Genomic DNA, 55,702 nt, shown 5'->3' with positions numbered 1-55,702 from the left:
CGCGAGTTCATCCCCGGCGAGCCGCTGGCTTCCACGGCGTACCGCCGGCGCGGCTCGGTGACCTGGGCGGCAGCGGCCGTGCCGGCGGCCACGGCGGCCGTCGGCGACCGGCGCGGCATCATGCTCGGCGAGACCTGCACGGCCACCCGGCGCCCGGTGGCCTGGGACCCGTGGATGGCGCAGGAGGTGCGCCGGGCCTCCGGCCTGACGGCGATCGTCGGCGGGCTGGGTTCCGGGAAGTCGTTCCTCACCGGGCTGATCGTCTACAAGACCATCCGGGCCGGGGCGCAGTGGACGGTGCTGGACCCGTCCGGCCCGCTGGCCGAGCTGACCCGGCTGCCCGAGCTGGCGCCGTTCTCCCGGCACATCAACCTGCTGCGCGCCGACCCGGGCATCCTGAACCCGTACCGGGTGGTCGCCGAGCCGCGGCCGGAGCACTTCCTCGAGGACGAGGACCCCGAGCGGGCCTGGCGCCGGGAGCGCTCGCTGGCCGCCGCCACCCGGCGGCGACTGGTGCTGGACGTGCTCACCGGGCTGCTGCCGTTCGACGTGGCCCGGCTGCCGCACACCCGGATCGTGCTGCTGCGCGCGGTGCGCGAGGTCGGCGGTGCACCGGACCGCAACCCGGCACAGGTCATCGAGGTGCTGCGGCGGCACGCGCGGGAGGGCGAGGACCACGCCGGCGTGGTCGCCGACTTCCTGTCCGAGCGCCGGGAGCTGCCGCAGGCCGCGCTGCTGTTCCCGGACGAGTCGCGGGACGACCCGTGGCGCGCGGACCGGGAGTACCGGCTGACCGTGCTGACCATGCAGGGCATGACGCTGCCCCGGCCGGGATCGCCGCGCGAAGAGTGGACGGACAACGAGTCGCTGGCCGTCGAGCTGCTGAACCTGGCGTCCTGGCTGACCCAGCGCACCATCTACGACGCCAACCGGAACCTGCGCAAGGGCGTCGCGCTGGACGAGTCCCACTTCCTCTCCCAGGTGCCGACCGGCAAGGTGCTGATCGACCGGCTGGCCCGGGACTCCCGGAAGTTCAATGTGCGGGCGTTGTTCGCCTCGCAGCTGGCCGGCGACCTGTTGCGGGTTTCCGGGTTCGCCTCGCTGGTGAACGCGGTGTTCGTCGGGCGCACCGACGACGAGGTGGCGCAGGCGGAGGCGCTGCGGCTGCTGCGGGTGCCGACCGGCGTGGGCTACGAGGCGATGCTCGGCACCCTTTCACCCCGGCCCAGGCACGACGACCGGCCGGACGACACGCCCCGGCAGTTCGTCTTCGCGGACGGCCACGGCGGGGTGGAGAAGATCCGCATCGACATGGAGGCGCCGCATTTGGGGCACCTGGCCGAGGCGCTGGACACCAACCCGGACGCCGCGCGCGTGGTCTCCCCGGTCGCCCCCTCGCCGGCCATCGGCCGGTCCGGGGTGCCCGCGCTGGAGCCGGGCGGCGGCCCCCGCGAGCTGCCCGAACCGCATGACGCGGACGACATGGACGACATGGAGCTGGAGGACTTCACCGAGCACGCCGATCTGGCCGCCCGCGGCGGGACCGACCCCGGCGCCAACACGCACACCGGATACGACCCCCGCACCGAGGTGGAGCGCACCGCGTCCCGTGGCGGCATCGCGCAACCGGCCGACTTCGGGCAGCCGGACGACGAGGAGATCGACCTGCTCGACGACCTCGACGAACTGGACCCGGCGCCCGAGCGGGTCCGATGACTTCCACCCAACGCCGAAGACGCTATGGCTCTGCGCACATATACGCAGCGGCCGCCGCCCGCGTGACGGCGGCCGCTCGGCGTCCCGTCTCCGGCCGCGCGTCCGGTTATTGCGTATTTCCACGCAGAGCCAAAGCGTCCCGAAGCACTCCCCGGAACCGCCGGCTCCTCCGGAGAATTGTGCCGGCCGGGCTGCTCGTGGCGCTGCTCATGATGTCCTCGTTGCTCGGCGGGCAGGCCTGGGCGGCGCCGTTCGACTGCAAGGAGGCACCGGAACCGGACCGGCCGGGCTCCGGACTCGTCGGCTCGCTGGACCCGGCGGTGAACGCGGGCGCGCCGGGCAGCGTCTACAACGAGGTCGGCTACTCCGGGCTGGTCTGGCACACCTACGACCTGGGCTGCGGCGGCTCGGTTTCCGACCCTTCGGTGGCCACCGACACCTGGCTGGGCAACCAGACGTTCAACATCGCCAAGTTCATCGTGGGCGGCGTCAACTGGGCGCACTACCTGCTGGCCCGGGGCGGCGAGGTGCTGACCCCGCTGGACAAGGTGATCGAGCAGGGCACCAAGGCGATGTACGACGGCGTGTTCAGCACGCTGATCGGGCCGGCACTGCTGCTGCTCGCGCTGGCCCTGCTCATGCTGGCACTGCGCGGCGACCTGGCCCGGCAGGCCCAGCGGGCCGGGTTCGCGCTGCTCGCCCTGATGCTCGGCGCCGCGGCCTACCTGGCCCCGGTGAACTGGGCGAAGGCCGCCGACGGGCTGCTGCTGGACGGCATCACCCAGATGCAGGAGGGGTTCCTCTCCCCACTCGGCCGGGGCGACGTGAACACGCTGCCCACCGTGCTGACCGACCGGGTCATCTACGACAACTGGCTGCGCGGCGAGTTCGGCGCGCCGAACGACCCGAAGGCCGTCGAGCTGGGCCGGGAGCTGCTGCGCACGCAGACCTTCACCAACGACGACGTCTACCAAGGCAAGATCACCCAGGCCGACGTGGACGCCAAGAAGAAGGCGTTCGCCGACGTCGCGGGCAAGATGGGCGAGCGCTACCCGTACTTCCAGGGCAAGTCCGGCAGCCGGATCGGGGTCAGCGTGCTCGCGGTGATCCAGGCCGTATGCATCGGGCTTTTCCAGCTGCTGTCCAAGGTGCTGGTGCTGGTCGCCATGTTGCTGCTGCGGCTGCTGGTGATGACGCTGCCGGTGATCGCGGTGCTGGGCGTGCTCAAGCCCGAGGTGCTGCCCATGGTGGCCAAGGTCGCGGGTTCCGCGCTGGTCAACACGCTGCTGGTGGGCGCGCTGGCCGGGCTGCACGCGCTGCTCGTGGTGTCGCTGTTCAAGCCGGACTCCGGGGTGGACCTGTGGCTGTCGCTGCTGGTCACCGGGGTCACCACGGTGGTGCTGTGGGCGGTGGCGCGGCCGCTGCGCCGGCTGGTGTCGATGGTGTCGCTGACCCGCGAGCAGTTCGGCGGGGTGGTGCCCGGCGCCGGTGACGGCCCGGTTTCCCGGATGTGGAACCGGTTGCGCGGCGCGCAGCCGGACGAGCGGCAACAGCGCTGGTGGGACGAGCGGCGGGCGGAGGCCTCGGGCCCGGCGGAGCCCAGCGCCCACCGCCCGGAGTCGGTCTACGCCAGCGCCTCGGTGGTTTCGGAGCAGCGCTACGCCGGCGGTTGGCGTCCGGGCCAACGCGAAGTGGGCACACCGGAGTCCGCCCAGCTCGGCCCGGCGCCGGACCGGCGGGCGCTCACGGCCGGCGGCTTCGGCGGCATCGGCGGGCTCGGTGGTTTCCCCAGCGGCCTGAACGGCCCGGACGCGGTGGAGATGGACGAGCGGGTGATCTACCGCCGGCCCGGCGCGCGCACCGACCCGTACGCCGACCGCGACCAGCCGGTGCAGGCCGAGCTCGTCGACGGCGTCCCGGTGTACCGGATCTACCGCCCCCGCCCCAGCCAGCCCAGTTACCCCTACCGCGGAGGTGACTAAGCCGTGCCGATCAGATCGCCCAAGGGAAGGGGCGCGGCCTACCGCGTCTTCTGGCAGTGGCCACTGCGCTCGCCGGCCCGGCTGTTCGGCTGCGTGGTGGCGCTGCTCGCGTTGGCCATCGGGGCGAACGCGGCGTTCGGGCTGCTGCCGAGCAAGGCGGAGCGGGGCGGGGTGTTCGGCTCGGCGCGGCACGCCGCCCCGGGCAGCTCCGGTACCGCTCCCGGGGCGACCGGCCTCGCGCCCACCGAGGGCCAGCCGAACCGGCTCCCCCCGGTCGCCGAGCTGACCCCGCGCGCGCTGCCGCCCGCGCAGGCGCCGCCCGCCGCACTGACCGTCGCGGCCAAGTGGACGAAGGCCTGGGCCCACCACCCGCCGGGCACCAGCACGGCGAGCTGGGTCACCGGGCTGCGCCCGTACACCACCGAGGAGTACCTGGGCGTGCTGTCCACGGTGGATCCGGCGAACATCCCGGCGACGGCGGTCACCGGGCCGGCCAGGGCCACCGTGGTCGCGCCCAGCTCGGTGCGGGTGCAGGTGCCGACCGACGCGGTCAACCTGGTCGTGCTGGTGGTCAACACCGGCGGTGAGTGGCGGGTGGCCGGGTACGACCGGGCCGAGACCGCGAACACCCGGTAAGCGGTACCCCGTGACCTCGCCGCTGCGTGGCTTCCGATTCCTGCGGCTGTTCCTGCCGCTGGTGGCGATCGCGGCGGCGCTGGCGGTGTTCCTGGGCGTCGGCCTGATCATCAGCTTCGGCGGGATGGGCGGGCTGCGCGGCGGCAGTGGCTGCGACCCGGTCAGCTACGGCCCGTCCGGCTCGGTCAGCGGCACCCGGGGGCCCGCGACCAGCGCCGCCGGGCTGTCCGACGAGCAGAAGCAGAACGCCCAGGTCATCATCGGGGTGGCCAAGGGCATGGGGCTGCCCCCGCGCGCGTGGATGATCGGGCTGGCCACCGCGATGCAGGAGTCCGCGCTGCGCAACATCAACTACGGCGACCGGGACTCGTTGGGCCTCTTCCAGCAGCGCCCGTCGCAGGGCTGGGGCAGCCCTTCCGAGGTCACCGACCCGGTCTACGCCAGTACCCAGTTCTTTCAACGGCTGGCCAAGCTACCCGGCTGGGAGGAGCTCCCGCTGACCGTGGCGGCGCAGGCCATCCAGCGCTCCGCGTTCCCGGAGGCCTACGCGCGCTGGGAAGGCCTGGCCGCCCAGCTGGTGTCGCTGCTGGCCAACGTGGCCGACCCGCTCGGCTGTGGGTTCGGCGCGGTGAACCTGCCGGACGGGGTGGTCAAGGCAGCGCTCACCTTCGCCCTCGGCGAGGTCGGCAAGCCCTACGTGTGGGGCGCCACCGGCCCGAACTCCTACGACTGCTCGGGCCTGGTGCTGCGCGCCTACCAGGCCGCCGGGATCCCGTTGCCCAGGGTTTCCCGGGAACAGTTCCAGGCCGGCGGGCACCTGCCGGTGGAGCAGGCGCAACCCGGTGACCTGTTGTTCCTGGCCACCGACCGGAACGACCCGGCGACCATCCACCACGTGATGATCTACCTGGGCAACGGGATGCTGGCCGAGGCTCCGTACAGCGGCAAACCCGTGCGCACCCGCCCGGTGGACTGGGCCAACCCCGAACTGGTCCCGCTGGCCACCCGACCCGGCACTGCTCCCAACCCCGCCTAACCCGCCTGACCTCAAACGCTCCGCGCCAGCGCTCTCCAGTTCGGTGAGCAGGGATCCCAGACCGCCGCCGTCTCGGGATTGCCGCGCACGAAGACCACGGGCATCAGGCCACGGCGCTGAGCGGCACGGTCGGCTGCAAGACCGACTCCACCAGCGCCTCGCTGCGGAAATGGGACACCGCCTGGTAGTCGGGGTCCCGGATCATGTCGACGAACGCCTGTCGGCTCGGGTAGCGGACCAACACCACCATGTCCCAGGCCTGCCCGTCCTCGGCGACCAGCGCCCGCCCGCCGTCCCCCAGATACTCCACCTGTACCCCATACCGCGCGTTGATCGCCGGGCCGAGCGCCTCTGCGTAGCGCTGGTAGCTCTCGCGACCGCCGTCCGGATGGAATCGCAGCAGGTTCAGCATCACCACGGGGCCACCCGCATCCTCGGTGAGCAGGGCATCCAGGGCGTGCTGGTCAATCTCGATCATCGGGAACCTCCATGTCGTCAACGCGATCACTCTCGCATATTTGTTGGTCGACTGACAAGTTTGTTGTACGATCCTTCCCATGACCACCGCTCGCCGCACCCAGAAGCAGCGCCGCGACCAGGCCGAAACCGCGTTGCTCAACGCCGCCGCCGAACTGGTCGTCGAGCAGGGGGTGCGCTCGCTCACGCTGGCCCGCGTCAGCGAGCGAGCCGGGTACAGCCGCGGACTGGTCACCCACCACTTCGGGTCCAAGCAGGCTCTCCTCGAACGCCTGGCACACGCGACACAGACTGGGTTCGTGCCCGGGCTCGATGGTCTGCCACCCGGTCTGGACCGTCTCCTGCGGCTGATCGACGGATACCTCGGAGCCCTGGGCACGGTGGGCGTGCTGAACCGGGCGTTCCTGCTGCTATGGGCCGAGGCGGCCACCGCGGCAGAACTGGCCCCGATCTTCCGCGAGCGAGACGAAGCGTTTCGCGCCGACCTACGCGAGGACATTGCCGCCGCAATCGTCGACGGCACTATCCGCCCCGATGCCGTACCCGATGAGGTCGCCATCGCTATCGTCGGGCAACTCCGCGGAATCGGGCTGCAACGGCTTCTCGATCCCCAGGCCGTGAACACCCAACGTTTGCGGCGGGCGGTCACCGAGCACTGGCGTCAGGCGCTGACCCGTGCACAGACCTGACTCCAGACACGGCAGTCCTCGCGTATCAGAAGATCCACTTCTGGGATTCCTTACGTCAAGGGAGAATTCACGGTGGTCAACACGTGGTCGGCCGTCATCGACCGGAAGGACGTGGTTTGAGGGGAGGCTCAGCGCGACGCGCACGTGATGTGCACCGGTTATCACCAGGCTTAATGCGCGCTCATGCCGCGTTGAGGGTAAACCTCGTAGCGAACGGACGTTCGACTAAGCGCGAAAGTCGAGCGCTCCATGGGGCTTAACCGGACAACCGATCGACGGCCGGCATGATTGGCGACATGTTCGAGGAACCACCCGGCGTCGCGTCCGCCAACCCGGCGCGGGACTACGCGGACGGACCGTGTCCCGGCGCATCGCCCGACTACCTGGTGGTGCCCCGCTCACTGGCCCAGTCGATGCCCCTGCGCTGGCAGCAGGTGTTCGTCGGCCTGCTCGCCGACCTGCACGACGCCTACGGGCACCTGGAGTGGCCCCAGTACCAGGTCATCCCGAGCCGCTACGAGCTGCTGGCCGACATGGACGAGGGCCAGCTGGCCGCCGCCGGATACGTGGCCGACGTGGACGAGGACGGTCAACTGGTCATCCGGGACGACCACGAGCGACCGGTGATCCATCCGCACTCGGTGGGCGCGCTGGTCCCGGTCGACGACCCCATCCCCGGCCCGGACACCGGCCGCGTCGAACCCCGCGCCGCCGACGACCGGATATAGAGCCGCCCAACCGGGAACAAGACGCGCCGCGACGGAGTTGAGTGGGGTGGACTCAGGTCGAGTAGGCTTGGGTTGAGCGCAAGGAACTCAAGTTACGAGAGGACTATCAACCATGGCTCGTGCGGTCGGAATCGACCTCGGGACCACCAACTCCGTCGTCGCCGTCCTCGAAGGTGGCGAGCCGACGGTCATCGCGAACTCCGAGGGTGCCCGCACCACTCCGTCCGTGGTCGCCTTCGCGCGCAACGGCGAGGTGCTGACCGGGCAGTCGGCGAAGAACCAGGCGGTCACCAACTCCGACCGCACGTTCCGCTCGGTGAAGCGGCACATCGGCGGCGACTGGAAGACCTCGGACATCGACGGCAAGGTGTTCACCGCCCAGGAGATCAGCGCCCGGGTGCTGCAGAAGCTGAAGCGCGACGCGGAGGCCTACCTCGGCGAGCCGATCACCGATGCGGTGATCACCGTGCCGGCCTACTTCGAGGACGCGCAGCGCCAGGCCACCAAGGAAGCCGGCCAGATCGCCGGCCTGAACGTGCTGCGGATCGTGAACGAGCCGACCGCCGCCGCGTTGGCCTACGGCCTGGACAAGGGCCAGAGCGAGCAGACCATCCTGGTCTTCGACCTGGGCGGCGGCACGTTCGACGTGTCCCTGCTGGAGATCGGCGAGGGCGTCGTCGAGGTCAAGGCGACCAACGGCGACAACCACCTCGGCGGCGACGACTGGGACGAGCGGATCGTCACCTGGCTGGTGGACAAGTTCAAGGCCAGCCAGGGCATCGACCTGACCAAGGACAAGATGGCCATGCAGCGGCTCCGCGAGGCCGGTGAGAAGGCCAAGATCGAGCTGTCCAGCCAGTCCACGGCGACCATCAACCTGCCGTACATCACCGTCGACGCGGACAAGAACCCGCTGTTCCTGGACGAGACGCTGTCCCGGGCGGAGTTCCAGCGGATCACCTCCGACCTGCTGGACCGCACCCGCGCCCCGTTCAACCAGGTGATCAAGGATGCGGGCATCTCGGTCGGCCAGATCGACCACGTGGTGCTGGTCGGCGGGTCCACCCGGATGCCGGCGGTCACCGAGCTGGTCAAGGAGCTGACCGGCGGCAAGGAGCCGAACAAGGGCGTCAACCCGGACGAGGTCGTCGCGGTCGGCGCGGCGCTGCAGGCTGGCGTGCTGCGCGGCGAGGTCAAGGACGTTCTGCTGCTGGACGTCACCCCGCTGTCCCTGGGCATCGAGACCAAGGGCGGCGTGATGACCAAGCTGATCGAGCGCAACACCACCATCCCCACCAAGCGGAGCGAGATCTTCACCACCGCGGCGGACAACCAGCCCTCGGTGGAGATCCAGGTGTTCCAGGGTGAGCGGGACATCGCCGCCTACAACAAGAAGCTGGGCAGCTTCCAGCTGGCCGGGCTCCCGCCGGCCCCGCGCGGCGTGCCGCAGATCGAGGTGTCCTTCGACATCGACGCGAACGGCATCGTGAACGTGTCCGCCAAGGACCTGGGCACCGGCAACACCCAGCAGGTGACCATCACCGCCGGCTCCGCACTGTCCAAGGACGAGATCGACCGGATGATGCGCGACGCCGAGCAGCACGCCGCCGAGGACAAGCAGCGGCGGGAGGACGCCGAGGTGCGCAACCAGGCGGAGAGCCTGGTCTACCAGACGGAGAAGTTCGTCAAGGACAACGACGAGAAGCTGCCGTCCGAGGTGAAGGACTCGGTCAACTCCGCGATCGGCGAGGCCCAGGAGGCGCTGAAGGGCACCGACAACGGCGCCATCAAGGCGGCCATGGAGAAGCTGGCCACCGAGTCGCAGAAGCTCGGCGCGGCCCTCTACCCCGACCAGGGCGCCGAGGGTGCGGCGGCCGGCGGTGCGGCCGGCGGTGGTGCCGGTGCGGCCGGCGGAGCGGCCGGGGCCAGCGCGAACGCCGATGACGTGGTGGACGCGGAGATCGTCGACGAGGACGACAAGGACAACAAGAAGTGACTGATCGCCCAGCCGAGGCAGACGAGCAGCCGGAGCGGGTAGTGGTGCGTGATCGACGGCGAATTGATCCACTGACCGGTGAGGCCCGGGACCCGGGGGCGACCCCGGGCCCGGACGTCACCCCGGAGACGGCGGAGGCCGGCGGGACCGACCAGCCGGAACCCGAGCCGGACCCGGCGGACGCCAAGCTGGCCGAGCTGTCCAAGCAGCTCGACGAGCGGACCGCCGACCTGCAGCGGGTCACCGCCGAGTACGCCAACTACCGGCGCCGGACCGACCGGGACCGCGAGGCGGCGGCGGTGGCCACCAAGGCCAAGATCGCCGCCGACCTGCTCACCACCCTGGACGACATCGACCGGGCCGCCGCACACGGCGACCTGACCGGTGCTTTCAAGGCGGTGGCGGAGAAGCTGGTCGGGGCGCTGAACGGGCTCGGCCTGCAGGCGTTCGGCGCCGAGGGTGACCCGTTCGACCCGTCGGTGCACGAGGCGGTGCAGCACACCAGCACCGCCGAAGCGGGGGTAGCCACGGTCACCGTGGTGACCTCGGTGCTGCGCCGGGGCTACCAGATCGGCGACCGGGTGCTGCGCCCGGCGATGGTCGTGGTCACCGACCAGGCCGAGCGACCGGCGGACCCGGAACCGAGTGAGTAACAACGTGGAAGGAGGGGGCGCCCGATGACCGAGCGGGAGTGGATCGAGAAGGATTTCTACGCCGACCTGGGCGTCTCCTCCACCGCGTCCGCCGACGAGATCAAGAAGGCGTACCGGAAGCTGGCCCGTGACCTGCACCCGGACAAGAACCCGGGCAACGCCAACGCGGAGGCGCGGTTCAAGGCGGTGGGCGAGGCGTACAGCGTGCTCTCCAACCCGGAGAAGCGCGCGCAGTACGACGAGACCCGGCGGCTGTTCCGGTCCGGTGGTTTCGGTGGCGGCGGCGGATACGGCACGGGCGGGTACGGAGGAGCCGGCGGCGGGTTCTCCGCCGACTTCAACCTGGAGGACCTGCTCGGGCGCGCGGCCGGCGGCGGCGGCGGGGCACGGGCCGGCGCCGGCGGCAGTGGCGGGCTCGGCGACCTGTTCGGCGGGCTGTTCGGCGGAACCGGTCGCGCGGGGGCCCGGCCCGGAGCCCGGCAGGCCCAGCGCGGCGCGGACGTGCAGAGCGAGATCACGCTGGGCTTCGCGGACGCCGTGCGGGGCACCCAGGTGTCGCTGCGGCTGACCAGCCCGGCCCGCTGCGAGCGCTGCGGCGGCACCGGTTCGAAGCCGGGGAGCACGCCGCGCACCTGCCCGACCTGCGCCGGCGTCGGCCTGGTCACCCGGGAGCAGGGGGCGTTCGCGTTCTCCGAGCCGTGCCGGGACTGCCGGGGAACCGGTCGGATCATCGACGAACCGTGTCCCGAGTGCGGCGGTGAGGGCGTCAGCGCGCGCACCCGCACGCTGAACGTGCGCATCCCGGCCGGAGTGACCGACGGCAAGCGGATCCGGATCAAGGGACAGGGTGAACCGGGCCGGGGCGGCGCGCCGGCCGGGGACCTGTTCGTGCTGGTCCACGTGACCTCGGACCGCCTGTTCGGCCGGTCCGACGCGAACGCGGACGATCTCACGCTGAAGGTCCCGGTGACCTTCCCCGAGCTGGCGCTGGGCACGACGTTGACCGTGCCGACCCTGGACGGGAAGGTCTCGCTGAAGGTGCCGCCGGGCACCGCCAGCGGCCGCACCTTCCGGGTGCGCGGGCGGGGGGTGCAACGGCCCGACGGCAAGGCCGGTGACCTGCTGGTCACCGTGGAGGTCGCGGTGCCGAACCGGCTGGACGACCCGGCAACCGAGGCGCTGCGCGCCTACGCTGAGAGCACGAAGAACTTCGATCCGCGATCCGGGCTCTTCTGATACGGGTGATGACGATGAGCAGCGATGGTGTCGGTCCTGGCCCCGTCCCCGGCCTCCCCCCGGGCGCGGACTGGGACAGCCCGATCTTCGTGATCTCCGTGGCGGCCGAGCTGGCCGGCCTGCACGCGCAGACCCTGCGCGGCTACGACCGGCTCGGCCTGGTCCGCCCCGGCCGCAGCGCCGGCGGCGGCCGGCGCTACTCGGCCCGGGACATCGCACTGCTGCGCGAGGTGCAGCGACTCTCCCAGGACGAGGGCGTGAACCTGGCCGGAATCAAGCGGATCATCGACCTGGAGCGCACGGTCGACGAGCTGCGCGCCCAGATCCTCGAGCTGACCGAGGCCCTCGCCGACGCGCAGGCCGCCGCCGAGCAGGCCGCGGCCGCGATCCACGCCTCCTACCGCCGCGACCTGGTCCCGGTGCACAAGCAGACCGCCATCGCCATCTGGCGCCCCAAACCGAAGGCGTGAGCCCGCCCGGAGCGACCGGTCCGACCTCTATCTGCCACGGTGCACTGTTGATCACGGATACATGGTCAACATGACATGGTGGCCGTCTCGGGCGAGCGCAAGTGACCACCAGGTCATGGTGATCATGCGAAAGGGCCGCCGGAGCCGCAACGGCCGCCGAACGCAACGGGCCGAGCCCGAGCCGCGGCAGACCGCCAACGCCGCGCCGTCCAAGCAGTCCTCGAACCGGCACCGCGCCGAACCGGACGCTCAGTCCAGCAGGGCGTCCGGCCGCACGGAAGTGCCGGCGCCGGCCAGGTGAGCCGGCAGCACGCGGCCGAACAGCTGGCGGGTGCGGGCCACGCTGCCGATCACCCCGGGGCGTTCGGTGTAGGCCAGGATCGCGGTGTGCCGGGCCGCGCCGCCGAGCACCGGGCTGACCCGGTGCAGCGCGTACCGGCCCTGGAACAGCTGCAGGTCACCCGGGCGCAGGGTCAGGCGCCGGATCATCGACTTGCCGCCCCCGGTGAGCACCGCGCGCACACCGTCCAGGTTCTCCTCCGCCGAGGACCGGATGGCCGGGCAGTACTCGAACACGCCGCCGGCCTCCGGCTGCTGGGTGAGCAGGCTGACCGTGTACTCGTTGGTGTCGAAGTGCCACGGATGCTCCTGCCCCGGCCGCACCACGTTGAGCACCAGCCCGGCCAGCGGGTCGGCCAGCGGAAACACCGCGGGCAGCCCGAAGCAGTCGGCCACGAACCGGCGGAACTCGGGCAGCGCGTAGAGCCGGGCGATGACCGCGTCCGGCGGGATCCGGTCCCGGGGCACGAAGGCGTTCCCGCGCTCCATGGTGATCCGGCCCGGGTGCCCGGAGGGCAGCGGGGAGTCCAGCGGGAGGTTGTACGCGTTGACCGTCTCGGTCCGGTAGTACGCCTCGGGGGCCAGGGCGGCACCCTCCGCCCGGAGCGTGTCGATCAGCGCCGGCGCGATGAAGTCGGCAAGCACACAGCAGCCGTCGTCGCGCAGCGCGGTGCGCACGTGACAGACTGTAGCCCGCCATTCCACGCTGTCTGGCCGGGTCAATGGGTATCGGTCGGTGTTCAGCAGCACCAGCAACGTCCAGGATGAGGATGAGCAGCGAGCAGGATTCGACGCGCACATTTGACCATGAACACCAGCTGCCCCGGGTACCGCTGCCCAGCTTGGAGGACAACTGCGCGCGGTTCCTCGCCTGGTGCGCGCCGCTGCTCACACCGGAACAGCTGGCGGACACCGAGGCGGCCGTCGCCGAGTTCCAGGCTCCCGGCGGCCCCGGCCCCCGGCTGCACGCCGCGCTGGCCGAGTACGACGCGCGGCCGGACGTGCACAGCTGGCTGGACACCTTCTGGCCGTACCGCTACCTGGGCCGGCGGGACCGCATCGCGCTGAACGCGAACTTCTTCTTCCTGTTCCGCGACGAGCCCGGCGTCACCGGCCAGTTCGACCGGGCCGCCCGGCTGGTCACCGACGCGGTGGCCCTGAAGCTGCGGCTGGACGACGAGAAGGTCCCGGTGGTCACGCTGCGCGGGCAGCCGCAGACCATGGAGCAGTACAAGTACCTGTTCTCCACCACCCGGATCCCCGGCGCCGAGCAGGACACGGTCCGCGCGCCCTACTACGTCACGCGGCCCGGGCCGTCCACCGCGCGGCACATCCTGGTGTTCGCCGGCGGCCGGATGACCCGCCTGGACGTGGTCGCGCCCGACGGCCGTCCCTACGCCGAGGCGGAGATCGCCGCCGCGTTGCACAAGTTGACGCAGAGCGAGCGGGCCCCCGAGGAGCCGGTCGGCCAGCTCACCACCATGGCCCGCGCGGAGTGGGCGGCCCGCCGGGCCGAACTGCTCGCCCTCGACCCGGCCAACGCCGAGGCGCTGTACACGGTGCAGGACGCCCTGTTCTGCCTGTGCCTGGACGACCTGGCCCCGGACAGCGACCTGGCCGCCTGCGACCGGCTGCTGCACGGCGACTCCGCCAACCGGTGGTTCGACAAGGCGGTCACGCTGATCGTCTTTGCCGACGGCCGGGCCGGCATCAACATCGAGCACTGCGAGCTGGACGGCACCACGGTGCTGGCCTTCGTGGACACCATCCTGGGCGAGCGGCAGCCCGCGGCGGAAACGGCCGAGGGCGGCCCGACGTTCGGGCCGGTGGAGTTCGTGCTGGACGACGGGCTGCGCGAGGCGGTGCGCAAGGCGGCCGACTCGTTCGCCGCGTTCGCCGGCGACACCGTGTCGACGGTGCTGTCCTTCACCGAGTTCGGCGCCGACGTGGCCAAGGGCCTCGGCATGTCGCCGGACGCGTTCGCGCAGGCCGCGTACCAGCTGGCGCACCGGCGCGCGCGGGGTCACCTGGGCGCCACCTACGAGTCCATCGCCACCCGGCACTGGCGGCACGGCCGCACCGAGGCGATGCGCGTGGTCACCCCGGAGATGCGGCGCTTCACCGAGGCCATGACCGACCCGGGCGCGTCCGCCGCCGAGAAGGTCGAGGCGTTCCGGGCCGCCGCCACCGCTCACGTCACCAGGGCCAAGGAGTGCCAGCGCGGGGACGCCCCCGAGCAGCACCTGTGGGAGCTGCAGCTGATCGCCCGCAGGCGGGGTGACACCGAACCACTGGCACTGTTCGAGTCACCGGGCTGGCTGGTCATGCGCGACGACTGGCTGTCCACCAGCTCGGCGCCGTCGGTGAACGTCTCCTACTTCGGCTTCGGCTCCACCGCCGCCCAGTGCATCGGCGTGGCCTACGTACTGCTCCCGGACCGCCTCAACATCTACCTGAGCACCCCCCGCCCGGTGGCCGACGAAATGCACGCCTTCGCCACCGAACTCCGCCACGCCCTCACCGAGCTGACCGAGCTGCTCTCCCCATCCGGCGCCCAATAACCGGCTGCGACGCCGCTCGTGATGGTGGTTCGGGCGTGCGGCGTCACGGTTTCCTGGGCGGCGTCACCTCCGAAGCCGCTCCGGACGGCGGTGCCGGTTCACGGCAGCTTGGACGGCGCGGCTGGGCGGTCTCCCGTTGCTGGGTGCGGCCCGTTGCGCTGCCTCTGGGCTCCCGGCACCCTCTTTCGCTACGCACCGTAACGACAGGAACGGCTTCCGAACCAGCCCGAGCCACCGTCGCTCGGCGAGAGCTAGCTGAGTCCGCTTCGATCATGGGATCCAGCGGACTGGGCCTGCGCTCGATGAAATCACAGCCCCAGCCGCGCACAGGCCGACCACGGTCCGTAGCCGAGGCACGCAACCAGCGCCCGGAACCAGCGCTCGAAACCGGGGGGCGCCCCAAGGGCGCGCAAGCGAGCGCAACGCGACGGGCGGAACCCGAGCCGCGGGAGACCGCCCAGCCGCGCCGTCCAAGCCGCCTTGAACCGGCACCCCGACCCACTGAAGATCGACATCAACCTCACGCACCTTCTCGGCTCAAAAAAGGGCACTGAGGTTGATGTATATCTTGGCCACACACGACCAACCGCGGCCCGACGCCGGGTTCAGTCCAGCGTGAACGGGTCGTAGCGGATCTGGTCCAAGGGTGTTCCGGCAACCAGCATCCGCGACACGGTGGCGCGGATCATGTCCGGCGAACCGCAGACCAGGACGTCGTGGTCCTGCCACGCGCCGTAGCGGGTCACCACGTCGGCCAGGGTGCCCACCTCGGCGCCGGACAGCCCGTCGTCGTCCTCGACCACGGGGACGACGCTCAGCCACGGGTTGGTGTAGGACATCTGCCGCAGGCTGGCGAAGTCGTACAGCTCCTCGTAGGTGCGGGCGCCGGCGAACACCTCGGTGCGCGGGTTGTCCGGCTGCCGGGACATGTCCTCCAGGATCGCCTTGATCGGCGCCAGCCCGGTGCCCCCGACCACCATGAGCTGGTCGCGGCCGGACTCCCGGTCCACCGTCATGCCGCCCATGGGCGGACCCAGGCGCCAGACGTCACCGGGCTGCGTGTGCGCCACGATGGCCCGGCTGACCCAGCCGTTCTCCACCGCGCGCACGTGGAACTCGATGACGCCGTCATCCCGGGGCGCGTTGGCCGGGGAGAGGTAGCGCCACAGCCGGGGGCGGCGCGGCGTCTCCACGCTCAGGTACTGGCCGGCCCGGTACGGGATGGGCGCACCGGTCTGCACCTGCACCAGGGCCACGTCCCAGCTCAGCCGGCGGTGCGTGAGCACCCGGCCCAGCCAGGAAGCCGGGCCGTGCTCCGCCTCGGCGGCCGTGCACATGGTCTGCGAGATGACGCCGTACGCCTCGAGCCAGGCGCCGCGCACCTCGGGGGTCCACGCCGAGCCGCTGTGCATCTCGATCGCGCCAACCAGCGCCGCGCCGACCGCCTGGTAGTGCCGGGCGACCACGCCGAACTTGCGGTGGTCCCGGCCCAGCTGGGACAGGAAGGTGCCCAGTTCGTCCGGCCGATCCACCATCTGCACCACGTGCACCAGGGCCCGCAGCAGCCGGCTGCGTTGCACCTGCATGTTGGCCGGAAACAGCTCGCGCGTCTCCGGCGCGCGTTGGAACAGGAACGCGTAGAAATCCTTGGCCAGTTCCTCGGCGCGGTCCTCCACCAGCGCCCAGCTGCCCCGGATCAGCTCCACCATCTGGGAAGCGCGCTCCGGGCTGGGCGGCGGCACACCGGGCGCACCCTGGGTGGGGATGTGCGGCCCGGCCTGCGCCGGAATGTGCGGGACCTGCGGCGCCGACATCCCGGCCCCTCGTCGGGGCGTCGGGTAGTCGCTCAGCAGCGGTTGTGCGCTCATCGCGATCGGCGGTCTTTCTCCTCGGGGAGCGACGTACGGGGGTTGTCGCACCGACAGGCCGAACGCCGACCGGCCGATACCGTGACCATAAAACGAGTCACTGCGCGATCACTATGCCTTCACTCGTGTGGGTGCATCAACGGGACGATGGTAGTAGTTCGACGCCCCGCCGGCTGCAAAGGGTATTACTTCTGGCCCCGAACGTCACGAGTCGGCCACGACATGGCACCGTATTGGGTGTGCTCCCCGACACCGCGCCGCCCGACGCCGTGACCACGGAACCCCGCCCCACGCTCCCCGGTTCGGCCGGAGAGCACTTACTGCAGTGCGCCTACGGCAGCCAGGACCGGGCGGCCCGGTTCTATGCCGACCAGGTGCGCGACCGGCTGCTGCCCCGGATGGTGGAGTTCATCGGGCGGATGGAAATGGTGTTCGTGGCCACGTCCGACGACAGCGGCGAGTGCGACGCCTCGCTGCGCGCCGGTCCGCCCGGGTTCATCCAGGTGCTGGACGAGCGGCACCTGGCCTACCCGGAGTACCGGGGCAACGGGGTACACGCCAGCCTGGGCAACATCACGGAGAACCCGCACGTCGGGCTGCTCATGATGGACTTCGAGCGGGACCTGATCGGCCTGCACGTGAACGGCCCGGCCCGGGTGGAGACCGACGAGCGGCTGCGCGCGCGCCACCCGGAGCTGCCGCTGGACGGCGCGCCGGGGCGGCGGGCGGAGCGCTGGGTGGTGGTCGAGGTGCACGAGGCCTACATCCACTGCCGCAAGCACATTCCCCGGATGACCCGGGTGCACGAGAAGCGCGAGTGGGGCACCGACGACCCGGCCCGCAAGGGCGGCGACTACTTCGGCGCCAAGGAAGCCCCCGTCGATGAAGCGCCGGCCAAGGCGCCGGCCCCGAGCCCCGCCGACGACCCGACCGGGCCGATCCAGGTGCCCCGCCAACGCGGCCGGTCCGGCTTCCCGTCCACCACCCACCTGCCCGCCGGCGCGGCGACGGCCCGTCCGCTCCGCCCGCTCTCGGTAGGCCCCCGCGACCGTCGCCGACCGCGCTGGTTGACCTCTTAGTGGCGCGGAAACGAGGTTCCGCGCCACTGGGCGACGACCCCCTAACGCGTCTCCGGGCGAACTCTCACAGCGCTGCGAAATCCGCCATCACCCCGGTAGGGTCATCCACATGGGTGATAGGGGACAATCCACGGAGCGCACTCCGGCGATCAATTTCGACGTTCCGCACTCGGCGCGGATCTGGAACTACTGGTTGGGGGGCAAGGACAACTACCCGGTCGACCGTGCCGCCGGCGACGCCTTCGCGCAGATCTATCCGGCGATCTTCTTCCAGGCCACCCAGTCCCGGCAGTTCCTGATCAGGACGGTCCGGTACCTGGCCGAGGAGTGCGGCATCCGGCAGTTCCTGGACGTCGGCACCGGGCTTCCGACGATGGAGAACACCCACGAGGTGGCGCAGGCCTTCGCGCCGGAGTCGCGGATCGTGTATGTGGACAACGACCCGTTGGTGCTCGCGCACGCCCGCGCCCTGCTCACCAACACCACGGCGGAGGGGGTCACCGCCTACGTGGACGCCGACGTGCACGACCCGGCGCTGATCGTGGCCGACGCCCGCAACCTGCTGAACTTCAACAAGCCGCTGGCCGTGATGTTCATGGGCATCCTGGGCCACGTGGCCGACATCGAGGAAGCCCGGTCGATCGTGCACGGCGTGCTGGACGCCGCCCCGTCCGGCAGCTACCTGGTGCACTGGGACAGCACCAACACCAGCCCCGACCGCATCCAGGCCACCGCCAACTACAACAAGACCGGCGCGGTGCCCTACAACCTGCGCAGCCCGGAGCAGTTGAGCGAGCTGTACAAGGGCCTGGAGCTGGTGGAGCCCGGCGTGGTCTCCATCTCCCAGTGGCGCCAGCCGGACAAGGATGTGTCCGTGGCCGACGCCTACGGCGCGGTCGCCCGCAAGCCGTAGCAGCGCGGCCACCGCGATGTAGTCGACCCGCGGGGTCGGCTCGGTGCGCACCAGCTGGACGAGCGCCGAGCGGTCCGGCCCCGACCGGCCACGCAGGTACCCCCAACCCGAGCGGCAGGGCCAGCGCGGCGAGCAGCCGAACCGCGCCGGCGTGCGACGGGTCCAGGCGCGGCGCCTGGCGGTAGGCGTCGGCGGCGACCGGCGGGTAGCCGAGCCGCAGCGGCATGTTGCCCCGGGTGCGGGGGCACCTGCACGTCCGCGTTCCGCTGAACGCGCGGGCGCAGCTTCCCCAACCTGGCGGGCGGATCGTCCAGACTGGGCGACGGACAAACTTCGCATCACTTGAGTGGAACAGACTCAAGTTTGCTGACGTTGTGCATAGCGAGAACCTACGAGACCGCTATGGAGGACCGACGAGGATGGACTCGTTCAACCCCACCACCAAGACGCAGCAGGCGGTGTCGGCGGCCGTCCAGGCAGCGACGCTCGCCGGCAACCCGGACGTCGGCCCGACCCACCTGCTGGCCGCGCTGCTCGCCCAGGCGGACGGCATCACCGCGCCGCTGCTGGAGGCGGTGGGCTCCGACCCGGCGACCATCCGTAAAGAGCTGACCACGCTCGGCAACCGCCTGCCGTCCGCCGCCGGCGCCACGGTGAGCGCGCCGCAGCCCAACCGGGACGCCATCGCCGCGCTGAACGCCGCGCAGCAGCTGGCCACCGAGATGGGCGACGAGTACGTCTCCACCGAGCACCTGCTGGTCGGGCTGTCCGACAACAACGACGACGTCGGCCGCCTGCTCAAGCGCTACGGCGCCACCCCGGACGCCCTCAAGGAGGCGTTCAGCAAGGTGCGCGGCGCAAGCCGGGTGAGCAGCCCGGACCCGGAGAGCACCTACCAGGCGCTGGAGAAGTACGGCGTCGACCTGACCGAGCGTGCCCGCAAGGGCGAGCTGGACCCGGTGATCGGCCGGGACACCGAGATCCGCCGCGTCGTCCAGGTCCTTTCCCGGCGCACCAAGAACAACCCGGTGCTGATCGGCGAGCCGGGCGTGGGCAAGACCGCCATCGTGGAGGGCCTGGCCCAGCGCATCGTGGCCGGTGACGTGCCGGAGAGCCTCAAGAACAAGCGGGTCGTCGCGCTGGACCTGGGCTCCATGGTGGCCGGCGCCAAGTACCGGGGCGAGTTCGAGGAACGCCTCAAGGCGGTGCTCAAGGAGATCACCGAGAGCGCCGGCCAGGTGGTCACCTTCATCGACGAGCTGCACACCATCGTCGGCGCCGGCGCCACCGGCGACAGCAGCATGGACGCCGGCAACATGATCAAGCCGATGCTGGCCCGGGGCGAGCTGCGGATGGTCGGCGCGACCACGCTGGACGAGTACCGCGAGCGGATCGAGAAGGACCCCGCGCTGGAGCGCCGCTTCCAGCAGGTACTGGTCGGCGAGCCGAGTGTGGAAGACACCGTGGGCATCCTGCGCGGCCTGAAGGAGCGCTACGAGGTGCACCACGGCGTGCGCATCACCGACACCGCACTGGTCGCCGCCGCAACGCTTTCCGACCGCTACATCACCGCCCGGTTCCTGCCGGACAAGGCCATCGACCTGGTCGACGAGGCCGCGTCCCGGTTACGCATGGAGATCGACAGCCGGCCGGTGGAGATCGACGAGGTGGAGCGCGCGGTGCGCCGCCTGGAGATCGAGGAGATGGCGCTGGCCAAGGAGGACGACCCGGCGTCGGCGCAACGCCTGACCGCGCTGCGGGCCGAGCTGGCCGAGAAGCGCGAGACCCTGAACGCCCTCACCGCCCGCTGGCAGAACGAGAAGACCGCCATCGAGTCCGCCCGCGAGCTGAAGGAGCAGTTGGAGGGGCTGCGCGGCGAGTCCGAGCGGGCCGAACGGGACGGCGACCTGGGCCGGGCCGCCGAGCTGCGCTACGGCAAGATCCCCGCGCTGGAGAAGCAGCTGGCCGCGGCCACCGAGCTGTCGGCCAAGAAGGAAGAGCTGATGCTCAAGGAGGAGGTCGGCCCGGACGACGTGGCCGACGTGGTCTCCGCCTGGACCGGCATCCCGGCCGGCCGCCTGCTGGAGGGCGAGACGGCGAAGCTGCTGCGCATGGAGGACGAGCTCGGCAAGCGGGTGATCGGGCAGGCGGAAGCCGTCCGCGCGGTGTCGGACGCGGTGCGCCGGGCGCGCGCCGGGGTGGCCGACCCGAACCGCCCCACCGGATCGTTCCTGTTCCTCGGCCCGACCGGTGTGGGCAAGACCGAGCTGGCCAAGGCACTGGCCGAGTTCCTGTTCGACGACGAGCGGGCCATGGTCCGCATCGACATGTCGGAGTACTCGGAGAAGCACAGCGTCGCCCGGCTGGTCGGCGCGCCGCCCGGGTACGTGGGCTACGACCAGGGTGGCCAGCTCACCGAGGCGGTGCGGCGCCGCCCCTACACGGTGGTGCTGCTGGACGAGGTGGAGAAGGCCCATCCGGACGTGTTCGACGTGCTGCTCGCGGTGCTGGACGACGGCCGCCTCACCGACGGCCAGGGCCGCACGGTGGACTTCCGCAACACCATCCTGGTGCTCACCTCCAACCTGGGCTCCACCGCGATCGCCGACGCCGGGCTCGACGAATCCGGCCGCCGCGACGCGGTGCTGCGGGTGGTGCGCGGCCACTTCAAGCCGGAGTTCCTGAACCGGCTGGACGACATGGTGGTGTTCCACGCGCTGGCCACCGAGGAGCTGACCAAGATCGTGGACATCCAGCTGCGCCAGCTCGGCCGGCGGTTGGCCGCCCGGCGACTGACCCTGGACGTGTCCGACGGCGCCCGCGAGTGGCTGGCCATCAACGGCTTCGACCCGCTGTACGGTGCCCGCCCGCTGCGCCGGTTGGTGCAGACCGCGATCGGTGACTCGCTGGCCAAGTCGCTGTTGGCCGGCGAGATCACCGACGGCGACACGGTCCGGGTCGACCTGGCCGGCTCGATGCTGGACAGCACCGCCGGCCTGACCGTAGGCCGCGCCCCCATCTGACCGCCCCACCCGCCCCGACCTGATTCAGTCGGTTCAGCACGCTGGTTCAGTCGGTTCAGCACGCTGATTCAGTGGATCCGGCAGGCTGGTTCAGTGGATCCGGCAGGCTGATTCAGTGCATTCAGCAGCCCGATTCAGTGGATCCAGCAGGCTGGTCAGTGGGTTTGGGCGGCCGTTGAAGGCCCCGCCGGTCAACCGATCGGCGGGGGCAACCGGTCGACGGCGTAGGCCAGCTCAAGGGTGCGGCCGGTGACCGGGTCCGCCAGTTCGACGCGCCAGTCGTCGGCGAACTGGTCCACGCCGGGCACCATGGCCACCGTGCCGGACAGCAGCACGGTGCCGGGGGTGAGCAGGTCCAGCTCGCGCAGCCGGTCCAGCCAGTAGGACGGCGGTAGCAGCGCGTCCAGCTTGGCGTCCTGGATCAGCTGCTCCGGCCCGTCGCCGTGCCGCACCCAGGCGCGCAGCTGGATGGCGTCGAGGTGGTCGGTGACCTCGGCCAGCTGCCAAGCTTGTGCGCCCAGCACGTCCGGAGCGGCGTTCTTGCTCCACGCCACGCCGTGCACCTCCAGCGCCCGGTCGGTGTGGTCGCAGGCCACGGTGAGCAGCGGATCGCCCCGGTCGTCGATCACGACCGCCCACTCCGCCTCGCCCGAGGTGCGCTCGTGCTGCGCCGGCACCAGGTCGGTCTGCATGGCCAGGTAGGGAGCGACCGGGTACAGCGCCGGGGTGACCGAAGGCGCGGGAACGCCCAGCTCGGCCAGCTCGGCGACGTGCGCCGCGACCTCCTCCTGTGCCCGGCCGGCATACCCGGCGTTGAACAGCCGCCGCACGGCCACCGAGCGCCGCTCGCCGTCGGGTAGCGCGAAGTTCAAAGTACTCAAAATTCACCAGCCCTTGCGCATGCTCTGTGTATACAGGAAGTATAAGCACATGTCGTTGCAACCGCCGCCCTCATCGCCGCGGGTTCCGCCCAACCGCCGGGACCTGCGCAAGGCGTTCTTCGCCAGCCTCTCCGGGACCTCGTTGGAGTGGTACGACTTCGCGGTTTACTCGGCCTCGGCCGCGCTGGTGTTCCCCGTGTTGTTCTTTCCCGCGTCCGATCCGCTGACCGGCACGCTGCTCGCGTTCTCCACCTACGCGGTCGGCTACGTGTCCCGCCCGCTGGGCGGAGTGGTGTTCGGCCGGCTGGGCGACGTGATCGGCCGCAAGCAGGTGCTGGTGCTGACCCTGCTGCTGATCGGCGTGGCCACGTTCGCCATCGGGCTGCTGCCCAGCTACGCGAGCATCGGGGTGGCCGCGCCGACCCTGCTGGTGCTGCTGCGGTTCGCGCAGGGCGTCGGGGTGGGCGGCGAGTGGGGCGGGGCGGTGCTGCTGTCCAGCGAGTTCGGCGATCCCCGGCGGCGCGGCTTCTGGTCATCGGCGGCGCAGGTCGGCCCGCCCGCCGGGAACCTGCTCTCCAACGGCGTACTCGCGCTGCTCACCGCCGTGCTGTCCGACGCGGCGTTCCTGAGCTGGGGCTGGCGGCTGGCGTTCCTGCTGTCCGCCGTGCTGGTCGCCTTCGGGCTGTGGATCCGGCTGAAGCTGGAGGACACCCCGGTCTTCAAGGCCATCCAGCAGTCCGGCGACCGGCCCAGCGCACCGATCAGTGAGGTGTTCGCCCACGAGCGGCGCGGACTGCTCGCCGGGGTGCTCTGCCGCATCTGCCCGGACGTGGCATACGCGCTGTATACCGTGTTCGTACTGGCCTACGGCACGGCGCACGGGTTCACCCGCACCCAGGTGCTGGCCGCCACGCTGATCGGCGCCGCCGCGCAGCTGGGCCTGATGCCGCTGGCCGGCGCACTCACCGACCGGGTCAACCGCCGAGGGCTGTACGCGGTCGCCGTGGCCGGCACGGCGATCTGGCCGTTCGCGTTCTTCCCGATGATCGAAGGTGGCTCGTTCCCGCTGCTGGTCATCGGTGTACTGGTCGGCCTGGTGCTGCACGCGTTCATGTACGGCCCGCAGGCCGCGTTCATCACCGAACAGTTCGCGCCCCGGCTGCGCTACACCGGCAGTTCGCTGGCATACACCATCGCCGGCGTGTTCGGTGGCGCCGTCGCGCCGCTGGCCTTCGCCGCACTGCACGGGAAGTTCGGCAGCTGGTTCCCGGTGGCAGGGTACCTGCTGGTCGCCAGCCTGGTCACGCTGGGCGGACTGGCGATCGGCCGGGACCCGGAGCCGTCCGAGGACGAGCAGCTGCTCGCCGCGACACGCTGAACCGTGCCGGGCTCAGACGTCCAGCAGCACCCGCAGGGTGAGCGCGAGGTGCTCGTCGATGGCGGCGTGCGCGGCCTGTTCGTCGGCGTCGGACAGCGCGGCCACGATCCGTTCGTGCTCGGCGCACACCGCGAGCTGCCGGTTCGCCGAGCCGCACACCGCCTTGATGCCCAGCCGGCGCTGGCGCACCCGCAGTCCGGCGTAGGTGCGGGCCAGCGTGGCGTTGCCGGAGGCGTCCACCAGGACCTGGTGGAACTCCATGTCGTGGTCGATGAACGCGGTCGCGGCGGCGACCCGGTCCCGGTCGGGCGACTCGTCGGCGTGGGCCAGCTGGTACTGGGCGTCCAACGTGCTGTTCAGGAAGTCGAAGGGCACCGTCTTGTCGGCCAGCGCGCGGCTGGCCGAGTAGCGCTCCAGCACCCCGCGCAGCTCCATCAGCTCACGGATCTGCCGGCCGGTCAGCGGTGGCACGTAGGCGCCCCGGCCCGGCAGCATCTCCACCAGGCCGTCCGCGACCAGCAGCAGCAACGCCTCGCGCACCGGCGTGCGGGAGACCCCGATGCGCTCGGCCAGCTCGACCTCGTTGAGGAAGCTGCCCTGCGCCTCCGGGTCGGAGAGCACCACCTCGCGCAGGTAGTTCAACGCTCGGTCACGGCCGGACCCACGGACAACAGGCATACAGTAGGTATACAGCAGCAATGCATGGGAGGAAGCCGGTGCGCATCGCGCTTGCCCAAATCGTGTCAACCCCGGAACCGTCGGCCAACCTGGAGCAGGTGGCCGACCGGACCCGCGCGGCGGCCGAGGCCGGCGCCCGGCTGGTGGTCTTTCCGGAAGCCACCATGTGCTGCTTCGGGGTAAAGCTCGCCCCGGTGGCCGAGCCGCTGACCGGCCCGTGGGCCTCCTCGGTGCGGGAAATCGCGCGGGAAGCCGGGGTCACCGTGGTGGCCGGCATGTTCACCCCGGCACCGGACGGCCGGGTGCGCAACACGCTGCTGGCCACCGGCGAAGGCGTGGAAGCCGGCTACGACAAGATCCACCTGTTCGACGCCTTCGGGTTCGCAGAGTCGGACACCGTCGCACCCGGCGAAGAGCCGGTGACGATCAAGGTCGACGATCTGGTGGTCGGCCTGACCACCTGCTACGACCTGCGTTTCCCCGGCCTCTACCAGCGGCTGGCCGACGCCGGCGCCACGCTGATGGTGGCCCCCGCCTCCTGGGGCGCCGGCCCGGGCAAGCGCGCGCAGTGGGACCTGCTGGTACGCGCCCGCGCGCTGGACTCCACGTCCTTCGTGGCCGCCTGCGACCAGGGCGACCCGACCACCGTGGGCCGCCCCGCCGGCAAGGCTCCCACCGGCATCGGAGCGAGCGCGGTCGCCGGCCCGCTGGGCGACTTCATCGACCAACTCGACGCCGAACCCGGGTTGCTGATCACCGACATCGACCCGGCTCAGGTCACCGCCGCCCGCCAAGCCGTCCCCGTCCTAACCAACCGCCGCTTCTGACCCTCAGCACCCGCCGGTCCGGCCGGGCAGCGATCAGCGCCGGGTGTCTACGCGGTGGAAGTTGAGGTAGGCGCGGGAGGGGGTGGGGCCGCGTTGGCCCTGGTAGCGGGAGCCGACCGACGCCGAGCCGTAGGGGTGCTCGGCGGGGTTGGAGAGCCGGAACAGGCACAGCTGGCCGATCTTCATGCCCGGCCAGAGCATGATCGGCAGATTCGCCACGTTGGACAGCTCCAGGGTGATGTGCCCGTTGAACCCCGGGTCGATGAACCCCGCTGTGGAATGCGTGAGCAGCCCCAGCCGGCCGAGGCTGGACTTGCCCTCCAGCCGCCCGGCCAGATCGTCCGGCAGCCCGACCTTCTCGAACGTGGACCCCAGCACGAACTCGCCGGGGTGCAGCACGAACGGTTCGTCACCCTCCGGCTCCACCGAGGTGGTCAGCTCGTCCTGGCGTTCCCTCGGGTCGATGTGCGTGTAGCGGGAGTTCTGGAAGACCCGGAAGAAGCGGTCCAACCGCACGTCGATGCTGGACGGTTGGAGCATCTCGGCGTGCCACGGGTCCAGCACCAGCCGGCCGGAGTCGAGCTCCTTGCGCAGGTCACCGTCGGAAAGCAGCACCCAGCCACCCTAATGGACCGATCAACGGGGCCGCCCGGCCGGCATGCTAGGCTCGGAACGCGGGTCATCTCGTGCGGATGTAGTTCAATGGTAGAACGTCAGCTTCCCAAGCTGAGAACGCGGGTTCGATTCCCGTCATCCGCTCTCACCAGCCAATTCTTGGTTGCGCCCGGGTGACAGACTCCCCGGTATGGAAGATCCACGGCCGTACGTGGCGATCTTGTTGTTCGAGTCCAGCTCGCCGTCGCCCGGCTACCGGCCGCTGTACCGCGAGGACATCGCGCTGGTCTACGCCGAGGGCCATGAGCGCGCGGTGGAGCGCGCGCGGGCGCACGGCCTCGCGCAGGAATGCACGGTGTATAACGATCTTGGCGAGGCGATCACGTTGCGCCTGATCGAGGTGGTGGACGTCAACGAGCCGCTGGACGAGGACCTCGGCGGCGGCACCGCCGACCTTTACGCGCGGCACTTCTACGACCTGGACGCCTGGCGCAGGGTGGAGACCAGCCTCGATCAGTAGAGCTTGGTCGCGTAGGCCGGGCCGTAGTACTCCTCGAGCGAGGCCAGCGAGTCGTCCGGGCGCTCCAGCGTCTTGGCGATCTGGGCGCGGGAGGGCAGGTCGGACGGCGCCGGCGCGGTCCACAGCGACGAGCGCAGGAACGCCTTGGCGCAGTGGAAGAATACTTCCTGTATAACGATCTCCATGGCCAGCAGCGGCCGCTTTCCCGCCACGGCCAGCTCGTCGAAGTAGGGCGCGTCGGCGATCAGCCGAGCGGTGCCGTTGATCCGCAGCGTGTCGCCGCGCCCGGGCACCATGAAGATCAGCCCGACCTGGGGGTTGGCCAGCACGTTGTGGAAGCCGTCGGCCCGCCGGTTGCCCGGTCGCTCCGGCAAGGCCAGCGTGCGGTCGTCCAGCACCCGGGCGAAGCCGGGTGGGTCGCCCTTCGGCGAGACGTCGCAGGTGCCGTCCGCGCCGCTGGTCGCGACCAGGCAGAACGGCGAGGCGGCCAGCCAGCGCCGGTGCATCGGGTGCAGCCGGTCGCGGGCCTTGTCGGCCACCCTGGGCAGCGGTGGACCACCGAGCAACTCGCGCAGGCGCTCGACGGACGTGATCTCGGAAGTGGTCACGTCCGTCGAGCCTATGCCTTCAGTCGAGCAGTTTCCGCAGGTAATCGGCGAGCAGGTCGAAGCTGCGGTCGGCGCCGTCGTTCATCCCGGTGGCCAGCGCGGCGTCCCGGGCCTCCTTCGACGGGTAGCTAATGGTGTCCACCAGCAGCGTCCGCCCGGGGTCGTCGTCCGCGTCGGTGAGCACCAGCGTGCACAGCGTCTCCGGCCACTCCGGGCCCCACGACTCGGTGCGCACCAGCCGGTCGGGCGGGCTGACCTCGCGGTACTCCCCGGTCATCTCCATGCCCTCCCCGTTCACGTTCCGCCAGCCGAAGTGCCACTTGCCGCCGGGGCGCAGGTCGATCTCGCAGATCGGCATGGTCCAGCCGTCCGGTCCGAGCATCCAGTGCGGCAGGTGCTCGGGGTTGGTGAACGCCTCGAACACCAGGCGGCGCGGGGCGTCGAGCACCCTGCTCATGGTCACCTCGGTGTCCGAGGGGGTGCCGAACTCGGTCTTGCCGGTGGGTTTCGCGGTGGTCATTTCTCCTGCTCCTTCATCTTCTGTAGATAGTCGTCCAGTCGCGTGTAGCTGGCGTCCCAGAACCGCCGGTAGCCCTCCGCCCACTCGGTGACCTCACGCAACGGCGTCGCGTCCAGCCGGCACGGCCGCCACTGCGCCTCCCGGCCCCGGGCGATCAGGCCGGCGCGTTCCAGCACGCGCAGGTGCTTGGAAACTGCCGGGCCACTCATGTCGAACGGCGCGGACAGCTCCTTGACGGTCGCCGGCCCCTCGATAAGGCGGGCCAGGATCGCCCGGCGGGTCGGGTCAGCCAGCGCGGCGAAGGTGACGCTCAGCGGGTCTTTCGCGCCGGCTTGGTCGATTGTCATCCGTATCAAACCAATCGGTTATCTAACGACTCAGTTAGATAACCATGGGTGACTGCAGCTGTCAAGGAAAACCCCGCGAGCTCGTTCCGGCGTTGTCCGTAAGGTCATCGCATCGGCGAGTCTCTGGAGGGGTTGGGCATGAGCGGGAAGCTGGCCGGCAAGGTCGCGTTGATCACCGGGGCGGCGCGCGGGCAGGGCCGCAGCCACGCAGTGCGCCTGGCCGAAGCGGGCGCGGACGTGATCGCGGTGGACATCTGCCGGCAGCTCGACGAGGTGAGCTACCCGCTCGCCACCCCGGCCGAGCTGGCCGAGACGGTCGCCGAGGTGGAAAAACTGGACCGGCGGATCGTGTCGGTCGAGGCGGACGTGCGCTCCGCCGAGGCCATGGCGCGCGCGGTCGCCGACGGGGCGGCCGAGCTCGGCGGGGTGGACATCGTGCTGGCCAACGCCGGCATCGGCATGGTGCGCGAGGGCCTGGACCCGGCGGTCGCATTCAACACGTTGCTGCAGGTCAACCTGGTTGGAGTGTGGAACACCGTGCACGCGGCCGCGCCGGTGATGATCGAGGGCGGCCGGGGCGGGGCGATCGTGCTGACCGGATCGGTGATGGGGCTGAGCGGGCGCGGCGGCAGCGGCCTCCCCGGCATGCAGGGCTACGTGGCCGCCAAGCACGGCCTGGTCGGGCTGATGCGCAGCTGGGCCAACTGGCTGGCCCCGCACATGATCCGGGTGAACGCGGTGCACCCCACCGGCGTGGCCACGCCGATGATCATGAACGAGGCGATGGCGGCCGTGCTCGAGTCGATGCCGGCGGACGGCCCGGACATGGGCAACCTGCTGGATGTCCCCATGGTGGAGTCGGTCGACATCAGCAACGCGATCGCCTGGCTGGTCTCCGACGACGCACGCTACGTAACCGGCGTCAACCTCCCCGTGGACGCCGGCTTCACCGTCAGGTAGCCGGCGCGCGGCGGCGGGCGGATGGGGTTAGCGTCCGGCGCATGGAGCTTGCGTACGCCAGTGTGGCCCTGGCCCAGCCGCCCGACGTGGTGTGGTCGGTGCTCGGCGACTTCCACGGGTTGGCCGGGTGGGTGCGGCGCATCCGGTCCTCGGAGGCGGAGGACGGCACCGGGGTGGGCTCGGTCCGCCGGCTGACCCTGGACCCGGACGGGCTGGTGGCGCGGGAGCGACTGGTCAGCCACGACGACCCGGGCCGGCGGTACAGCTACGAGTTCGCCGACGAGATCCCGTTCCCGGCCAGCGCGTACCGGGGGACCGTGCACCTGCTGCCGATCACCGACACCGGCGGCACGTTTCTCGAGTGGTACGGCGAGTACGAGTGCGCGCCCGGGTTGGAGCAGACCCTGCGGGACACGTTCACCGGGATCTACGCGTCGTTCTTCGCCGACCTGCGCGCGAAGCTGGAGGGCGGCTGAGGCTGCCCGGCGACGGCCCACGCGCAGTCGCCACGACGACTCCGGCGCACGCTCACCCGGAGACGCGGGAGCCCGGCGGGGACAGCGCCGGCGTGTGCGCGGCCAGACCACCGTCGACGCAGATCACCTGCCCGGTGATGAACGCGGCCTGCTCGGATGCGAGGAACACCACGGCGTTCGCGATGTCCTCGGCCCGGCCCAGCCTCGGCGTGAGGTGCGCGTCCTCCAGGGCGCGCCGCTGCTCGGCCGGGACGGCCGCGATGGCGTCCGTGGCCACGATGCCCGGGGCGATCGCGTTGCACCGCACCCCGCCCTTGCCGTAACCGGTCGCCACCGCGCGCACCAGCGCATCCAGGCCGCCCTTGGAAACCGAGTAGGCGGTGCGGTGCGCGCTGCCGGTCAGCCCCTTCACCGAGCTGGTCAGCACGATCGACCCGCCACCGGCGGCCAGCATGCCCGGCACCGCGTGCTTGCAGCCGAGCATTCCGCCCCGCAGGTTGACCGCCATCACCTGGTCGAACAGCTCGACCGACAGGTCGACCACGCCCCGGTCGCCCATGAACGCGTCGCGGGTGGTGAGGGCGGCGTTGCTGTGCAGCACGGTGACCGTGCCCAGCTCGTCACTGGTTCGTTCGAGTGCGCCTATCCAATCCGCCTCCTGAGTCACGTCCAGCCCGAACGCGCGGGCCCGCCCTCCGTCGGCGGTGATCCGGTCCGCCACGGCGCGCGCCGACGCCACGTCGAGATCCGTCACCGCCACCGCCGCCCCGGCCCGGGCCAGCGCGGCGGCGCTCGCCGCGCCGATCCCCGAACCGGCCCCGGTGACCAGTGCGACCTGCCCATCAAGCATGTCCGACCCCCCCGACAGTTTCGGGTTCGCCATCCCGAATCCCAGACATTGCGCAACCTCACGCTATGCCACCGCTTCCGGCGGTGTCCTTCTGACCAGCACCACTGCCGGAGCGGCGGCTACAGATCCGCGGGGACCGGAATCCTGGAGCCGGCCTTCGCGGCCAGCTCGTCATCGGCGACCATGGTGATCATCTCGACGTCGGGTGCGCACAGCATGACCACGACGAATCGGCTGGTTCGGTCCGAAAGAAGATTGGCCGCGGTGTAATGGATCACATCACCGCCAGGTTCGAAGAATCCTTCTCCGGCTTTGATGCGATAGGGGGCTCCACCCTCCACTTCGAAGAGCATTTCCCCTTCGACCATGTAGCCGAACACCGGCCCCGAGTGGCGGTGTGGAGCAATTCCGGGATCACCAGGCGGAAGCTCCAGGAGGCGAATCATGGCGTGCGCGCCGGCCGGAAGCGTAAACCCATCGATCTTGAGGAGGTCGTCCGAGGTCATGTTCGTGGCAACTGTTCCCATGCGGTGAGCGTATTAATTCAGCACTCGACGGGGCTGGTCCACTTCACGCTCGTCCATCTGGTCCACTTCGAATACATTTCGCGGTAGCTCATCCGGAAAGGTAGCGCCCGCCGCGCGGTCACTTCAGACGGCGGCCGGACCCCTCCCGGCGCGACAGCCAGCGGGTATCAGCCGGTGGCGAAGGAGTCGATGTGATCAAGCGCCATGTCCAGCGCGATGCCCATGGGCTTGGAATTGTGCGCGCTCTGCGCGAGCAGGTATCCGCCCTGCAGGGCCGCGAGCAACCCCGTCCCGAGGGCCGTGGGGTTGGCCTCTTTGGTGAGCACGCCGAGTTTTTGCAGTCGGGCGAGGGTATCGATGAGCAGCCGTTCCCAGGCTTGGAACGTCTCCGACAGCGCTGCGCGGGACCGCTCGTCGACGTCGGACAACTCGATCGACATGCCGCCAAGGGCACAGCCGTAGGAGCCGTCCTGCAGAGCGTTGGACTGGACCAGCGCGTCACGCCAACGTCGCAGTCCGGCGAGAGTCCGCACGCCACGCAGTCGCTGCTCTTCTCGATTGAGCACGAACCGCGATGTCACGTCGATCACCGCGTGGATCAGCGCCAGCTTGTCCGGGAAGTGGTTGTACAGCTGCGACTTGCTGGTTTTGCTGGCGAGCCGGATGTCATCGAGCGTGGTGGCGTTCACGCCTTTGATGTAGAAGAGCTGCTGCGCGGAATCGATGATCCGCGAGCGGGTTTGCAGTCCGCGTGCGGTGTGACGTATCTCCGCGGTCTCGCCGCTACCGTTTGATCCAGACATCCCAATTCACGCGTCCTGACCTGTCGTCGCACTGCCTGGCACCACCGCGACCGCGACTCGGAGATCGGATCGGACCGTCCGCGGAACCGCGGCAAGCATATAGGTCGGCCCGTGGAAGCTGAATTCTTTGCGAACCTGCCCGATGTCGCCGATCTTCGCGCCGGCACATTCCGGCACCTCTCCTACATTGCGCCCCACCCGACGCGCTTCTTCCGCAAAGTCATCGGGTCGGGTTCCGTCCGGGCGCCGCGGCGCCTCTGATGATCGCGGTCCTGGTGGCCGCCCGAGGATGCTCATCACGGCTACGCTCCCGTCGTCGTGGACGCCCATTAAGAGGACCATGTAGTCCATCAACGCGGCACAGCTCGCACTTGTTCCCTCGCTATGGCCTCGTGTTGTCCGATCTGGAGGCCCGCCGTGCGAGTCAGAAACTGGACTGTATAGTCCTTCTAGTGAACGACGAAGGCGCGCCCGAGGGGCGCCGCGGTCGGTGACTGGGCATCGGAGCCGACGTCATCGCCGAGAACGTCGAGGCCTAGCTCATGGCGCAAGACGCCCGGGCTGCCGACCCGCGACCGGGCCAGCACGTCGCACGTTTAAGTTACAAGCATTGCTTGTATCGAAACCAGGTTGGACGATATGGTCCACCTCCTCCGTTCGCCGCGTGGCGACGGGGACCGGATACGGGAAGGTGCCAGATGAAGGCGATTGTGGTGACGGACGAAGCCGAGGGAACGGCGGGGATGACGCTGGCGGAGCGGCCCGAGCCGGTAGCGGCGGGGAACGATGTCGTCGTCGAGGTTCATGCATCCGGCTTCACCCCGGGCGAACTGACCTGGCCCGGGACCTGGACCGATCGCCTCGGCCGGGACCGAACACCGTCGATTCCCGGGCATGAGCTGGCCGGTGTGGTCAGTGCGCTCGGCTATGGCACGGCGGGGCTGTCGGTGGGCCAACGGGTGTTCGGCCTCACGGACTGGACCCGCGACGGCACCCTGGCGGAATACGCGGCCGTCGAGGCGCGCAACCTCGCGCCGCTGCCCGGCGACGTCGAATTCACGGTGGGCGCGAGTCTCCCGATCTCGGGCCTGACCGCATGGCAGGGACTGTTCGTGCACGGCCGCGTCCAGGTCGGGCAGAGCGTCCTCGTGCACGGCGCGGCCGGCGGAGTCGGATCGATGGTGACGCAGCTCGCCCGCGAAGCCGGCGCCTACATCATCGGCACCGGACGGGCCGCCGACCGGCCGGCCGCGCTCGACTTCGGCGCGCGGGAGTTCGTCGACCTCGAGAACGACGCCCTGGAAGACGTCGGCGGGGTCGATCTGGTCTTCGATGTCCTCGGCGGAGACATCCAGAAGCGGTCCGCGAGCCTGATCCGAGCCGGCGGAACGCTGGTCACCATCGCCGGCCCGGCCGAGGCTCGGCCCGCCGACGGACTGGCGATCGACTTCGTCGTCGAAGCCGATCGCACCCAACTGAGCGAGATCGTCCGCCGGGTACGGGATGGACGGCTGCGCACGAATATCGGCAACGTGGCGGCCCTCGACGACGCCGTCGCCGCCTTCAACCCGACCGAGCGGATCAAGGGAAAGACGATCATTCGCGTTCGTCCGTAAGGACTCCGGGACGCGATCGCCGGGCGGCAGCCGGGTGGGCACGGACGGATACAGGGAGGTATTCAGATGAAGGCGATCGTGGTGACCGACCAGGCCGCCGGAACGGCCGGGATGGCGCTGGTGGAGCGGCCCGATCCGGATGCGGCAAGGCTCGCCAGCCTCGCGGGCGCGAGCTACGGCGATGTCGTCGTCCAGGTTCATGCATCGGGATTCACCGGGGATGAGCTGGCGTGGCCCTCGACCTGGATCGACCGGCTCGGCCGGGACCGGACGCCGTCGATTCCCGGGCACGAGCTGGCCGGAGTGGTCAGCGCTCTCGGCTATGGAACCACTGGCCTGTCGATAGGACAGCGAGTGTTCGGCCTCGCGGACTGGACCCGCGACGGCACGCTGGCGGAATACGCGGTCGTTGAGGCACGTAACCTCGCGCCGCTGCCGGGTGATGTTGACTTCACGGTGGCCGCGGGTGTCGTGATGTCAGGGCTGACCGCGTGGCAAGGTCTGTTCGACCACGGCCGCCTTCGCGATGGGCAGACCGTCCTCGTGCACGGCGCGGCCGGCGCGGTCGGATCAATGGCGGCCCAGCTCGCCCGCGAAGCCGGCGCCCACGTCATCGGCACCGGGCGCGCCGCCAGCCGTCAGACCGCGCTCGACTTCGGCGCGCGGGAGTTCGTCGACCTCGAGAACGACGCCCTGGAAGACGTCGGCGAAGTCGATCTGGTCTTCGATGTCCTCGGCGGAGACATCCAGAAGCGGTCCGCGGGCCTGATCCGACCCGGCGGAACGCTGGTCACCGTCACCGGGCCGCCCGAGGCTCGGCCCGCCGACGGACTGGCGATCGACTTCGTCGTCGTGTCCGACCGCGCCCAACTCGGTGAGATCGCCCAGCGCGTTCGGGACGGACGAGTGCGGACGAACATCGGCACCATCGCCACCCTCGACGACGCCGTCGCCGCCTTCAACCCGACCAAGCGGATCAGCGGGAAGACGATCATCAGCATCCGTCCGTAAGGACCCGGAAGGAGCGACGCGTCATGAATCTCGACAAACTCATGGATAAGCACCTCACGCGGGCATTTGACCCGAACCGGTCCATCTCAGAGGTAACCTTCAACAAGTGCAGCCCTGACACTTCTACGTGATGAGCTCTCCCCAGTCGAAACAGCGCCTGGCAAGACAGTCACCTACGGCATGTGTTCGCCCAGGAGAACGCGGACGGCCGGTTCCCCGAAGGTGATTACCGGGACAAGTGGCAGGACTCGGTCCACGCCTTCCTCGACTGGCGCACCTACAACTTCAAAGACATCACCCACTGGATGGAAAAACAGACCTACATGACGGTGGGCCTGGCAATGATGGCCACCGCCGAACTCGGCATCGAAGCCCCCCCCCCCCCGCTCGAAGGTTTCGACCCTCAGACCGTCGACACGGAATTCAAGATCCGCGAAGACGGCTACACCACCACCGTGCTACTCGCTCTCGGTTATCCGGACCTCACCCAGGTCAGCAACAAACCGATCTCCCGGCTCAGCCCGGACCGTATTTTCACCAACATCTGAGCAACGTGCTCAGACCCGGTACAACCTGCGCGCATTGCCGGCGGCGAGCATCCCGGCCACCCGGCGCGCGTCCTCCTCCGTCGCCTCGCCGGAGGCAATCCAGCCCCCCAGCACCTCGGCCAGTGAACGCCGGAAACCACGCGCCGCGATCAGGTACAACTCCGGCAGCCCGAACGCGTCCGAGGCGTACAGCAGCTTGCCGAACGGCGCCAGCTCCAGCGCCTCGGCCAGCAGCTCCGAAGCCCGGTGACCGGCGTAGCTGGACGCCAGGCTCACGTCGAAGTACACGTGCCGGAACACCTGCGCCAACCACGCCGCCTCCCGGTGGTACGGGTAGCAGTGCAGCAGCACGATGGGCGTGCCGGTGTCCTGGGTCGCCCGGCAGAACGCGGTGAGCAGCGCGGGGTTGGCCCGGTGCAGGTCCTCGTCCGAGTCGCCGAAACCGGTGTGGATCTGCAGCGGAAGGCCGGCGTCCACGCCGCACCACAGCGCGTGCCGGAGCAGCACCGGGTCGGTCAGCGGCAGCGCGCCCCGGCCGTCCGGGTCGGTGTGCGCGTCCGCCACTCCGGCGGCGTGCCGGCCCTGCGCCACCGCTGCGGCGTGCCGGCCCTCGGCGCCCGGCACGGCGGAGTGGCGGCCGCCGCGCGGCGAGCCCAGCCAGCGTTCGGCGGCCAGCGCCACCTCGGCCGGCGCCGGCCGGGTCGGTGCCACGTCGAAGCCGTACCGGTAGGCCAGGATCGACTTGCAGGCCACCGCCGTCTCGGCGCGCCGGGCGATCTCGCCGGCCAACGCGTTCGGGTACGCCTCGGCGCTCACCCCTCGCGCCGCCAGGTCCTCGGCCACCGCCTCCAGCCGGACCACCTCGGCCACCGGCGCGTGGGCCAGCGCGGCCAGGGCGTCCAGGTCGAGCAGCTCCTCACCCCGGTATCCGTGGTCCACGAACAGCAGCTCGGTGCCCGATGCGGCAAACAGACGCCGGGCCGCCTCCTCCGCGCCCAGCTCGGCCCGCCGGGCCAGGTAGTCCGCCGCCGGCGCGTGCCGGGGCAGGTCCAGCAGCGGCGCGCACTCCCGGCGCACCGCCAGCCCCAGCTTCGAGTCGAACGGGTCGATCCCCTCCGGCGCACCGGGTTCGGCGACAGCGGGCGCCCGGACGGTCGGCAGGTGCGCCTCGGTGAGCAGCGCGCCGAACGCGGCCGCGTCCAGCTCGCCGCCGACCACGCTGTGGCAGTGGTGGTCGACCAGGCGCAACTCGGTCACCCATGCGGGCGCTTCCTCCGCCACCTCAGTACCGCCACCGGGTCGCCGCGATGATCTCCTGTGGCGTCGCGTTGGTGTACTTGTCGATCTCCGCGCGGCGCAGCGCGAGCAGCGTCTCGGTCAGCACCGGGCCGAGCGCATCGGTGATCGCCGCCTCCTTGGCGAACGCCTCCACCGACGCGGCCAGCTCGGTGGGCAGCCGGGTCACCCCCAGCCGGTCCCGCTCCTCCCCGGTCAGCGAGTCCGGGTTGACCTGCACCGGTTCGGGCAGCGCGGGCCGTTCGTCCAGCCCGGCCGACCCGGCCGCGAGCAGCGCGGCCAGCAGCAGGTACGGGTTCGCGGCCAGGTCGAAGCACTTGATCTCCAGGTTGGCCGCGCGGTCCGACTCGGCGGCCTCGGCGGCCGAACCGGTGACCAGCCGCAGCGCCGCCTCCCGGTTCTCCCAGCCCCAGCAGGCGTACACGCCGGCCCAGTGCGAGGGCAGCAACCGCAGGTAGCTGGCCACGCTGGGCGCGCCGACGGCGAGCAGCGCGGGCAACCGGGCGAGGATGCCGGCGGTGAACGCCTCGGCCTCCGGCGTCAGCCCATGGGGACCGGGGCCGCCGGCGAACACGTTCCGACCGTCGCGGGCCAGCGAGAGGTGCACGTGGCCGCCGTTGCCCACCCCCGGGTGGTACACCGTCGGGGCGAAGGACACCAGCAGCCCGTGCCGCGCGGCCACCGCCCGGATCGTCGAACGGACCAGCACCGACGTATCCGCCGCCGCCACCGGGTCGGCCGGCGCGACGGACAGCTCGAACTGGCTGGCCGCGTACTCGGGGTGGAACTGCGCCACCTGGACCCCCTGCGCGGCCAGCGCGCGCAGCAGGTCGGCGGCGTAGTCCGAGACTTCGACCAGCCGCCCCAGGCCGTAGGCCGGCCCGGTGGCCACCGGCTCCGGCTCGTCGCCGTGGCCCTCCTGGAAGATCACCCACTCCAGCTCGATGCCGGCCGAGGCGACCAGGCCGCGCCCGGCCAGCCGCTCGACCATCCGGCCGAGCAGCAACCGCGCGCAACCGGGGTGCGCCGACCCGTCCTGCGCGTACCGGTCCCCCGGCGCCCAGGCCCATCCCGGCTGCCCGGCCAGCGGCACCAGCCGGTCGAGGTCCGGGCGAAGCCGCAGGTCACCGGCCGGGTTGGCGATCGGCGTATCGGCGATCAGGTCGTCCGCACCGAACGCGTCGAACACCGGGGTCGCGCCCACGCCGAACGCGGCCGCCCGCTTGAGCACGCCGACCGGAACGCCCTTGAACCGGGTTATCCCGCTGTTGTCCACGAACGTCACCGCGACCGCGGTGACGTCCTTGCTGGCCAGTTCCTCGCCCAGCCGGCGCCCGTGCTCCGCCCGCTCCCGCTCGTCCGCCATCGGGCCATCCTCCCTCGATTCAGCCGGAGGGACTAGATCACACGGCGCCCAGCATCGGCAGGCACGGTTCGAGCCCGGTGACCTCGACCCGCCACTCCGGGCGGTGCGCCCGGTAGTCGGCCTCGGTGAGCAGCAGGCGCCGCTGCGTCGCCGGACATCCCCGCCGGGCCAGCGTCTCCGTGCCGTCGTCCACGTAACCGAGCCGGCGGGACAGCGCCAGCGACCGGGCGTTGTCCACGAACGCCCCGGACCGGGCCAACCGCGCGCCGAGGTGGTCGAACGCCAGCCCGAGCACGGCCGCGCGCATCTCCGTGCCGAACCCCTGCTTCTGGTACCGGCCCCCCAGCCATGACCCGGTGGACACCTCCCGGGTGACCGCGAAGTCCACGCCCATCAGCCCCTGGGTGCCGATCACTCGGCCGTCCAGCCGGGTCAGGAAGTTGAGTGACCACCGCTCCGGTGCCACCGCCGCGCGCTCGGACCAGAAGTACCGCAGCATGCCGCCGCCGAGGTGCTCCGGGGCGGCGTCGGTCCACGGCACGGCGAACGGCATCTGGTCGGCCGGGTGCACGCCGGCGCGGGCCGCTTCGACCAGCTCACCCAGCCCGGGGTCGTCGTCCGGGCGCAGCTCCAGCCGGGGGGTACGCAGCCGCAGACCGTGCGGCGGCCAGTGCTCGGCGATCACGGTCGGCAAGTCTGCCGTGCGCTCGGACGACGATCTACCCGGTTAGGCTCGCCCCGGTGGACAACGACCAGTTGTACGCCCGGCTGGACGCGCTGGCCCGAGGCGAAGCGGACAACCTGATCGCCGAGCTGCGCTCCGGGTATGCGGTGTTCGGTGACGAGCAGTGGCTTCCCGGCTACTGCCTGCTGATTCACCGGGACCGGGTGCGGCATCTGGACGAGCTGCCGCTGGCCGGGCGAACCGAGTTCCTGGCCGAGATGTCCCTGCTCGGCGAGGCACTGCGGGCCGCGGCGAGCGCGTTCGACGCCGGGTTCGGCCGGGTGAACTACGAGATCCTGGGCAACTCGTGGCCGCAGCTGCACGCGCACGTGTTTCCCCGCTACCGCTGGGAACCCGACCGGTACCGCCGGATGCCGGTCTGGCTTTACCCGCCGGACGATCGTCCGGCCCCGCTGCCGCCCGACCGGCTGGCCACACTCCGGTCGGACATCACCGCTCGGCTGACCGACCTCGCGCGCGCCGGCGGATCCGGCTAGCGCCGGTGCTCGGCGATCACTCGAGCACCTGGGCCATCAGCATCGTGGCCGGGCCGAAGCCGGCGCGCGCGTAGAACGGCACCGCCCGGTCGCTCGGGGAAAGCACCACCCGCACGCAGCCGCGCTCCCTGGCGTGCGCGAGCACGGCGTCCAGCAGCGCCCGGCCCACGCCGTGGTCGCGGTGCCCGGGCAGCACGAACGCGTTGCTCAGGTAGCCCCAGCGGGTGTCCGGCTGCCCGGGCCGGGGCATCCGCTCGAACACCGCCAGGTGCATCATCCCGATCAGGCCGGCCCCGGAATCCGGCTCCGCGACGAACGCCACCCTGCTGCCCCGCTGACCGGCGAACCACTCGGCGAACCGGTCCGCGAAGCCCTCCTCGGTCGACTCCCGGTGCCAGTGCTCCCGCAACCGGGCCAGCTCGGCCACATCCCCGTCCTCCGCACGGCGAATCCGCATGGGCCAACGGTACGGTCGAACCCATGTACGCGATCACCGTGCGCGAACCAGGCGGCCCCGAGGTGCTCGAGTGGACCGAGGTGGACGATCCCGCACCCGGCCCCGGTGAGGTGCTGATCGACGTCGCGGCGACCGCGGTGAACCGCGCGGATCTGCTGCAACGACAGGGTTTCTACCCACCGCCGCCGGGCGCGTCGCCGATCATCGGCCTGGAGTGCGCCGGGCGGGTGGCCGCGCTGGGCGAAGGCGTCGAGGGCTGGCACACCGGCGACGAGGTCTGCGCGCTGCTCTCCGGCGGCGGGTACGCGCAGAAGGTGGCCGTCCCGGCCGGGCAGGTGCTGCCCGCCCCGCCGGGCTGGAGCCTGACCGACGCCGGCGGCCTCCCCGAGGTCGCCTGCACGGTGTGGTCCAACCTGTTCGACGTCGCGAACCTGCGCGCCGGTGAGCTGGTGCTCATCCAGGGCGGCACGGGTGGCATCGGCACACACGCGATCCAGGTGGCGGCGGCGGTCGGCGCGCGGGTGGCGGCCACCGCCGGGTCCGAGGACCGCCGCGAGCGGTGCCTTTCACTCGGCGCCGAGCTGGCCCTGGACTACCGGTCGGAGAAGATCGCCGAGGAGCTCCGCGAGGCCACCGAGGGCCGGGGCGCGGACGTCATCCTGGACAACATGGGCGCCGCCGCGCTGGCCGACAACATCGACCGGCTGGCCCCCGGCGGCCGGCTGGTGATCATCGGGCTGCAGGGCGGCGTCAAGGCGGAGATCAACCTGAACGCCATGCTGCGCAAGCGGGCCAGCGTGACCGCGACCAACCTGCGCGGGCGGCCCACCGCCGGCCCGGACGGCAAGGCGGCGATCGTCGCTGCGGTGCGCGCCGGATTGTGGCCGCTGCTGGAGTCCGGCCAGGTCAAGCCGGTGGTCCAGGAAACCCTGCCGTTGAACGAGGCGGGCCGGGCGCACCAGCTGCTCACCGACGGCGGCGTGGTCGGCAAGCTGGTGCTGGCCAACCCCGACTTCTAGGTCTCCCGCGCGCTGAACCGGGCGCGCGCTCGGCAAGCGGGCGCCGCGCCTAGATCATCTCGTTCAGCGCGCGGGCCAGCTGGTCGATCTCCGAGACGGTGCTGTAGTGCGCCAGCCCGATCCGGACCACCCCGCCGACCTCGCCGCAGCCGAGATGCTCCAGCACCCCGGAGTCGCCCATGTCGGCGACCGCACAGATCCCCCGGTCGGCCAGGAAGGCGGCCACGTCCTGCGCCTTGCGCGTCTCGTGGGTGAAGGCCAGCGCGGGCACCCCGTTCCCGGGGTTGCCGATGAGGTGGATCCGGGGCACGAACCCCAGCTCGTAGACCAGCTTGGCCATCAGCTCGGTCTGGTACTCGGCCAGCGAGCGCAGTGACCGGTCCAGCCGCTGCGGGCGCTCCCCGGCGGCCTCGTCGTCCAGCGTGGACAGGTAGTCGATGGAGGCGACCAGGCCGGCCAGCATCGGGTAGTTGTGCGGCCCCACCTCGAGCCGTTCCGGCCCGTCGGCCAGCGGGTCGAGCGAGCAGGACGGCAGGCGTTCCAGCAGCTTCGGGTCGGAGAAAACCAGCGCGCCGCACTGCGGGCCGCCCCAGGACGCCGGGGAGAGCACCAGCACGTCCGCGCCGAGGTCGGCGATGCGCAGCGGGCCGCAGGCGGCGGCCGCGTACCCGTCGACCACCACCAGCGCACCGGCCCGGTGCGCCCGCTCGGCGATCCGGTCCACCGCCGGCCGGGAGCCGACGTGCTCGGAACCGGCGGTCACCGCGACCGCCTTGACCGGCCCGCGCAGCAGCTCGTCGTACTGCCACTCGGGCAGCTCGCAGGTCTCGATCTCGATCTCCGCCCAGCGCACGCCGATGCCCTTGCTGGCGGCGGTGCGGCGCCACGGCGCCAGGTTGGCCACGTCGTCCAGCCGGGAGAGCACCACCTGGTCACCCAGCTGCCAGCTGTCCGCGAGCGCGTCGGCCAGCCGTCCGATCAGCACCTCCCGGCCCGGCCCCAGCACCACCCCGCGCGGGTCGGCCCCGACCAGGTCGGCGACGGCCTGGCGGGCCGCGTCCTCGATCACCTCGGCCCGCTGCGAGGAGGGGAACACCTCCCCCGGCAGCGAGATCGGCGCGCGCACGGCGGTGCCCATGGTGAGCGCCACCTGTTCCGGGCACTGGGCACCGGTCGGCGCGTCCAGGTGAACCCAGCCATCGCCGATCGCCGGGGTAAGGCCACGGATTCGAGCGACGTCGAAGGGCATCGTCATACGGTAACCGTGGCCACAAGGGGCCGATTTAGGGCGACACTAGGATGGAGTCATGAGCCAGCCAGACGAATCGGCGGACAACGGCGAGCAGCAGGTCATGGTGATCGGGCCGGACGGCTCACCGGTCGGGATGGCCAGGGTGCCGAACGGCAAGGACGAGGACAGCTCCGGCGGCGGGGTGTCGGACATGGTCGAGCAGCCGGCCAAGGTCATGCGCATCGGCACGATGATCAAACAGCTGCTCGAGGAAGTCCGCGCGGCACCGCTGGACGAGGCCTCCCGCAACCGCCTGCGGGAGATCCACGAGAACTCCATCAAGGAGCTCGAGGACGGCCTGGCCCCCGAGCTGCGCGAGGAGCTGCACCGGCTGAGCCTGCCGTTCGCCGAGAAGAACACCCCCTCCGACGCCGAGCTGCGGATCGCTCAGGCGCAGCTGGTCGGCTGGCTGGAGGGCCTGTTCCACGGAATCCAGACGGCGCTGTTCGCGCAGCAGATGGCCGCCCGCCAGCAGCTCGAGCAGATGCGCCGCGGCCTGCCCGCCGGCCCCCAGCCGGAAGGCCTGGGCGGACCCCGGGGCACCGGCCAGTACCTGTAACTCCGGCACCGTGCCGGGAGTTGACTGGGGCTCGGTGCCGGACTGGCTGGCCGGGCTGGGTGCGATCTCGGCGCTGCTGTTCGCGCGCTCCGCGGTCAAGGCCGCGCAGGCCACGAACCGCCAGCAGACCGCGCAGATCCGGGCCTTGGAAGAGTCCGAGGAGCGTCGGCGGGCGGAAGCCACGGCCCGCTACGCCACCCGGTTCGTCTGCTGGATCTCCGGGTGGGAGTCCGAGCCCGATCTTCCGGCCGTGGTGCTGGTCAACTCGAACGACGTCCCGTTGTACCAGGTCACCATCTATGTCGGGACCCCCCTGGGCTGCGCCTTTGCCCCCTACGTACACGTCGGACCGACGGAGGGCCGCCGGCGCATGGGCCGGCCGACGCGCGCCTTGCGGACGTTGGTGGACGGTCAGGACTTCGTCGCGCTACGCGACTCGGGCGCTTTGTGGACCGCGATGACCTTCCGGGACGCGAACGGTCACTGGTGGAGCCGCAGCCCGATCGGCCTGCTGTGGCCGGCCGAGGACGAGGCGAGCGCCCACCGGCGTTGCCGGGACGCCATCACCGCGTTGCCCGGCGAACCCGCCTGAGTCCCGGCGGGTGGCCTCCGAAACAGCCGGGCCGGAGTGACTGAATCACCCTGCCGAAGTGACTGAATCACGCTGCCGAAGTGACTGAATCACGCTGCCGAAGTGACTGAATCACGCTGCCGAAGTGACTGAATCACGCTGCCGAAGTGACTGAATCACGCTGCCGGAGTGACTGAATCACCGGGCCGGAGTGACCGAATCACCCTGCCGGAGTGACTGAATCACCGTGCCAGAGTGACTGAACCACCGTGGTGGGGGCGGCGCGGTGACCGGCAAGTAGGCTTCTCGGCGATGTCTACCGGCGTGTTGAGCGAGGAGACCGCGCCGTCGCGGAGTCTGCGGCGGGCGGTCGGTGACCTGCGACAAGGGTGGCGACAGCGGTCGCTGTGGGGCTATCTGGGCTGGCAGGACATCAAACAGCGGTACCGGCGGTCGGTGATCGGGCCGTTGTGGATCTCGATCAGCATGGGCGTGATCGCGGCCGGTCTGGGCATCCTGTACTCCGCGCTGTTCAACATGCCGTACCAGACCTTCCTGCCCTACGTGGCGACCGGACTGCTGATCTGGAACTTCGTGTCCGGCTGCATCCTGGAGGGCGCCGAGGTCTTCATCGCCAACGAAGGCCTGATCAAGTTCCTGCCGGCCCCGCTGAGCCTGCACGTGTACCGGCTGGTCTGGCGGCAGGCGCTGTTCTTCCTGCACAACCTGGTGATCTGGCTGGCCCTGATCATCCTGTTCCCGCAGCCGATCAGCATCACCCTGCTGCTGGCCATCCCGGCGTTCGCCATCCTGCTGCTGAACGGCGTGTGGATCACGATCTTCGCCGGGATCATCGCCACCCGGTTCCGGGACATCCCGCCGATCATCGCCAGCGTGACCCAGCTGCTGTTCTACCTGACGCCGATCGTCTGGGACTACGACCAGCTGCTGAAGCACTCCAACCCGAACATCGCCGAGCGGGCCCGGCTGGCCGAGCTGAACCCGATCATGCATTTCGTGGAGATCCTGCGCCAGCCGCTGCTGGGCCGGGAGATCATCTGGCACCACTGGTACGTGGCCGGGGCGATCACCGTGCTCGGCTGGACCGGTGCGCTGCTGGTCATGCGCAACTACCGAGCACGCGTCTCCTACTGGGTGTAGCCGATGGTTTCCATAGATATCCAGAACGCCTACGTCGACTTCCCGATCTTCGACGCGAAGAGTCGCTCGCTGAAGAAGCGGGTACTCGGCAAGGCCGGCGGCAAGATCGGCACGGACAGTCGGGTGCCGATCATCGAGGCACTGCGCGGCATCAACCTGAACCTGGCGCAGGGCGCGCGGGTCGGGCTGGTCGGGCACAACGGCGCCGGCAAGTCCACCCTGCTGCGACTGATGTCCGGCATCTACGAGCCGACCAGGGGCAGCGCGCGCATCCGGGGCAAGGTGGCGCCGGTGTTCGACCTGGGCGTCGGCATGGACCCGGAGATCTCCGGCTACGAGAACATCATGGTGCGCGGGTTGTTCCTGGGCATGACCCGCAAGCAGATGCAGGAACGCGTCGAGGATATTGCCGACTTCTCCGAATTGGGCGACTACCTGTCCATGCCGCTGCGCACCTACTCCACCGGCATGCGGGTGCGCCTGGCGCTGGGCGTGGTGACCAGCATCGACCCGGAGATCCTGCTGCTCGACGAGGGCATGGGCGCGGTGGACGCGGAGTTCCTGGCCAAGGCCCGCACGCGGTTGAACGCGCTGGTGGAGCGGGCCGGGATGCTGGTGTTCGCCAGCCACTCGGACGAGTTCCTGGTCGAGCTGTGCGACTCGGCGATCTGGATGGACCACGGGGAGATCCGCAAGCACGGCCCGCTGCGCGACGTTTTGAACGCGTACAAGGGCCGCGACGTGGTGACCGAGCTGGCGGAGCGGACGTGACCGGGACCGGGGCCGACGCCGAGCGGCTCCCGCCGGACTCGGTGGTCGCCGTGGTGGTCACCCGTCACCGCCGTGACCTGCTCGTCGACTCGCTGTCCGCGCTGGCCAAACAGACCCACCCGGTGACTCACCTGGTCGTGGTGGACAACGGCCCCGACCAACCGGCCCGCGACGTGGTCGAGGCGGCCGGCCTGCCGTTCAGCTACCTGCCGAGCCACCACAACCTGGGCGGCGCCGGCGGCTTCGCGCTGGGCATGCTGCACGCGCTGGCGCTAGGCGCGGACTGGGTGTGGCTGGCCGACGACGACGGCCGGGCCGGCGACGAGCACGTGCTGGCCACCCTGCTGGACACCGCGCGCCGGCACGACCTGGCCGTGGTCTCCCCGGTGGTGGCCGACCAGGCCGACCCGGAGACGCTGGCCTTCCCGCTGCGCCGGGGTCTGCGCTGGCACCGTGGCCGGGACGCCCTGGGCGAAACAGACCTGCTGCCCGGCATCGCCAGCTTCTTCAACGGGGCGCTGTTCCGGGCGACCACGCTGGACGTGGTCGGGGTGCCGGACCTGCGCCTGTTCGTCCGGGGCGACGAGGTGGAGATGCACCGGCGGGTGGCCCAGTCCGGCCTGCCGTTCGGCACCTGCCTGCGGGCCAGCTACGTGCACCCGAACGGCTCGGACGAGTTCAAGCCGATGCTGGGCGGCCGGCTGCACGCCCAGGATCCGGAGGACCCGATCAAGCGGTACTACACGTACCGCAACCGGGGCTACCTGTTCGGGCAGCGCGGCATGCGCCTGATCGGCAAGCTGGAAGTGATCCGTTTCGGCTGGTACTTCCTGATCTCCAAGCGGGACCCGGCCGGGTTCGCGGAGTGGCTCCGGTTGGTACGTATGGGGCGTCGCGAGCGATTCCTCCGCGCGCCGGTCACCTCGTCTGGTAAACCTACCTAGCGCAGTGTCTGACGGTGTAGCGCCGCCAGATGAGTGAACCAGGGCCGACGATTTCCTTACGCTTCGCGAGCTTGCTACATCAAACGGGTGGGTGACGGTTGCCACCTCAAAGAGTGCTACGTTCCCGGTGCTTCACTGAATCGTTATCAGCGAAAGAGGCAGTCTCGGCAGCGACGCGGACTGACGTTTGACCACGCACCGACCGGGGGGCGGCCGGGACATTGAGCATCTTCAATCCAGTCATAGACCTGATCTCGGACCGCTGGGACATGTTGATCCCGGTGGGCATCATCGGCGCCCTGTCCTGGGGAATTTGGATCATCCGCAAGGTGATGTCCATGTTCTACCGGCCCACCATCAACAACTTCCGCACCACCACCTCGGTCTGTGTGCCGTCCTTCCGGGAAGACCCGGACGTGCTGGTCGACTGCCTGCACACCTGGCTGGCCCAGAACCCCACCGAGATCATCATCGTACTGGACCTGGAGGACCTCGAGGCGCAGCGCAAGCTGCTCGCCCTCGGCGACCCCCGGCTCAAGGTGATCATGTTCGCGCACGAGGGCAAGCGGTCCGCGCTGGGCGTCGCCATCAAGCAGGCGAAATACGAGATCCTGGTGCTCACCGACTCGGACACCCGCTGGCAGCCCGGCCTGCTCGCCGCGGTGCAGATGCCGTTCGTTGACCCCACGGTCGGCGGCGTGGGCACCCGGCAGAACGTGTACAACCCGTTCTCCAGCATCTGGCGCCGGGTGGCCGACTGGATCATCGACCTGCGCTACCTGGACTACGTGCCGGCCACCGGCATGCGCGGGGCCGTGGTCTGCCTGTCCGGCCGGACCGCCGCGTACCGGCGTGCCGTGGTGTTGCCGGTCCTGGAGAACCTGGAGAACGAGATCTTCCTCGGCCGCAAGTGCATTGCCGGGGACGACGGCCGGCTCACCTGGCTGGTGCTCGCGCAGGGCTACAAGACGGTGCACCAGGACACCGCGCGGGCGCTGTCGATGTTCCCGGCCAGCTTCAAGGCGATGCGCAAGCAACGGGTGCGCTGGAGCCGCAACTCCTACCGGTGCTACCTGACCGCGATCTACAAGGGCTGGCTGTGGCGGGTGCCCTTCATCTCCCAGCTGACCGTGTTCCAGATCCTCTGCACCCCGGTGACCATGTTCGCGATGGTCTACTTCGTGTGTTCCACGTGGTTCAGCCCGCAGCGCTACGTGGCGCTCACCCTGGCGGTGAGCTGGGTGTTCATCGGCCGGGCCATCCGCAGCATCTCGCATCTGCGCACCCGGCCCCAGGACATCCTGATCCTGCCGGTGGTCACGGCGTTCATCATCTTCGTCGCTCTGCCGATCAAGACCTACGCCTTCGTCACGATGAACCAGCAGGGCTGGATGACCAGACGCAAGGATCTGGTCGGCGGTGAGGGACAAGACAACGCGAGCCTGCAGGCCGGAGCCACTCGTGGCCCCGCCTAGGCGACCGAAGGGACCGGGAGCCGGCCACTGGCTGGCCGCGCTGTCCATCCTGGCCAGCCTGAGCCTCGGCCTCGCCACCCTGTCGCTGGGCCTCACCCAGCCCGAGGCGCCGCCCGCGCCGTCGATCAGCGTGGAAGAGGCGGACCCGGCGCAGAGCCAGGAGACGCCGACCGTGCCGAACGGTCCCGGCTTCGACCCCCGCCAGGCCGCGCTGGTGGACGCCGAGGACAAGCGGATCTTCGCCGCCGTCGGGCAGCTGCAGCCCGGCACGCCCATGCGCGAGATCCCCTACGGGACCCAGCTGCCCACCCTGGTGCTGCCGGCCCGGATCGCCCCCTACGACCTGGACACGCTGGTCAACGCCGGCGCCGCGTCCCGGCTGCCGGACGGCGCGCTGCTGCAGAAGAACGTCATCGTCGGCCCGGGCGCGCAGCTGCACATCTCGCTGCCCAGGGGCAACCTGCGGATGTCTTCCGGCGCGGCGGGGTTCACCTCGCTGGTGGCGTTCAAGGGATCGCTGAACCTGGAGGGTGCCCCGGGCTCGCCGCTGTCCATCTCCAGCTGGGACACCGCGAAGAACGCGGCGGACAGCGAGGTGAGCGACGGCCGGGCGTACATCCGGGAGATCGGCGGCCGGATGGACCTGCGCGCGGTGAACACGTTCAGCCTGGGCTTCTGGAGCGGCTCGACCGGCGGCGTGGCCTGGACCGGCAGCGCCTCCGAGGTGGCCACCGGCTCGGCCCGCGAGGTCAACCTCACCGGCAACCACTACGGCATCTTCACCCGCCGCAGCCGCGGCCTGCTGATCAACGGCGCCCAGGTGACCAACTCCGCCATGGACGGCGTGGCGGTGAACCGGGACGCCGAGGGCGCCGAGCTGTGGCGGGTGACCAGCGCGCAGAACGCCCGCAACGGCATCGCGCTGGCCAAGGGGGCCAACAACATCTCGCTGCGCGAGGTCACCTCCACCGGCAACGCCCGCAACGGCATCTTCATCGACGGCGCGCCGCCGGCCGCCGGCCCCAACGCGGGCGGCGCCACCACCGCGCACTTCGCCGGGTTCACCGTGGACGCCAGCATGGTGCGGGGCAACGCGGAGCACGGCGTCCTGGTGTCCGGCGCGAACAAGGTGGTGCTCAGCGGCAACACCGTCGCCGCCAACCGGGACGGCGTGATCGTGCGCGGCGTCACCGAGGGCCTGGTGATCCGGGAGAACAAGATCAGCTCGCCGGGCGGGTTCGCGGTGGCCATCCGGGACGGGTCCAAGGACGCGCTGGTGGACAAGAACATCATCACCGATGCGCTCACCGCCGTGCAGCTGAACAACTCGGTGGCCAAGGTGTCCGGCAACGAGATCAGCGGCATGACCATGCACGCCGTTTCGCTCATCGGCGCCGCCGGCGGCTCCTCCGTCGTGGACAACCGGCTGGCCGGCCGGGGACCCAGCGACATCGACACGACCCGGGTCGCGGCGGGCAACCTGGTCCCCCAGTCCGGCAACGACAAGCGCAACTGGGTCGAGGACAAGGACAACCTGCAGTACATCGGCAGCCGGATCCGGAGCAACCCGTTGATCCTGCTCTGGGCCCTGATCCTACTCATCCCGATGGCCGGGCGGATCTACTGGAAGCACCGGCAGTCCAGGCAGGGCATCGGCCAGCACCCGTACCGCAACAGCGCCCCGCCCAGTGCGGTGGCGGCGGCCGCGGCCGCCGCGCCCAAGGTGCTCCCCGGGGCGAAACCCGGGCGCACGCCCCGACCCGCCCAGCCCGTCCGCGCGCGTGGCAACGCCTCGGCGATCCCCCAGGGGCTACGCGGCCAGCTCGGCAACAAGGGCCGTCCGCCCAGGCCCGCCGCGGCGAAGGGCGTCAACGGGGCCGCCGCACCGGTCCCGGGGCGCACCGGCAAGCCGTCCCGCAACGGGCTGCCGCCCGGCAACCCCCCGCGCCCGCCGGCCAAGCAACCGGTGTACGGCATGAAGCCCGCCGCGCCGGGCACCCGACCGGCCGGAGCGGCGGCCAAACCGGCCGCGCCCGCCCGCCCCGCGCCACCACGCCCGGCGCTGCCCTCGGCCCCGGCCAAGCCGGCCGGCGCCCCGGCCAAGCCAGCCAACGGCCCGGCGCAACCGGCGGCCATTCCGCCGGCGAAACCCGCCGGCCCCGCGAAACCGGCGGGGGCCAAGCAGGCCGGGCTGCCGTTGCCGAAACCCCAGGCGGAACGGTCGGCGCCCTCCCCCGAGCCCCGGTCGTCCCCCGGGCCGCGGCAGGGTGGACCTCGACCCCAGAACCCCCCGCCGCCAGGCGACGGCGGAAACCGAAACACGGCGGTGTCCTGAAGCATGAACCCACATACCAACTGGTCCCGGCGGGCCGGCCTCGCCGGAGCCTCGGCCGCGCTGCTCGCCTTCACGCTGAGCGGCTGCGGCGGCGACTCGGAGCAGCCCCAGCCGCCCAGCCAGCCGGGCGGTCCGCCGCAGGCGGCACCGGCCGCGCCGACCGTGCCGCCGCTCGGCCCGGGTTGTCCCAAGCCGGGCACGGTGACCGTGCACAACGCGCAGGAGCTCAAGTCCGCGCTCACCGGAGCCAAGCCGGGCGCGGTGATCGAGCTGGCCGCCGGCACCTACACCGGCGGGTTCGCCGCCGAAGCCTCCGGCTCGAAGGCACAGCCGATCGTGCTGTGCGGGAAGCGGGACGCGGTCCTCGACGGTTCCGGCGCGAACTACACGCTGCACCTGGAAAACGCCTCCTACTGGGAGGTCGTCGGGTTCACCATCCGGGGCGGCCAGAAGGGCCTGATGGTGGACCAGGGCCAGCACAACCTGATCGACAGCCTGGAGATCGAGCAGGTCGAGCAGGAGGCGCTGCACCTGCGCAAGAACAGCAGCAACAACGTGGTGCGCGGCAACGTCATCCACAACACCGGGCTGAAGGACTCCCAGTTCGGCGAGGGCGTCTACATCGGCACGGCGGAGAAGAACTGGCCGCGCTACACGGGCGGCCAGCCGGACCGCAGCGACCGCAACCTGATCGAGGCCAACACCATCTCCGACACCACCTCGGAGGCGGTGGACATCAAGGAGGGAACCACCGGCGGCATCGTCCGGGGCAACACCTTCACCGGGCCCAGCTCGGACGCTGAATCGTGGGTGAACGTCAAGGGCAACGGGTGGCAAATCCTCGGAAACACCGGGCGTGGATCCTCCCAGGACGGATTCTCCGTGCACCAAATCCTGGACGGTTGGGGGGTGGACAACGTCTTCGACGGCAACACCGCCGTGGTGGACGGCCCCGGCTACGGCATCAACGTCACCAAGAACAAGGACCGCAACCGAGTCACCTGCAGCAACAAGGCGGAGTCCGCCGGCAAGGGACTCACCAATATCGACTGTTCGTAACCTGGCTCCCCTAGGAGAACGATGTTCGTCCGTCGAATCGCCGTAATCGGCACCGGATACGTTGGCCTGACCACCGGAGCCTGCCTGGCATCCCTCGGCCACAACGTGGTGTGCGCCGACGTGAACGAACAGAAGATCGCCAAGCTCAAGAGAGGCGAGGTGCCGATCCTCGAGCCCGGCCTGTCCGAGCTGGTCACCGAGGGCATGGCCGCCGGCCGGCTGAAGTTCGTGGTCGGCGCGCGCAACGCCATCGCGGCCCCCGGGGAGGACTCGGACAATCCGGTCGAGGTGGTCTTCCTGTGCGTGCCCACGCCGATGGGCGAGGGCGGTGCGGCGGACCTGGCGGCGGTGGAGGCGGTGGCCCAGGAGGTCCGGGACCTGCTGCCCCGGGGCTGCGTGGTGGTGAACAAGTCGACCGTGCCGGTGGGCACGGCGTCGCGCACCAAACAGCTGCTCGGCCGCCGGGACGTGGCGGTGGTGAGCAACCCGGAGTTCCTGCGCGAGGGTTCGGCGGTGCGCGACTTCCTGAACCCGGACCGGATCGTGGTCGGCTGTGACCAGCAGGACGCCGCCGAGCGGGTGGCCGCGCTGTACTCCCGGCTGGGCGCACCCACCCTGCTCACCGATGCCGCCAGCGCGGAGATGGTCAAGTACGCGGCGAACTGCTTCCTGGCGATGAAGCTGTCCTACGTGAACGCCCTGGCCGAGCTGTGCGAGCGGCTCGGCGCGGACGTCCACGAGGTCACCGAGGGAATGGGCTACGACAAGCGGATCGGCCAGGCGTTCCTTTCGCCCGGGCCGGGGTGGGGCGGTTCCTGCCTGCCCAAGGACACCAACGCGCTGGTGCAGATCTCCGAGGCGGCCGGGTTCGACTTCCCGCTGCTCTCCGCGTCGCTGGACACCAACCGGCGCCAAAGCGCCCGGATGGTGGAGAAGGTGCGCGCGGCGGTCGGCGGCTCACTGGTGAACAAGCGGATCGGGCTGCTCGGGCTGACCTTCAAGGCCGGCACCGACGACCTGCGCGACTCGCCCGCGCTCACCGTGGCCGGCGCGCTGCGCGACGAGGGCGCCGAGCTGACCGGCTACGACCCCGGCTGCCCGTCCGCCGTCCCCGGCATGACCGACGGGATCACGGTGACCGACGAGCCGTCCGCCGTGGCCAAGGACGCCGACGCCATCGTGGTACTCACCGAGTGGCCCGAGTTCCGCGCGCTCGACTGGCCCGAACTGGCCCGCTTCGCCGCCAACCGCACCGTCGTGGACACCCGCAACCTGCTCGACCCCGACGTCCTGCGCCGCGCCGGATTCTCCTGGGTAGGCGTCGGCTGCCGCTAATGCGGCTGCGCCGCCCGTGAGTGGCGAGTAGCGCTATAGCGTCACTCGCCACTCACGAGTTATCCACAGGGGCTTCAAACGCCACCACACCGGTCGCGGCAAAGTGCAACCTCGCGTTATGTCAAGACCGCGTCGATCCGCGCCACCGCAGGTACCGCTATGCCGTCACGCCGAATGGCATCGCGTGCTGTCTGAGCAGTGCGGCGTGCTCAACACCGAACAGCTGCGCTACTTCGGGGTCTCCCGCAGCGCAATCACGGCAAACGTGCGAGCCGGCCGCTGGCAGTGCGTGGCACCCCGCGTGTACGCCACCTTCACCGGTCCGCTCACCCATGAGGCGCGCGTTGCCGCCGCGCTGAGTTACGCGGGGCCGAGCGGGCTACTCAGCCATCAGACGGCGGCCGAGTTGTGGCACATGCACCCTTTGTCCGATGGACCGGTACATGTCACAGTCCCGTACGGTTGTTCGGCGGTATCCCAGCCACCGCTCGTTGTCATCCACCGATCACGGGCGTTCCGGCACATCGCGGTCGTCGGCGTACCGCCACTGACCAGTCGACCCGACACTGTCATTGATCTCGCGGTTGCCGAACCCACCGCCCGTCTGGCCATGCGTACGCTCACGACCTTGGTCACCGCGCGCCGGGCCGCCGCCGCGAGTGTGCGGGAACGCCTCGAGCAACGGCCGCCTCGTCGGTACCGGCAGGCCTTACGAACGGCGCTCGACCGGATCCAGACCGGCGTGCACTCTCCGCTGGAAGAACTGTACGCAGTGGACGTCGAGGCCGCGCACGGAATTCCGTCGGCTCGACGACAGGAGCCGTTGATGGTGGACGGACGCAAGCTGATCGAGGATGCCGTGTACGACAACATCGGCATCCCGCTGACCGTGCGGCTCGACGGCGCCTCTCACTTGGCAGCCGACGTCGCACACCGCGATCGGCGACGGGACAACGTCGCGGAGGTATCGGGCCGGTCGCGGCTTCAGTTCGGCTGGGCCGAGCTGTCCAGGAAGCCATGCGCGGCTGCCGTCGAGGTAGCGCAGGTGCTCTGGCGTCGAGGCTGGGTCGGTCCCCTGCGCGCGTGCCCGCGCGCTCGTGAGTGCGGAGTAACGCTATAGCGTCACTCGCCACTCACGGGTCGTGTTCCGCCGCCTCAGCGCCGGAACACGACATACCTCAGCATCAGGAAGTTGATCATCGTCGCCGTCCCCTGGGCGAACACCCAGGCGATGGTCACTCGGAACGGGGCGCCCTCGGTGATCAGGTGCAGGACCAGCGCGTTCATGCCGACGTTCACGAAGAACGTGGTGCCGTAGAGCAGCAGGAAGCCGGTGAACCGGGTCGCGCCGCCGGCGGTCTGGGTGAACGTGAATCGACGGTTCAGCAGGTAAGCCGTGGTGGTGCCGCAGACGAAGCTGAGAGCCTTCGCCCCGTGCACCCACAGGCCGGTGTGCAGCAGGGCCTGGTACAGCCCGTAGTCCACGAGCGCGGAGAGCCCGCCCACCAGCACGAACCTGGTGAGCTGCGAGAGCAGGCCGACTCGCGGTTGCGAGCGGTCCGCTACCAACTGGGCTCCTGCCACGCCGCACAGGGTAGCGGTCGGCCGAGGACACCCGGTCGGTAGCCTGGGCGACGATGGCCAACCAGCAAGAACGTCGCAGCCTCACCGGGTTCGGGCGCACGGCGCCGAGCATCGCAACGGTGGCGCCGGTCAGCGCCGACGAACACGTGCTCGAGGCGCTGCGCGCGCCGGGTCCACGCGGGATCACCCCGCGCGGGCTGGGCAGCTCCTACGGCGACCCGGCGCAGAACGCCGGCGGCACGGTGCTGGACATGACCGGGCTGAACCGGATCCACTCGATCGACGCGGACAGCGGGCTGGCCGTGGTGGACGCCGGCGTCTCGCTGGACACGCTGATGCGCGCGGCGCTGCCGTTCGGGCTGTGGGTGCCGGTGCTGCCGGGCACCCGGCAGGTCACCGTGGGCGGCGCGATCGCGTCGGACATCCACGGCAAGAACCACCACACCGCCGGCAGCTTCGGCAACCACGTGAGCTCGATCGAGATCGCGCTCGCCGACGGCAGCGTCCGCACGATCACCCCCGAGGACGAGCTGTTCTGGGCCACCGTCGGCGGCATGGGCCTGACCGGCGTGATGCTGCGCGCGACCGTCCGGCTGCACCCCACCGAGTCGGCCTACTTCGTGGTGGACACCGACCGCACCGACAACCTCGACGAGCTGATGGCCCTGCTCACCGACGGTTCGGACGACCGGTACGACTACTCGGCGGCCTGGTTCGACACCACGACCACCGGCGCCGCGCTGGGCCGCGCGGTGCTCACCCGGGGCTCGCTCGCGCGCGCCGATGAACTCCCGGCCAAGCTGCGCCGCGACCCGCTGAAGTTCGCCGCGCCGCAGCTGCTGCGGTTCCCGGACGTCTTCCCGAACGGCCTGGCCAACCCGACCACGCTGCGCGCGTTCTCCGAGCTGTGGTGGCGCAAGGCGCCCCGCCTGCAGCGGGACTCGGTGCAGAACATCACCGCCTTCTACCAGGTGCTGGACATGTTCGGGAACTGGAACCGGGTGTTCGGCAAGCGCGGCTTCCTGCAGTACCAGTTCCTGGTGCCGATGGGCGCGGAGGACACCTTCCGTCGGATCGTGGAGATCATCGCGGCGTCCGACCACGCGTCCGGGCTGAACGTGCTCAAGCGGTTCGGCGCCGGCAACACCGCGCCGCTGTCCTTCCCCTTCGCCGGCTGGACGATCACCGTGGACTTCCCCATCGCCGCCGGGCTGCACGAGCTGTGCGAGCGGCTGGACGACCTGGTGCTGGACGCCGGCGGGCGGCACTACCTGGCCAAGGAGTCGCGCACCTCGCCCGAGGCGATCCGGCGCGGTTACCCGAGGCTAGAGGAGTGGCGGAAGGTGCGCGCCTCGGTGGACCCGGACGGCATTTTCACCTCTGACCTGGCCCGACGCTTGGAGCTGTGTTAATCATGATCGACGCCGTGGGCGTTCCGCAGTCCATCCTGCTGCTCGGCGGGACCTCCGAGATCGGGCTGGCCACCGTGCGCCGGCTGGCCGGCGGGCGGTCGGTGCGGGTGGTGCTGGCGGCCCGGCCGTCCTCCCGGCGGGACGAAGCGGCCGCCGACCTGGAACGCACCGGCTGCCGGGTGGAGGCGCTGGACTTCGACGCCACCGACACCGGCTCGCACGCCGGCGTGGTGGCCAAGGCGTTCGCCGGCGGCGACGTCGACGTGGCGATCGTGGCCTTCGGAATCCTCGGTGACGCGGAGGCGGCCTGGCAGTCGGTGGACGCCGCCGTGGAGATGGCCACGGTGAACTACACGGCGGCGGTCTCCGTGGGTGTCGCGCTGGCGCAGAACTTCCGCGACCAGGGGCACGGCACGATCGTCGCGCTCTCCTCGGTCGCCGGCGAGCGGATCCGCCGGTCCAACTTCGTGTACGGCTCCACCAAGGCCGGCATGGACGGCTTCTACCAGGGCCTCGGCGAGGCGCTGCGCCCGCACGGGGTGCGGGTCACCGTGGTCCGGCCGGGTTTCGTGAAGACCAAGATGACCGAAGGCATGCCGGCCGCCCCGCTGGCCGTGACCGCCGAGCAGGTGGCCGACGTGGTCGCCGACGCGGTGCGCAACCGCCGGGAGCTGGTCTGGGCGCCGGCCCAGTTCCGCGCGGTCATGTCCGTGCTCCGGCACATCCCGAGGCCGATCTTCCGCCGGCTCCCGATCCAGTAACGCGGAGCGAGTCCGCTGGCGCCGGGCACCCGGTCACGGAGCACCGAGCGCAAGCTGAGTCCGGTGGTTCCTTGATCGAAACCGAACTGAGCTGGCACTCGGCAAAGGCGCGCCGAACACACGGTTGCATTCCGTGACCAAGCCGCGCACGACCCTAGGCGTGGCGCGCTGAGCCGTCCCACCGCATTCCGCGGCCGCCCCCGGGCGCAAGGGGCCGTACCCAAGCCCATCAAAGCCCGAGCCGCGCTGTCCAAGCCGTAGGAGACCCGACCCGCTCCGGAACGCCCACGAGGGAATGATCACTACAAGTGGGGTGTTGTCCCCGGTATGGCAGCGATGAGCGCGGAGGCGCGCGAGCGGTTCTTGGCGGAGAAGCACGTCGGCGTGATCAGTATCGCGAGGTCGGAAGGGCCGCCGCTGGCCGTGCCGGTGTGGTACCAGTACCAGCCCGGCGGGGACGTGATCGTGCAGACCGGGCCGGAGTCGGTCAAGTACAGGCTGCTCGAGAAGGCCCGGGC

General features: G+C 70.7%; 55 protein-coding genes and 1 tRNA gene (2 of these 56 only partly in view). 38 read left to right on the top strand and 18 right to left on the bottom strand.

The annotated features are described in order from the left end of the window. The 4 genes from ABEB12_RS32415 to ABEB12_RS32400 all read left to right on the top strand — a co-directional run. Window positions 1–1,716, top strand: the end of a protein-coding gene (locus ABEB12_RS32415; RefSeq protein ID WP_345703328.1) for an ATP-binding protein. Its footprint begins 1,893 nt before the window's first position; the window shows 1,716 of its 3,609 coding nt (coding positions 1,894–3,609); the start codon falls outside the window, past its left edge; the stop codon is at window positions 1,714–1,716. Window positions 1,717–1,895: 179 nt separating this feature from the next. Further along, complete coding sequence (locus tag ABEB12_RS32410; RefSeq protein ID WP_185066263.1) at window positions 1,896–3,698, top strand: hypothetical protein; 1,803 nt, start codon at window positions 1,896–1,898, stop codon at window positions 3,696–3,698. 3 nt (window positions 3,699–3,701) lie between these two features. Further along, a complete protein-coding gene (locus tag ABEB12_RS32405) occupies window positions 3,702–4,334 on the top strand; it encodes a hypothetical protein (protein ID WP_185066264.1) in 633 nt (210 codons plus the stop codon). A gap of 10 nt (window positions 4,335–4,344) precedes the next feature. After that, window positions 4,345–5,370 carry a C40 family peptidase gene (locus ABEB12_RS32400; protein WP_345703327.1) on the top strand — a complete coding sequence of 342 codons (1,026 nt, stop codon included), beginning with the start codon at window positions 4,345–4,347 and terminating at the stop codon, window positions 5,368–5,370. 103 nt (window positions 5,371–5,473) lie between these two features. Here ABEB12_RS32400 and ABEB12_RS32395 read toward each other — a convergent pair whose 3' ends face one another. Continuing rightward, on the bottom strand, window positions 5,474–5,848 hold the full coding sequence (locus ABEB12_RS32395; protein ID WP_185066265.1) for a DUF1330 domain-containing protein: 375 nt from the start codon (window positions 5,846–5,848) through the stop codon (window positions 5,474–5,476). 79 nt (window positions 5,849–5,927) lie between these two features. On the opposite strand from ABEB12_RS32395, the gene ABEB12_RS32390 reads away from it, so the two are divergent. From ABEB12_RS32390 to ABEB12_RS32365, 6 genes are all read left to right on the top strand, one after another. Beyond that, window positions 5,928–6,536, top strand: coding sequence for a TetR family transcriptional regulator (locus ABEB12_RS32390; RefSeq protein WP_185066266.1), 609 nt, complete (start codon window positions 5,928–5,930; stop codon window positions 6,534–6,536). A gap of 296 nt (window positions 6,537–6,832) precedes the next feature. Next, on the top strand, window positions 6,833–7,264 hold the full coding sequence (locus tag ABEB12_RS32385) for a hypothetical protein (RefSeq protein WP_185066267.1): 432 nt from the start codon (window positions 6,833–6,835) through the stop codon (window positions 7,262–7,264). A gap of 112 nt (window positions 7,265–7,376) precedes the next feature. Next, window positions 7,377–9,260 carry a molecular chaperone DnaK gene (gene dnaK, locus ABEB12_RS32380; RefSeq protein WP_185066268.1) on the top strand — a complete coding sequence of 628 codons (1,884 nt, stop codon included), beginning with the start codon at window positions 7,377–7,379 and terminating at the stop codon, window positions 9,258–9,260. After that, complete coding sequence (gene grpE / locus ABEB12_RS32375) at window positions 9,257–9,913, top strand: nucleotide exchange factor GrpE (RefSeq protein WP_185066269.1); 657 nt, start codon at window positions 9,257–9,259, stop codon at window positions 9,911–9,913. Before dnaK ends, grpE begins: the two co-directional genes overlap by 4 nt. Before the next feature lie 24 nt (window positions 9,914–9,937). After that, the gene (gene dnaJ, locus ABEB12_RS32370) at window positions 9,938–11,149 is read left to right on the top strand and encodes a molecular chaperone DnaJ (RefSeq protein ID WP_185066270.1); all 1,212 of its coding nucleotides are present in this window, start codon (window positions 9,938–9,940) and stop codon (window positions 11,147–11,149) included. Between the two features lie 14 nt (window positions 11,150–11,163). Beyond that, entirely contained in the window at window positions 11,164–11,619 is a 456-nt protein-coding gene (locus ABEB12_RS32365) for a heat shock protein transcriptional repressor HspR (protein ID WP_185066271.1), read from the top strand. Window positions 11,620–11,868: 249 nt separating this feature from the next. On the opposite strand, the gene ABEB12_RS32360 is transcribed toward ABEB12_RS32365, so the two are convergent. Then, complete coding sequence (locus ABEB12_RS32360; protein ID WP_185066272.1) at window positions 11,869–12,759, bottom strand: HalD/BesD family halogenase; 891 nt, start codon at window positions 12,757–12,759, stop codon at window positions 11,869–11,871. Between ABEB12_RS32360 and ABEB12_RS32355 the strand changes: the two genes are divergently transcribed. Further along, entirely contained in the window at window positions 12,723–14,519 is a 1,797-nt protein-coding gene (locus ABEB12_RS32355; protein WP_185066273.1) for a choline/carnitine O-acyltransferase, read from the top strand. The genes ABEB12_RS32360 and ABEB12_RS32355 overlap by 37 nt on opposite strands. 605 nt (window positions 14,520–15,124) lie before the next feature. Here the strand turns inward: ABEB12_RS32355 and ABEB12_RS32350 are convergent. Next, entirely contained in the window at window positions 15,125–16,228 is a 1,104-nt protein-coding gene (locus tag ABEB12_RS32350; protein ID WP_185066304.1) for a globin domain-containing protein, read from the bottom strand. A 398-nt stretch (window positions 16,229–16,626) separates the two neighbouring features. Here ABEB12_RS32350 and ABEB12_RS32345 point away from each other — a divergent pair, with 398 nt between their 5' ends. The 3 genes from ABEB12_RS32345 to clpB all read left to right on the top strand — a co-directional run bounded on the left by ABEB12_RS32345 (window position 16,627) and on the right by clpB (window position 21,402). Beyond that, on the top strand, window positions 16,627–17,466 hold the full coding sequence (locus ABEB12_RS32345; RefSeq protein WP_345703326.1) for a pyridoxamine 5'-phosphate oxidase family protein: 840 nt from the start codon (window positions 16,627–16,629) through the stop codon (window positions 17,464–17,466). A gap of 109 nt (window positions 17,467–17,575) precedes the next feature. Continuing rightward, window positions 17,576–18,379 (top strand): SAM-dependent methyltransferase, encoded by an 804-nt coding sequence (locus ABEB12_RS32340; protein ID WP_185066275.1) that lies wholly within the window; start codon window positions 17,576–17,578, stop codon window positions 18,377–18,379. A 419-nt stretch (window positions 18,380–18,798) separates the two neighbouring features. Further along, window positions 18,799–21,402, top strand: coding sequence for an ATP-dependent chaperone ClpB (gene clpB / locus ABEB12_RS32335; RefSeq protein WP_185066276.1), 2,604 nt, complete (start codon window positions 18,799–18,801; stop codon window positions 21,400–21,402). A gap of 191 nt (window positions 21,403–21,593) precedes the next feature. Here clpB and ABEB12_RS32330 read toward each other — a convergent pair whose 3' ends face one another. Further along, the gene (locus tag ABEB12_RS32330; RefSeq protein ID WP_185066277.1) at window positions 21,594–22,283 is read right to left on the bottom strand and encodes a DUF2848 family protein; all 690 of its coding nucleotides are present in this window, start codon (window positions 22,281–22,283) and stop codon (window positions 21,594–21,596) included. Window positions 22,284–22,332: 49 nt separating this feature from the next. On the opposite strand from ABEB12_RS32330, the gene ABEB12_RS32325 reads away from it, so the two are divergent. Then, on the top strand, window positions 22,333–23,661 hold the full coding sequence (locus ABEB12_RS32325; protein WP_185066278.1) for an MFS transporter: 1,329 nt from the start codon (window positions 22,333–22,335) through the stop codon (window positions 23,659–23,661). Window positions 23,662–23,673: 12 nt separating this feature from the next. Here ABEB12_RS32325 and ABEB12_RS32320 read toward each other — a convergent pair whose 3' ends face one another. Then, window positions 23,674–24,339: an FCD domain-containing protein gene (locus ABEB12_RS32320; protein WP_185066279.1), complete on the bottom strand. Its 666-nt coding sequence runs from the start codon at window positions 24,337–24,339 to the stop codon at window positions 23,674–23,676. A gap of 38 nt (window positions 24,340–24,377) precedes the next feature. On the opposite strand from ABEB12_RS32320, the gene ABEB12_RS32315 reads away from it, so the two are divergent. Beyond that, on the top strand, window positions 24,378–25,166 hold the full coding sequence (locus tag ABEB12_RS32315; RefSeq protein WP_185066280.1) for a nitrilase-related carbon-nitrogen hydrolase: 789 nt from the start codon (window positions 24,378–24,380) through the stop codon (window positions 25,164–25,166). Window positions 25,167–25,199: 33 nt separating this feature from the next. Here ABEB12_RS32315 and dcd read toward each other — a convergent pair whose 3' ends face one another. Beyond that, window positions 25,200–25,781 (bottom strand): dCTP deaminase, encoded by a 582-nt coding sequence (dcd, locus tag ABEB12_RS32310; RefSeq protein WP_185066281.1) that lies wholly within the window; start codon window positions 25,779–25,781, stop codon window positions 25,200–25,202. A 73-nt stretch (window positions 25,782–25,854) separates the two neighbouring features. Between dcd and ABEB12_RS32305 the strand changes: the two genes are divergently transcribed. Together ABEB12_RS32305 and ABEB12_RS32300 are read left to right on the top strand one after the other, a co-directional pair. Next, window positions 25,855–25,925, top strand: a tRNA-Gly gene (locus tag ABEB12_RS32305). A 46-nt stretch (window positions 25,926–25,971) separates the two neighbouring features. Continuing rightward, a complete protein-coding gene (locus ABEB12_RS32300) occupies window positions 25,972–26,301 on the top strand; it encodes a DUF4288 domain-containing protein (protein WP_185066282.1) in 330 nt (109 codons plus the stop codon). Here the strand turns inward: ABEB12_RS32300 and ABEB12_RS32295 are convergent. Genes ABEB12_RS32295 through ABEB12_RS32285 form a run of 3 tightly spaced genes read right to left on the bottom strand, consistent with a single transcriptional unit; the run spans window position 26,295 to window position 27,776 of the window. After that, window positions 26,295–26,909: an MSMEG_1061 family FMN-dependent PPOX-type flavoprotein gene (locus ABEB12_RS32295; protein WP_185066283.1), complete on the bottom strand. Its 615-nt coding sequence runs from the start codon at window positions 26,907–26,909 to the stop codon at window positions 26,295–26,297. The two genes, ABEB12_RS32300 and ABEB12_RS32295, sit on opposite strands and share 7 nt — an antisense overlap. 19 nt (window positions 26,910–26,928) lie before the next feature. Next, on the bottom strand, window positions 26,929–27,429 hold the full coding sequence (locus ABEB12_RS32290; RefSeq protein WP_185066284.1) for an SRPBCC domain-containing protein: 501 nt from the start codon (window positions 27,427–27,429) through the stop codon (window positions 26,929–26,931). Further along, window positions 27,426–27,776: a metalloregulator ArsR/SmtB family transcription factor gene (locus ABEB12_RS32285; protein WP_185066285.1), complete on the bottom strand. Its 351-nt coding sequence runs from the start codon at window positions 27,774–27,776 to the stop codon at window positions 27,426–27,428. Before ABEB12_RS32285 ends, ABEB12_RS32290 begins: the two co-directional genes overlap by 4 nt. A 138-nt stretch (window positions 27,777–27,914) precedes the next feature. Between ABEB12_RS32285 and ABEB12_RS32280 the strand changes: the two genes are divergently transcribed. Together ABEB12_RS32280 and ABEB12_RS32275 are read left to right on the top strand one after the other, a co-directional pair. After that, on the top strand, window positions 27,915–28,736 hold the full coding sequence (locus ABEB12_RS32280; RefSeq protein ID WP_185066286.1) for a mycofactocin-coupled SDR family oxidoreductase: 822 nt from the start codon (window positions 27,915–27,917) through the stop codon (window positions 28,734–28,736). A 41-nt stretch (window positions 28,737–28,777) separates the two neighbouring features. Next, window positions 28,778–29,212 carry an SRPBCC family protein gene (locus ABEB12_RS32275; RefSeq protein ID WP_185066287.1) on the top strand — a complete coding sequence of 145 codons (435 nt, stop codon included), beginning with the start codon at window positions 28,778–28,780 and terminating at the stop codon, window positions 29,210–29,212. Between the two features lie 52 nt (window positions 29,213–29,264). Here the strand turns inward: ABEB12_RS32275 and ABEB12_RS32270 are convergent, their stop codons facing one another. From ABEB12_RS32270 to ABEB12_RS32260, 3 genes are all read right to left on the bottom strand, one after another. After that, complete coding sequence (locus ABEB12_RS32270) at window positions 29,265–30,062, bottom strand: SDR family oxidoreductase (protein WP_185066288.1); 798 nt, start codon at window positions 30,060–30,062, stop codon at window positions 29,265–29,267. Between the two features lie 119 nt (window positions 30,063–30,181). After that, window positions 30,182–30,589: a cupin domain-containing protein gene (locus ABEB12_RS32265; RefSeq protein ID WP_221499039.1), complete on the bottom strand. Its 408-nt coding sequence runs from the start codon at window positions 30,587–30,589 to the stop codon at window positions 30,182–30,184. Window positions 30,590–30,756: 167 nt separating this feature from the next. After that, a complete protein-coding gene (locus ABEB12_RS32260) occupies window positions 30,757–31,392 on the bottom strand; it encodes an LmrA/YxaF family transcription factor (protein ID WP_185066289.1) in 636 nt (211 codons plus the stop codon). Between the two features lie 698 nt (window positions 31,393–32,090). Between ABEB12_RS32260 and ABEB12_RS32255 the strand changes: the two genes are divergently transcribed. The 3 genes from ABEB12_RS32255 (at window position 32,091) to ABEB12_RS32245 (ending at window position 34,567) form a co-directional block, all read left to right on the top strand. Beyond that, window positions 32,091–33,008 (top strand): zinc-binding dehydrogenase, encoded by a 918-nt coding sequence (locus tag ABEB12_RS32255; protein ID WP_185066290.1) that lies wholly within the window; start codon window positions 32,091–32,093, stop codon window positions 33,006–33,008. Window positions 33,009–33,074: 66 nt separating this feature from the next. Then, complete coding sequence (locus ABEB12_RS32250; protein ID WP_185066291.1) at window positions 33,075–34,019, top strand: alcohol dehydrogenase catalytic domain-containing protein; 945 nt, start codon at window positions 33,075–33,077, stop codon at window positions 34,017–34,019. A gap of 182 nt (window positions 34,020–34,201) precedes the next feature. After that, the gene (locus ABEB12_RS32245) at window positions 34,202–34,567 is read left to right on the top strand and encodes a nitroreductase family protein (protein WP_345703325.1); all 366 of its coding nucleotides are present in this window, start codon (window positions 34,202–34,204) and stop codon (window positions 34,565–34,567) included. Window positions 34,568–34,576: 9 nt separating this feature from the next. On the opposite strand, the gene ABEB12_RS32240 is transcribed toward ABEB12_RS32245, so the two are convergent. From ABEB12_RS32240 to ABEB12_RS32230, 3 genes are read right to left on the bottom strand one after another with little or no spacing between them, the layout of a single operon-like run. Continuing rightward, entirely contained in the window at window positions 34,577–35,824 is a 1,248-nt protein-coding gene (locus ABEB12_RS32240; RefSeq protein ID WP_345703324.1) for an amidohydrolase family protein, read from the bottom strand. Between the two features lie 25 nt (window positions 35,825–35,849). Then, window positions 35,850–37,229, bottom strand: coding sequence for a type I glutamate--ammonia ligase (locus ABEB12_RS32235; RefSeq protein WP_185066293.1), 1,380 nt, complete (start codon window positions 37,227–37,229; stop codon window positions 35,850–35,852). Between the two features lie 37 nt (window positions 37,230–37,266). After that, complete coding sequence (locus ABEB12_RS32230) at window positions 37,267–37,914, bottom strand: GNAT family N-acetyltransferase (protein ID WP_185066294.1); 648 nt, start codon at window positions 37,912–37,914, stop codon at window positions 37,267–37,269. Between the two features lie 56 nt (window positions 37,915–37,970). Between ABEB12_RS32230 and ABEB12_RS32225 the strand changes: the two genes are divergently transcribed. Then, window positions 37,971–38,450: an HIT domain-containing protein gene (locus ABEB12_RS32225; protein ID WP_221499041.1), complete on the top strand. Its 480-nt coding sequence runs from the start codon at window positions 37,971–37,973 to the stop codon at window positions 38,448–38,450. A gap of 16 nt (window positions 38,451–38,466) precedes the next feature. On the opposite strand, the gene ABEB12_RS32220 is transcribed toward ABEB12_RS32225, so the two are convergent. After that, the gene (locus ABEB12_RS32220) at window positions 38,467–38,907 is read right to left on the bottom strand and encodes a GNAT family N-acetyltransferase (protein WP_185066295.1); all 441 of its coding nucleotides are present in this window, start codon (window positions 38,905–38,907) and stop codon (window positions 38,467–38,469) included. A gap of 23 nt (window positions 38,908–38,930) precedes the next feature. Here ABEB12_RS32220 and ABEB12_RS32215 point away from each other — a divergent pair, with 23 nt between their 5' ends. Continuing rightward, window positions 38,931–39,926: a zinc-binding dehydrogenase gene (locus ABEB12_RS32215; RefSeq protein ID WP_185066296.1), complete on the top strand. Its 996-nt coding sequence runs from the start codon at window positions 38,931–38,933 to the stop codon at window positions 39,924–39,926. 49 nt (window positions 39,927–39,975) lie between these two features. Here the strand turns inward: ABEB12_RS32215 and ABEB12_RS32210 are convergent, their stop codons facing one another. Beyond that, window positions 39,976–41,175, bottom strand: a complete 1,200-nt coding sequence (locus ABEB12_RS32210) for an aminotransferase class V-fold PLP-dependent enzyme (protein WP_185066297.1) — start codon at window positions 41,173–41,175, stop codon at window positions 39,976–39,978. A gap of 58 nt (window positions 41,176–41,233) precedes the next feature. Between ABEB12_RS32210 and ABEB12_RS32205 the strand changes: the two genes are divergently transcribed. The 10 genes from ABEB12_RS32205 to ABEB12_RS32160 all read left to right on the top strand — a co-directional run bounded on the left by ABEB12_RS32205 (window position 41,234) and on the right by ABEB12_RS32160 (window position 52,547). Next, window positions 41,234–41,776 carry a bacterial proteasome activator family protein gene (locus ABEB12_RS32205; RefSeq protein ID WP_425572295.1) on the top strand — a complete coding sequence of 181 codons (543 nt, stop codon included), beginning with the start codon at window positions 41,234–41,236 and terminating at the stop codon, window positions 41,774–41,776. Window positions 41,777–41,786: 10 nt separating this feature from the next. After that, entirely contained in the window at window positions 41,787–42,368 is a 582-nt protein-coding gene (locus tag ABEB12_RS32200; RefSeq protein WP_185066298.1) for a hypothetical protein, read from the top strand. A gap of 291 nt (window positions 42,369–42,659) precedes the next feature. Continuing rightward, window positions 42,660–43,508 carry a galactan export ABC transporter permease subunit Wzm/RfbD gene (gene wzm / locus ABEB12_RS32195; RefSeq protein ID WP_345703323.1) on the top strand — a complete coding sequence of 283 codons (849 nt, stop codon included), beginning with the start codon at window positions 42,660–42,662 and terminating at the stop codon, window positions 43,506–43,508. A gap of 3 nt (window positions 43,509–43,511) precedes the next feature. After that, the gene (gene wzt / locus ABEB12_RS32190; protein WP_185063496.1) at window positions 43,512–44,279 is read left to right on the top strand and encodes a galactan export ABC transporter ATP-binding subunit Wzt/RfbE; all 768 of its coding nucleotides are present in this window, start codon (window positions 43,512–43,514) and stop codon (window positions 44,277–44,279) included. Beyond that, window positions 44,276–45,223 carry a galactofuranosyltransferase GlfT1 gene (gene glfT1 / locus ABEB12_RS32185; protein ID WP_345703322.1) on the top strand — a complete coding sequence of 316 codons (948 nt, stop codon included), beginning with the start codon at window positions 44,276–44,278 and terminating at the stop codon, window positions 45,221–45,223. The genes wzt and glfT1 overlap by 4 nt, the downstream gene beginning before the upstream one ends. Window positions 45,224–45,492: 269 nt before the next feature. Then, on the top strand, window positions 45,493–46,698 hold the full coding sequence (locus tag ABEB12_RS32180; protein WP_185063495.1) for a glycosyltransferase: 1,206 nt from the start codon (window positions 45,493–45,495) through the stop codon (window positions 46,696–46,698). Continuing rightward, window positions 46,685–49,033, top strand: coding sequence for a right-handed parallel beta-helix repeat-containing protein (locus ABEB12_RS32175; protein WP_185063494.1), 2,349 nt, complete (start codon window positions 46,685–46,687; stop codon window positions 49,031–49,033). The genes ABEB12_RS32180 and ABEB12_RS32175 overlap by 14 nt, the downstream gene beginning before the upstream one ends. A 3-nt stretch (window positions 49,034–49,036) precedes the next feature. Further along, window positions 49,037–50,092, top strand: a complete 1,056-nt coding sequence (locus ABEB12_RS32170) for a right-handed parallel beta-helix repeat-containing protein (protein ID WP_185063493.1) — start codon at window positions 49,037–49,039, stop codon at window positions 50,090–50,092. 21 nt (window positions 50,093–50,113) lie between these two features. Further along, entirely contained in the window at window positions 50,114–51,427 is a 1,314-nt protein-coding gene (locus ABEB12_RS32165) for a nucleotide sugar dehydrogenase (RefSeq protein ID WP_185063492.1), read from the top strand. Between the two features lie 205 nt (window positions 51,428–51,632). Beyond that, window positions 51,633–52,547 (top strand): hypothetical protein, encoded by a 915-nt coding sequence (locus ABEB12_RS32160; RefSeq protein ID WP_345703321.1) that lies wholly within the window; start codon window positions 51,633–51,635, stop codon window positions 52,545–52,547. Window positions 52,548–52,582: 35 nt separating this feature from the next. Here the strand turns inward: ABEB12_RS32160 and ABEB12_RS32155 are convergent, their stop codons facing one another. Next, window positions 52,583–53,011, bottom strand: coding sequence for a GtrA family protein (locus tag ABEB12_RS32155; RefSeq protein WP_345703320.1), 429 nt, complete (start codon window positions 53,009–53,011; stop codon window positions 52,583–52,585). Window positions 53,012–53,064: 53 nt separating this feature from the next. Here ABEB12_RS32155 and ABEB12_RS32150 point away from each other — a divergent pair, with 53 nt between their 5' ends. The 3 genes from ABEB12_RS32150 to ABEB12_RS32140 all read left to right on the top strand — a co-directional run. Next, window positions 53,065–54,423 carry an FAD-binding protein gene (locus ABEB12_RS32150; RefSeq protein WP_185063490.1) on the top strand — a complete coding sequence of 453 codons (1,359 nt, stop codon included), beginning with the start codon at window positions 53,065–53,067 and terminating at the stop codon, window positions 54,421–54,423. A gap of 2 nt (window positions 54,424–54,425) precedes the next feature. Further along, window positions 54,426–55,184 (top strand): decaprenylphospho-beta-D-erythro-pentofuranosid-2-ulose 2-reductase, encoded by a 759-nt coding sequence (locus tag ABEB12_RS32145; RefSeq protein ID WP_185063489.1) that lies wholly within the window; start codon window positions 54,426–54,428, stop codon window positions 55,182–55,184. Window positions 55,185–55,511: 327 nt separating this feature from the next. Then, on the top strand, window positions 55,512–55,702 hold the beginning of the coding sequence (locus ABEB12_RS32140) for a pyridoxamine 5'-phosphate oxidase family protein (RefSeq protein ID WP_185063488.1). 229 nt of this gene lie beyond the right edge of the window; only the first 191 of its 420 coding nucleotides appear in the window; its start codon is at window positions 55,512–55,514; its stop codon lies off the right edge, out of view.

This window comes from Actinospineispora eucalypti (genome assembly GCF_039543365.1).
Taxonomy (GTDB): Bacteria; Actinomycetota; Actinomycetes; order Mycobacteriales; family Pseudonocardiaceae; genus Pseudonocardia; species Pseudonocardia eucalypti.
The sequence above is the reverse complement of the archived record's forward strand: the minus strand, read 5'-3'. Positions and strand labels throughout refer to the sequence as shown.

Bases quoted from the DNA above. Each gene is read 5' to 3' on its own strand.
- ABEB12_RS32395 (WP_185066265.1), bottom strand. From the start codon at position 5,848: ATGATCGAGATTGACCAGCACGCCCTGGATGCCCTGCTCACCGAGGAT.
- ABEB12_RS32390 (WP_185066266.1), top strand. From the start codon at position 5,928: ATGACCACCGCTCGCCGCACCCAGAAGCAGCGCCGCGACCAGGCCGAA.
- ABEB12_RS32385 (WP_185066267.1), top strand. From the start codon at position 6,833: ATGTTCGAGGAACCACCCGGCGTCGCGTCCGCCAACCCGGCGCGGGAC.
- dnaK (WP_185066268.1), top strand. From the start codon at position 7,377: ATGGCTCGTGCGGTCGGAATCGACCTCGGGACCACCAACTCCGTCGTC.
- dnaJ (WP_185066270.1), top strand. From the start codon at position 9,938: ATGACCGAGCGGGAGTGGATCGAGAAGGATTTCTACGCCGACCTGGGC.
- ABEB12_RS32365 (WP_185066271.1), top strand. From the start codon at position 11,164: ATGAGCAGCGATGGTGTCGGTCCTGGCCCCGTCCCCGGCCTCCCCCCG.
- ABEB12_RS32355 (WP_185066273.1), top strand. From the start codon at position 12,723: ATGAGGATGAGCAGCGAGCAGGATTCGACGCGCACATTTGACCATGAA.
- ABEB12_RS32360 (WP_185066272.1), bottom strand. From the start codon at position 12,759: ATGTGCGCGTCGAATCCTGCTCGCTGCTCATCCTCATCCTGGACGTTG.
- ABEB12_RS32350 (WP_185066304.1), bottom strand. From the start codon at position 16,228: ATGGTGGAGCTGATCCGGGGCAGCTGGGCGCTGGTGGAGGACCGCGCC.
- ABEB12_RS32340 (WP_185066275.1), top strand. From the start codon at position 17,576: ATGGGTGATAGGGGACAATCCACGGAGCGCACTCCGGCGATCAATTTC.
- clpB (WP_185066276.1), top strand. From the start codon at position 18,799: ATGGACTCGTTCAACCCCACCACCAAGACGCAGCAGGCGGTGTCGGCG.
- ABEB12_RS32325 (WP_185066278.1), top strand. From the start codon at position 22,333: ATGTCGTTGCAACCGCCGCCCTCATCGCCGCGGGTTCCGCCCAACCGC.
- ABEB12_RS32320 (WP_185066279.1), bottom strand. From the start codon at position 24,339: ATGCCTGTTGTCCGTGGGTCCGGCCGTGACCGAGCGTTGAACTACCTG.
- ABEB12_RS32300 (WP_185066282.1), top strand. From the start codon at position 25,972: ATGGAAGATCCACGGCCGTACGTGGCGATCTTGTTGTTCGAGTCCAGC.
- ABEB12_RS32290 (WP_185066284.1), bottom strand. From the start codon at position 27,429: ATGACCACCGCGAAACCCACCGGCAAGACCGAGTTCGGCACCCCCTCG.
- ABEB12_RS32285 (WP_185066285.1), bottom strand. From the start codon at position 27,776: ATGACAATCGACCAAGCCGGCGCGAAAGACCCGCTGAGCGTCACCTTC.
- ABEB12_RS32280 (WP_185066286.1), top strand. From the start codon at position 27,915: ATGAGCGGGAAGCTGGCCGGCAAGGTCGCGTTGATCACCGGGGCGGCG.
- ABEB12_RS32275 (WP_185066287.1), top strand. From the start codon at position 28,778: ATGGAGCTTGCGTACGCCAGTGTGGCCCTGGCCCAGCCGCCCGACGTG.
- ABEB12_RS32270 (WP_185066288.1), bottom strand. From the start codon at position 30,062: ATGCTTGATGGGCAGGTCGCACTGGTCACCGGGGCCGGTTCGGGGATC.
- ABEB12_RS32265 (WP_221499039.1), bottom strand. From the start codon at position 30,589: ATGGGAACAGTTGCCACGAACATGACCTCGGACGACCTCCTCAAGATC.
- ABEB12_RS32260 (WP_185066289.1), bottom strand. From the start codon at position 31,392: ATGTCTGGATCAAACGGTAGCGGCGAGACCGCGGAGATACGTCACACC.
- ABEB12_RS32255 (WP_185066290.1), top strand. From the start codon at position 32,091: ATGAAGGCGATTGTGGTGACGGACGAAGCCGAGGGAACGGCGGGGATG.
- ABEB12_RS32250 (WP_185066291.1), top strand. From the start codon at position 33,075: ATGAAGGCGATCGTGGTGACCGACCAGGCCGCCGGAACGGCCGGGATG.
- ABEB12_RS32235 (WP_185066293.1), bottom strand. From the start codon at position 37,229: ATGGCGGACGAGCGGGAGCGGGCGGAGCACGGGCGCCGGCTGGGCGAG.
- ABEB12_RS32220 (WP_185066295.1), bottom strand. From the start codon at position 38,907: ATGCGGATTCGCCGTGCGGAGGACGGGGATGTGGCCGAGCTGGCCCGG.
- ABEB12_RS32215 (WP_185066296.1), top strand. From the start codon at position 38,931: ATGTACGCGATCACCGTGCGCGAACCAGGCGGCCCCGAGGTGCTCGAG.
- ABEB12_RS32210 (WP_185066297.1), bottom strand. From the start codon at position 41,175: ATGCCCTTCGACGTCGCTCGAATCCGTGGCCTTACCCCGGCGATCGGC.
- ABEB12_RS32205 (WP_425572295.1), top strand. From the start codon at position 41,234: ATGAGCCAGCCAGACGAATCGGCGGACAACGGCGAGCAGCAGGTCATG.
- wzm (WP_345703323.1), top strand. From the start codon at position 42,660: ATGTCTACCGGCGTGTTGAGCGAGGAGACCGCGCCGTCGCGGAGTCTG.
- wzt (WP_185063496.1), top strand. From the start codon at position 43,512: ATGGTTTCCATAGATATCCAGAACGCCTACGTCGACTTCCCGATCTTC.
- ABEB12_RS32180 (WP_185063495.1), top strand. From the start codon at position 45,493: ATGTTGATCCCGGTGGGCATCATCGGCGCCCTGTCCTGGGGAATTTGG.
- ABEB12_RS32170 (WP_185063493.1), top strand. From the start codon at position 49,037: ATGAACCCACATACCAACTGGTCCCGGCGGGCCGGCCTCGCCGGAGCC.
- ABEB12_RS32165 (WP_185063492.1), top strand. From the start codon at position 50,114: ATGTTCGTCCGTCGAATCGCCGTAATCGGCACCGGATACGTTGGCCTG.
- ABEB12_RS32150 (WP_185063490.1), top strand. From the start codon at position 53,065: ATGGCCAACCAGCAAGAACGTCGCAGCCTCACCGGGTTCGGGCGCACG.
- ABEB12_RS32145 (WP_185063489.1), top strand. From the start codon at position 54,426: ATGATCGACGCCGTGGGCGTTCCGCAGTCCATCCTGCTGCTCGGCGGG.